Raw genomic sequence first — 57,671 nt, 5'->3', positions numbered from 1 at the left:
TTCTTTCAGACCATCAATACCATAGAATGCAGTCCCTGACCCGATAGCTAATAGCAAATAATCATACCCAATTGTTTCTTCACCATTGTCAACCTCAACAGTGCGGTCATCAACGTTAACATCTGTTACCCGACCCGTCTGAAAGTCTGTTTCTGATGTCTTAACATCATCAATCGGGATTGCAACCTTTGACTCAACGCTTGGGTCACGAATGCAGCGATGAACCTCATGTAAAACGAGATGATAATCGTTCTCTGAAATCCACGTGAGTTCAGCATCTGGTCCAAGTTCGTCCTCAAGACGATTTACAGCACCGGTGCCCGCATACCCAGCCCCTACGACGACGACCTGTGTGCTCATATTTAAACATTACACGTTATCGAATAAATCAACTGCGGAACGAGTTGGACAAATCAACAGTAATAGGCTTTCAGCCAGCAAAAATATTGATATATGAGTCATATATATAACAGAAATACATGATAGATAAAAGCAATAAGCGTATATTACTTTGATACTAGAACAGCCTCTTATTCGGATTCAATCGAGAGTCCAGCATGCCACTGATCAACTCCAGCTGACCGTTTTGCCGCATCCATTTCCGCTAAGAGATGACATCCAAGAGTTGCGGTCTCCGCAGCCTTTGTGTCATCACCACTTTGAAACTCTCCGGTCTCTCGATTTGCATAGACAGTGCATATGGCTCCCGCGCGGAGCTGATATAGACTCGCAATGGTGAGTAACGTAGCAGCTTCCATTTCGATATTCATCACGTTCAGCTGTTTGAGTTCTTCGATGAGTGACCCAGATCCTGGTGCGGTATATCCGTTGAACCCTGGTCGGTCCTGTCCCGGATAAAACGAATCAGTGCTCAATGTGACACCAACATGATAATCATGACCAAGTTGCTCCGCGGCGGCGGTGAGCGCGGAGATAACTTCATAATCGGCGACTGCCGGATAATCATCGCGCACATACTCCGCCGACGTTCCTTCTTGTCTGATTGCTCCTGAAGAAATAATAAGATCACCAACGGCAACGTCAGCGGACAACGCACCACAAGACCCTACCCGGATGAATGTCTCAGCTCCGATCCGTGCCAGCTCTTCGATTGCAATAGCCGCAGAAGGACCACCGATCCCTGTCGACGTAACTGAAATTGGTGTTTCTTGATACGTTCCGGTCGCTGTTCGAAATTCTCTGTGATCACCATACACTGTTGCTTGGTCCCATATTTCAGTAATTGTTTCTACCCGACCCGGATTTCCCGGAAGCAAAACCGTATCAGCGATATCATTCGCCGTGATCTCAAGATGATATTGCTCATCATCGTTAGGATCCTCGCTATCGTCCATGCACTGTACATTGTCTCAGACGACAATATATTGTCGTATACCTAGATATGTAATCACATTATCGACGGGGCAATAAATAAAATATAAAATGTTTATAATTATGCTATACTCTGGGGTGATTCTGTGACATATCTGGGTCGAAGCAATATTCCACCGAAATACTGATATTTATGATAAGAAACCACTCGTCATCAATATGAGATAAGTTAGTATGATAACGCTCACCGCGATTGAATTTGTCTTTGTTGCTGAACTAGTGACCGCCGTGGCAACCGGTATTGGTGCAATTCCACTCTTTTTATTCGATGAGATCAGCGACCGCTGGAATGTCATTCTCTGGGGTCTTGCATCAGGCATTATGCTTTCTGCCTCAGGACTTGGACTTATTACTGAGGGGGTTTCTGCTTCAGAAGGATTTCCAAGCCTGTTGATTGCTGGTGCAGTTACAGGAGTCATGTTAATGATTCTCGCAGACGCTGTCACTGACCAGATCAATATTGACTCTGAGGCAGCAATGACTACTTCAAAATCACCTGCTCACTCCACACATGCAGGTGGTGGGACAGCGACAAGTAATGATACTAGGCCTATTGTGGACACAACCCAGTGTCATAACAACAACGATGAGGCTATCAAAAAAATGGACTCATCGGCACTTTCAATCGCTGCTGTGGATGCGGATTTTAAGAAACTACTGCTGATATTTGGAGTTCTGACATCCACTCATTCCCAGAGGGTGTCACCGTTGGAGTGCCGTTTGCCTATACTGGATTTAATCAAGCGATTGTACTGTCTGGCTTTACCGTTCCGGTATTAACGGTTTTTATATCAATCGCTATTTCTATTCACAATATTCCGGAGGGGGTTGCTGTCTCCATCACATTACGATCACTAGATGTCAGTGAGTGGCGAATGGTCGCAGCCGCCATCTTCTCATTATTACCACAACTCATTACTGCTGTCATCACTTTTATTTTCGTATCGTGGGCAAGAATATTTCTCCCATTCGGATTTAGGTTTGTAGCTGGTGGGATGATTTTTCTCGTTATTACAGAATTCCTTCCAAAGGTACTTGAGATCGGACAGAATGTCGATGGCGGTAGGTATCGTGAATTTACTGTCGAAACATTTGTCAGCGTGGTTGTGATGCTTCCATTAGTATTATTCTGATTGTGATTACTCGGACGAGATCAAGTTCCAACGATAGCAAATAGTACTTCGATCTACTATCACAAGACGTAGCATTAATCAGACACTGATAGTGATTTCAAAGTCAATGCATCGTATCGTTTGCATCTTTGAGCGTTTCCTCTGAAATCGTCTTTGGGAGTAACTCTGTGAGCGTATAGGTCTTGACATTTCCTCCTCCTTCATCACAGAGGATTTTAAGTGAACCGTCGGCGAATTCTGCAAGTGTTTGTCGACACATTCCACAAGGCGTTACACCATCCTGTGCGGCTGAAGCGACCGCGATACGTTTGAATGTGTCTTGACCATCTTGTATTGCTGCGGCAACTGCGACTTCCTCGGCATGAAGACTATTTGAATAGTTTGCATTCTCGATATTACATCCCGTATACACCGAACCATCGGCCGTCTCAACTGCGGCGCCGACACGATACTCAGAGTATGGCACATATGCTGATTGAAATGCCGTACGAGCGCGGGTAATCAACGCGTGGTCACTGCTCATCATCAGCTGATTTTGTATGCAAGGGTTAAATTGTTCCCCGTGGATTATGAGCTCTCTCAACAGTATTTCAACAATTTCTGCACGCTCGGGAGTCGAACGGCATATACCCGCTGTCTGTGTATCAAGGGTTAATAATGTCCGCCGAGGAGACAGGGCTACCAACATCACATGATACGAACGAAAATACCGATACTGAGTCAACTGTGACTACTAAAGGATCATCCACAGGTGATTCAATGACACAGTCAGAATCACCACAGGGACAACCAGGACTTGGTCGTCAGATTCTCCTCGGACTTGGTGGATTTGTTATCATTCTTTCAGCTGGGATTGGATGGCTTGTCGGTAGTAATGCTCCACAGACTATGGCTCGCACTCAGATTCTTAATATGAGTGTGACAATTCCTACAACCCCAGTTTCCCTCTCATTGTATGGAATTATCGTCTCAACTTTTCTTCTTAGTATGCTCTTTGGACTTGTCTCGATTGCGTCACGAATTGAGGATAACAATGACGTTATGACTGATACCGACCACAATTAATAAAAATAAATGGGATTGAGACAGATAACTCAGATGCTAACGCGTAGACACAAATAATCCATATTTTTATTCACTACAGAATATATCGAACTCATGAATTCTCGATCATCACCGGAAGAAAATACAAGCACGAATGCGGATCGAAGCATCAAAGTTGACACTACCGCAGGACGTGAAGTGACCACTCAAAAGCAAATGACAAAGTCGGAAATAGATGCTAACGGAACATCATCATTTGACCCAGATGCACCACTGGGGTCAGATAGTGGTGGGCACAATCGACGACGAGCAGCCATTGCTGTTGCCCCATTTCTTGCGATTGGACTTGGTAATCTCGTATTGTTACTTGGATGGGGGATTGAACCGTTGTGGGCATTTGCGATTTTACCCCCGATTCTTTTCTGTAGTGTTCTTGCATACATTGTCTTCAGTACAGACTTTCTTTCTGATCGAACATAGTTTTAGGATGACTACGTTATCTAATGAGCGGATATTTATATTGACTAATAGAGACAGTTGATGTCCACACCAGGCTGCAAGCGGAATTGTTATCTTAGTTTATTGGCGGTCAAGACAAGTCCCTGGGACCTAAAGTAAAGAAGCTCACGCTAACCAGTGTCATATTTATACGTTGTTTCTGTTGGGTCAATACCGAAATCTTCAGCTGTCTCTTCGATAACGACTTCACCTTCAGCGGGTTCATCCGATGGACGTGCCTGCTTGAACCGTTCACGCATTTGCTGTGGAATACTCAACTCATCGGTATTAATCGAGAGTGCTACGAGCTGATCATCGTCACTTTCCCGATTTTCACGCGCGGTCCTAAATCGAGTTTTTATATGTGAGTCAAGTTGAGCTGATTCTTGTGGTTTAAATCCAAACATGGTGAAATATCCAGGATCAGTGGTAAATACATGCACTGTCTCATGCTGTTCATCGGCTGCCTCTGCGACCAGCCGCTCAATAACGTGTGCACCAACGCCCTGATTACGCCATACTGGTAATGTAAAGACTAACGCAAGTTCACAGAACGTTTCGTCATCATCACTGTGACTTCGGATTCGACCAAATCCAGCCTTCCGAGATGTCTCTTCATTGAGTGCAATCACATAATCCCGGGACCGAAAGGCTGGATCTCCAATCTCTGCCTCCTCAATCCAATCGAGTAACCAGGCCTCATCACGATTTTTTGCGTCCCGGACATACATAGTATAGAATTTAGTATGGTATCAGAGTGAAAATACATTGTGGGTTCTCCCGACGTGCGCAGATACTGAGTTCATGTTTTTATTTTATCATTGACGCTCAGATGCAACCGACATTCGTTTATTATCTCATACTCTTACTACCATATCGATTTCAGGTCAATCTGTCTTGATTCTGGGACAACACCACTGCCAACTCCAATACCTCCCGTCGTCTTTTCATCAGGAAACACAGTCGTCGCCCCGGCGAAAACCGGAGCGACAAGCCCAGCTATCACAACGCGTGAGTTCATTAGACTGTCTCGCACGACGACATCTTCTCCCGGGGCGATATTGCATTGATTGACGACACGCACTGCCTCGGTTATGATCTCTTCATGTGTATGCGTCTATGTATCGGCATTAAGAGCGATGTCGCTAGGGACGACCGGTGTAGGATGGACTGCTGGATTCTCGCTCCAGACTTCGGTCTCCCAGTGTGTTGTTGCTGATGTTGTCGGAGCATTACCGTATACAGCAAGATTATGTCCAGGTGGAAGGTCAAATTTCTCTTCCTGTATTGATGACGCAAGCACAATACGTAGGAGTTCTTCGGCTGGATGATCTGACTGAACTGTCTTATCAAATCGTGTCACAATGCCTAGTTGTGCAGCACCGTAGAACGCTAACACCGGCTCAGGAAACGAGTCAGGGATGCGAAGGATATTGTCACCGTGTCTCCCACCTAGATAACGGATAACATTACCGGATTTATACAATATTGTAATAAAGTCCCGATGTGAATAAAATATACCAACGGCATCTGCACGAAGGGCAACCGCGCCGTTCCGTCGATCCCTATCCATGATATCATCAATAACTGTTGGGTCACTTACTGGCGCTGTCGGAGCATCATCGGTAGTCACATTAATCAGTTTTAGTATTTTCAGATAGGCTATCCGGGTTATTATTCATTATTGTCCGCTTATCCTATACAAGTAAAAGATCATTGTGAATATTTTGGGCTGACACGACACTACACTCCAATCACTAATTTCTGGGTAGGACTGTTGTTGATCGTAGGTCTACCCTTCACCAGTGTTTTTTCACCTTCGCTCACCCTCTTGCTTTAGCTACATGAAAAAAGAAATAATTCTAAATCTACATTGAATAATATAGTCTTATTGAACGTCGCTATGAGCAATACACAAGAGTAATCTATTAGAATGAGCTTTTGATCTTCTCAAAGAATCCCTGTGAGACGTCCACATTCTCCCCACCAGCCTCGGCAAATGCTTCGAGCGCTTCTCGCTGTTCCTGACTAATATTCTCAGGCGTTACAATTTGCACTTGTACATACAAATCACCGTTTCCTCGTCCACGGAGATGTGGAATTCCCTCATTCCGAATACGGAATTCCTCACCGCTTTGTGTTCCTGCAGAGATATCAAGTGTTGTCTCTCCATCAACTGTTGGTACCTCAACAGTTGATCCAAACACAGCTTGTGGGAAGGAAATTGCTAAACGATAATATAGGTCATCTCCATCGCGCTCAAAGTCAGGATGATCACGCACACTCACATCAATTAATAAATCACCCCTTGGACCTCCATTATCTCCTGGCGCTCCTTCACGCTCCATTCGTAATGTCTGTCCATCACGTATTCCTGCTGGAATATCGACTGAGAGTGTTGCTTCCTGCCGTGTCACACCATCACCGCTACATGTAGAACATGTTTTGGTATACATTTCACCGCTTCCTTCACATCGTGGACACGTCTGTGTCTGTTGAACACGACCTAGTGCTGTTTCACGAACAGTCGTTGTCTGTCCTTGTCCATTACATTGTGGACAGGTTCGAACATCAGCATCATTAGGATGTCCACGTCCGTTACAGTCTGGGCATGTCTCCGGTCGTCTGACAGTGAACTGTTTTTCAACTCCACTGTCCACTTCTTCTAAATCTAATCGGACGCGTGTCTGGAGATTCTGCCCTTGACGAGGTCGATTTTGCTGTCGGCGTTGACCCTGTCCACCGCCGAAGAACTGTTCGAAAATATCACCGAACGGACTTCCCTGCCCGCCCATCCCGCCGAATGGATCACCACGCGCACCCCTGCCACCGCCGCTCCCACCGCCACCAACACCACCGCGTTTTTCTGCCTCCTGGAACCGGTCATGACCAAGTTGATCATACATCTGACGTTTCTCACTGTCCGTGAGGACCTCTTTTGCCTTTTTGATTTTCTTAAATTTCTCTTCGGCGTTTGGGTCGTCAGAAACGTCCGGATGGTACTTTGCTGCTTTTTTCCGGTACGACTGCTTGATGTCGTCCTCATCGGCGTTCTGACTGACGCCGAGGACATCATAGAAGTCCTCACTCATTTGTTATTGCAACAATAATCGGTTGAGATACTTCAACGAACCGGGTCGATAAACATACTTTTGATTGAAACAATACAGTGATAGATCCACACCTTACCCGACTCGCACTCATTCATGAGGTATATAAATGAACGACAACCTTCGGGTATTCAATATAATTTACTGCAGAACAAGACAGAGTATGCACTCTATCACGGGTGTCACTTGATGCCGATGATAGATCTCCGGTCTTGAAATACTCAATAGCAAAATATATCTCAAATTTCGAAGTCCGTATCTAACGGTAGCGATAGTGTCTAAAGATATCGTTATTCGTTTTCTGAGTCGTCATCAACATCTTCGAAGTCTGCATCAACATACTCACTATCACTATCACTATCACCGCTACTTGAGCCACCGGCACCGCCCATGTCGCCCATACCACCTGGACCTGGACCTCGGACCCGGACCCGGACCGCCCCGGCACCAGCACCCGCTGCTCCTGCACCAGCACCGGCGGCAGCTTGTTGTGCATCGTACATCTGTTTTCCAATCTCTTGTAGCTCTGATGACAGTGACTCCGTTACATCTTCAAGCTCTTCCTTCGTTGCATCCTCATCCTCAAGAACAGCCTCGACTGATTCAATCTCATCCTCAATCGATTCTCTGAGATCGTCATCTACGTCCTCCTCATTCTCATCGAGAAGGGTCTCTGCCCGCTGAACAGCGCTTTCAGCAGAGTTTCGAGCCTCAATCCGCTCACGTCGCTGTTCATCCTCTTCGGCATGTGCTTCAGCCTCTTCTTGCATCTGTTCAATCTCTTCATCGGAGAGACCAGCACCACCTTCAATTGTGATTGATTCAGCGTTACCAGACCCTTGATCTTCGGCTTCAACGTTAACAATGCCGTTTTCGTCGATATTAAATGTGACCTCAATCTGCGGTGTTCCCGCAGGTGATGGTGGAATACCAGCAAGTTGGAACTCACCAAGCAGCTCATTCTCCTCAGCGATTTCGCGCTCACCCTGGAACACTCGAACGTTCACTGAAGTCTGATTGTCGGCTGCTGTTGTAAATACTTTAGACTCCTCAGTTGGGATTGTCGTATTCTTATCAATCAAACGCTCAAAGAGTCCACCTTTCACCTCGATTCCAAGGCTCAGTGGTGTCACGTCAAGAAGAACAATATCATCGACATCGCCACCAAGAACTCCTCCCTGAATTGCAGCACCAAGTGCGACCGCTTCATCCGGGTTGACATTCTTCTTTGGCTCAGTGCCAAGGAGTCCCTCAACTTGCTCACGAACCTGCGGCATCCGCGTTGACCCACCGACAAGAATCACTTCATCAATGTCGGTATCATCATATCCTGCATCCTCGAGCGCTTGCTCAGTTGGTCCGACCGTTCGTTCAATGAGATCCCCCGTCAGCGACTCAAATTTCGCTCGTGAGAGCGTTTCCTCGAGGTGAACTGGTCCTGAGTCTGTTGCTGTAATGAATGGGAGATTAATCGTCGTCTCCTTTCGTGAGGAAAGCTCAATCTTAGCCTCCTCAGCGGCGTCTCTTAATCGTTGAAGTGCCTGTCGGTCATCACGGAGGTCAATGCCATGTTCATTCTCAAACTCACCAGCAAGCCAGTCGATGACCGCCTCATCCCAGTCATCGCCTCCAAGATCGTTATCACCATTCGTTGCAACTACCTCGTATACACCGCCACCGAGGTCAAGAACACTCACATCGAAGGTTCCACCACCAAGGTCATACACAAGAATTGTTTGGTTTGACTCATCATCGAGTCCGTATGCCATTGATGCAGCTGTCGGCTCATTGACGATACGTTCGACTTCAAATCCAGCAATTTCACCTGCATCTTTTGTCGCTTGCCGCTGTCGATCATTGAAGTATGCAGGGACGGTGATAACGGCTTTTTCAACGTCGTCACCGAGATACTCCTCAGCATCACGCTTTATTTTCTGTAAAGTCATCGCCGAGACCTGCTCAGGTGTGTAGTCCTCACCGCCAAGTTCGACGGTGTAGTCCTCCTCACCCATGTGCCGTTTAATCGAGCGAATCGTCTGGTCTGGGTTCTGGATTACCTGATTCTTTGCTGGCTTCCCTACAAGTCGCTCTTCGTCGTCGGTCATGGCGACGACAGAAGGCGTTGTCCGATCTCCTTCGGCGTTTACAATGATCTCCGGGTCGTCCCCTTCCATCACCGCGAACGCACTGTTCGTGGTACCGAGATCGATACCAAGGATCTTGTTGCTGGCCATCTTACTATAATTACTCGTCTAAGTCGGTTAAATGTTACTAGACAATCGCTTGAGCACCTCTTCACCGTGACGTCGCAGTCATGCGATTTTAGATGTCAAAATTTCTCATGGTAGGAGGTTTTATATTGAACCGCAGAACAAACACAGTATATCGAGGAATAATATTGTTAATCACTCTGAATCCGCTTCTGTATTTTCCATGTCTTCTTCAGTGCAATCAACATTCTGACTATCGTCATCATCACCATCCTCTTCAGTTGCAGTTGCTCCTGTACTAACTGTTATTTGTGCTTCTTGAATAACTGCTCCAGCCATCTGATACCCCTGTTGAAATACCTCGGCGACGGTTCCTTCAGGTAGTTCGGCATCAACACGCATGAGAACTTCATGCTTTGCTGGGTCAACATTATTACCTTGCTCCGGGTCAATCACTGTCACATTCTCATCTTCGAGCACCCGGTCAAATTCATCGAGTGTCGACTCAATTCCTGGACGAATATCTGCGTCCGAATCCTGCTCAAGTGCTCGTACAAGATTATCTCGAACGCCAACGATTCGATTGACGAAATCTTCAGTGGCTCGCTCACGAATCTGCTGTTCACGTTTTTTTGCCCGCTTTTTATAGTTTTCAAAGTCTGCTTTTGAGCGTTTTAGCGCTCCTTCAAGTTCATCAATCCGATCACGTTGTTCATCATGCTCGCTCTTTAGTGATGCTACCTCCTCAGCGAGCGTCTCATCATACTCAGCAACTCGCTCAGCGAGACTCACTGTCTCAGCAGCTGCGTCTTGACCGTCTTCATCAAGACTCTCAGCGTTATCCGCATCCTCATTTTCATCTCCACCTTTGACCATGGTATTCTCATTACCTGATACATCGCCGTCCGGCGACGCTTCAGCTGTCCCATGGTTTTCAGTTGACTCATCACTCATACGATGTGGAAGTGTATGCCGACTCTTAAACACATAGAACTGATTATGTCGTATCCGTAGAGAACAACGAGGATTCCACAAATAATTCAGCCACGTCCCTTGAATTTGAGCTTTAATTGCTTTAGATGCCATATTATAATAGTTTGAGTCTTGTGTCCTTACAGAATATTTCAAAAAACTCTATGAGTTTTCTTATACCGTATCCATGACGACACAGCTACGATCAGTCCGGTATTAACTCTCTGTCGAATACGCAGAGACCCACTAAGACTGGATCATCGGAGGTAGAACGAATATCGTATAAATTGGACTCAACGTAATTGTTACCGTGGGGTATGATTTGTGACTATTGATACATTCCAATTGGGCGCGCTTGTGTACTTTCTTCGCCGCCCTCTTGCATTCGCTTTGCAAGGCGTTCTTTAGCTTCCCGAATCTGTTCGGTTCGATCCACAAGATCATCGACAGGAACATCAATATCAATCAGTGGCTCAATCCCGTCGCTGATCAGCACCCGTGCCGCCTCTGGGTCAGGGAACTGTGGATCCGACTCAACAACTAATCCAATAGCATCACGATTTGATACGACAGCATCATTCAGAAGTGCTCCAGTTGGACCTGAGATAACTCCTGTTTCATCTGGCAGATCAATATCTGCCTGTTGAACCCGATTCACCCCACCGCTTACGCCAAATCCATATAATGACGGAACTGTCTCGGCTTTCTCTCTGGGAACGCCAGACAAATATATTGGTATCATAGCTGTCTCATCAATGAATGTAGATAGACATGTCGCGACTTCTGTCGCTGCCTCAGGGTCAATCGGGACATCGCTTTGAAGCACGGCAAGGTCGTGTTCATCATCGGTGTATACCCGAACTGGTGATTGAACTGTGGGATCGCTCTCTTCATACACTGCTACTGCGGGGATTGTCTCACAGTGAACATTGGCGTAGTGTGTCATATCAAACTCTGCGACAAGATGGTCAGCCGCAATTTTCCCAACAAGTCCAATACCAGGCAATCCCTCAACCAGTGACGGGTCTGTCAATGACACGTCTGCTGCGTCCGTTAGTACATCAAGTTGCGCCATATACACTATACCACATATAAGAATAAAAAATAGGCACTGATTACGACCATACTGTCGATTAGCTCCGAACCAGCTAATCACACTCGAGGACCGAAATTCAGACCCAGACCGATACCGACAAATTGCGGTACCAATACGTCTGAATATGGACCCACTCGAACGATATAAAACGCTTATTGATGATATGACAGCATTTCGGGATGCCTGCAACCGCCCGCTGCCGTCTGTCGTTCGGGTCAATACCATTAAGACAGCTACTGAACACGCTCAGGATGCACTTGAGGAGACAAATACTGAATATGAACCTATTGAGTGGCATCCTGGTCTGTTTAAACTCACAACACACAGTCCTGGTACCTTATGGTCATACTTTCATGGATGGCTCCATGGTCAAGAAGAAGTATCTGTACTACCGGCGCTTGCAGTCGACCCTGACCCAGGTGACATTGTATGGGATGCGTGTGCGGCACCTGGAAGTAAAACGACGCAACTCGCTGCGTTAATGGATGATACAGGTGTTCTTATCGGCAATGACAACAATTTAGGCCGATTATCTGCTCTTCGGCACAATGCTGAGCGATTGGGTGTGACGAATCTTGCGGTGACGAATCAAGATGCGCGTAATTTTTCGTTCAAACCATTTGGAGATCGAACAGAGAGAACAACTCGGATTGAGGCATTCGATCATGCACTCGTTGATGCTCCCTGTTCATGTGAAGGCACAATCCGAAAAAACCCGGATGCGTTTGAGCAGTGGTCATATGAACATGTGATGAGCGTGGTTGCAATTCAAAAGGCGATTCTCCGTCGTGCTGTCCAGGCAACGCGCCCTGGAGGAACTGTTGTTTATTCAACGTGTACATTTGCACCTGAAGAAAACGAAAATGTGGTTAATCACGTGCTTGACTCAGAATCATGTCGAGTGGTCTCATGGGATCCACCAGCTGAATTCAAGACCATCCCTGGAATAACACAGTGGCGTAATGAGGAGTATGATTCGTCGATGGAATTAACACATCGTGTATATCCCCATCATAATGACACGGGTGGATTCTTTTGTGCGAAACTCGAGGTGACCTCATGAGTGATCAAGCCCCGGTGAACGATGGACAGCAGCTTGACCGTCTGCCACCAACCGCAGCTGATCGCGCTGTCGCCGGACGCCCAACGCGCGAGGAAGTAATCCGGTGGTGGAACAATCGCTTTGAGGTTCCACCGACAACGTGGGATAATCACACTTTTTGGGAAAAAGGGAAGGGAAAAATCTGGGCTGTTGCTGCAGAATATGTCTCACCAATAGCAATCGAAGGACTTGGTCTGCGTATCCTTCGCACGCGCCAGGAACACTGGAAACCTTCGACGAATGCTGTTCAACGGTTTGGGGTTCATGCAACAAAGAATGTCGTATCACTCAATCATGATGAAGCAATTCAATTTGCTGATGGGACCGACCAACCACTCCCACGATGGGATGGCGATTGGGGGTATCTGATTGTTGCACATGAAATTGCAGGTGATATTGAACCTATTGGCGTTGGTCTCTATCTGCATGATGAACTCCGATCAACCGTCCCGAAGGGGCGACGTGAGGATTTGAGCTGAACTCGCTCAAATATAATCTATAACACGATACACACTCCAGCGACTATTGAAACTCAAAAATAGGCCCAGTGTCTTAATCTGCAGATGAATCCGACAATATACTCTATCATCAATAATCTATAACTCGAATAGATATTCAAAGTTCTCTGACCCTGGAAATTAGAAAAACGCTCGACTATACATCCCAAACCTCTTCAAGATTCTAGATGAGTGTGTAAGGAAACAGTGACCGAGCAATCATGTAGACAAAGTAAATAATCACAGTGAATTATCTGTTTTTATGATTGTAATCAAATTATATAGATTTTATATTCTTATTCTGATTTTATTATTTTCGCTTCATTTTGATCAAGTGAAATATATTTGACTGTATATCCTATCTCTTCGAGGACATCTTGTCCAATGTCGTGTTTCTTCAAGATTGGATTCACATTAGCGAGGGTCATGTCATCTAATGTATCAATCGCAGCCTCAATCTCGGATAGGGTTGAACTCGGAATGAACTTCATCTTCGAAACAACCCCAGCATATGTGTCGTCCAAATACTTCTCAACAGCCTTTGATTCGACATCATGTGATGCAGCTAGTGAGTCGATATTAATAATCTCGTTTTGATTCACTTGGATATCGTGATCATGTAACCACCCAAGATCATCTCTTATTTCACGTTCATTAATCGCATGTAGCCGCTTCATAACTGGTTTGACCGGGATCTGATCATCATAAAAGAATACATCTGTCACGTTTGCCTCATCGAAATCTGACTTCGTACAGTTTAGTGATCCATTAACCGCGAGTATCATCGGATAATCTGATTTCACATGATGAACTTTCTGTAGTTTTTCTTCAAGATACTCCGGAGTCCAAAAACCAACCACTTCAAGATAGAACTCTGTTGTGTCTCGCTCAAAACTGAAATCTGGAATCATGACACGGTCTTCGGTACGAAGGATTGTGGGTTCGTGATTGACTGTCCATGCATCAATCAGCGCACGAATCCGAGTCGCGAAGTCCCGTTCAAGTTCACTATCGAATGAATTACTCACCGTTGTTCTCGGAAAATAACGTGCATCGGCTGAATCCAAATTGAATTCATATAGCTGTGGGTCACCACCCACTTCAGTTTCAATTTGTGCGGTTATACTCCATTCGGCTGGTTTCATTACACTGGGAATGAGTTTTGCCATTGTTGTCCCATACTTCCGGGTCTTTTTTACCAGCGATGTCGGTCCAGTGACGGTTATGTTCAACTCTTGATCAACGGTGTACATCAATCCGAGATATGAGATTAACCGAAAGATTTCTTGAAAATTATCTGATACGGCAAATTCCAATTCAACCGCATCAAACAGCAGTGTTTGTGTAAGTGATAGATTGTACTGACGCAGTAACTCACGTGGTCCGATTTGAGGCTCAGAACGAAGAACTGCATGAGACTCTCGGTCAGCCCGTAAATTATTCTCAACTTCATTTGGTGTCAAGTCGAATTTATTCCCGACGGTGGCAAGCAGTTCCTTTCGTTGATTTGTCGTGGTGACAAAACCATGAGTAAAGACAGCATCACGCAGTTTTGATGGATCAACTGGGAACTGTTGTTCAAACTCAACACGTCGATCAAGTAGCTTAGATAATCCGCGAACCAATTTGAACGTGTCATGAGTTTCTAATGTCTCAACCGTGTCATGGATCTGCCCTTGTGTCTGCCCTAGCTCATACGCGTCAAGAACCTGCTCAGCAACCGATTGATATTCATTAATATCTCGATACCGTGGATTGATATTCGGCTTTTGTTTTGATACTTCAAGTAACTGTTTTGTCAACATAGATACTCAAGATTTCCGTCGGGTTGATGTTCGAATTTCTCCGGTACCGCTTGAGACAATTTCATAGAGGTGAGCAGTATCTCCTGAGGGACGGAGAATACGACCAAGCCGCTGTCGATACTCCCGACTACTTCCCGTCCCGCTCAGGATGACACCAATATTTGCGTCCGGAACATCAATACCTTCATTCAGTACCTGTGAACTCACGATTGCATCATACGTATGATTCCTGAATCGTTTGAGAATATGTTGACGCTCATCTTTATCAGTCGTATATGTGATACTTGGAATGAAAAACCGGTTTGATACGTCATACACTAGATCATTATAGCGCGTGAAAATAATGATACGATCATCGCGATGTTGTTCAAGTAATATTGCTAGCTCATCAAGTTTGGATTCTGAGCTATACGCAATCTGTCGAGCTTCATTCCGAGAACGGACTGCACGCCATGCCCTAGGGTCATTACCACTACGCAAAACGACCTTTTGAAAATCCTCTGGACCTCGCATGGTAATGTCTGTTGAGATGAGATAGTTTCGAAATGTCTCAACATTTTCGTCATACATTTCTCGCTCTTTCGGTGTAAGCTCAACAGTAATCCGCTCAACGGTGTATTCTGACAGATATTCACCGGTGAGTTCCGCGGTTTCGATCTCATAAATCTTACCACCGAGTAACTCGCCGAGCACCTCGTGTTTGTCATCTTCACGCTCGAATGTTGCTGTCAACCCTAGCGCAAAGGGGGCAGCAAATAATTGTGCTATCTGTCTGTAGCTCTCAGACGCAAGATGATGAACCTCGTCGAAAACTAGCAGTTTAAATCGATTTCCAAGCTTTTCAGCGTGATTGTACGCTGAATCATATGTCGAGATTGTAATTGGCTTGAGTGTTTTTTCCCGACCAGTGTATTCACCAATAGGGACATTGAACATCTCAAGTTCCGATTTCCACTGATCCACTAAATCAAGCGTTGGCACGATAACGAATGCTGAATGATTGGTTTCTGCGATAGCTTCTATGCCAACATACGTCTTTCCAGCCCCTGTTGGAAGCACAACAACACCACGGCGCTCAGAAAGCCAGCGATTCAGAGCCTGTTGTTGATATCCTCGCAGTTCAATTTCAGTTGTCAACTCTGGCGATTGGATGAGATCAAGCACATCATCCTCGTATTCAATATCTGAGGCATCAAGATGATTTTTGATGTCTCGATATCGAAATCCAAGGGTTCGGTTGGTGTCTGTCTGTTCATCCCATGTTGTGTGCGGAACAGTAGATTCATTTCCCTCAATCGCTATCGTCCCACGCTCGAAGGTCAACCGCATGTCTCTATACGTAATTATTGAGATGAATAAAACTTCTCTGCCCATGTTCATCATTTGAGTCTCGAAATGGCAATGATTACACAAGCTCAAGAACAAAGTCCCTGGCTAGCCGTGAGAGGAACTCAAATATTGGCACACGCTCATTATAACATAGCATCTGAACACCAGAGATTGATTGACTGCTCATCGAAGTGTATCAATACTAATACAAATAGTATTAATCCTGACTCTGACGGCATCCTTTTTCGACTCCAATGATGAGTGTATATATGCCAGTGGACACTGACTCGGATGATACCGAATTGGTGACAGCCGTCGCGACGTTCCTTGATGATATTGATGCAGCGTATGACGATTATGAAAAAGGGTATGCGGACCCGGATGCGACGCTTTCGGTCATAATGTCACATGTGGAGACACTTCGTGAGACTACTGATGAATCTTGATCGGCGATAGCTTACCATTTGATCTTAGCATTATCAGTTGAGCGCAGGTTACTCGCCAATAAGTGCTCGAATCTGCTCAACATATTCACCGAATGCTGGGTCTGTTCGCTGTCGGGGACGGTCGACATCAATATTAACGATTTCGTTAACCCTACCGGGCGAAGGCGCCATCACGACAACTCGGTCAGCGAGTGTTACTGCTTCTTCAACATCGTGTGTGACAAATAAGACCGTCTTTTCAGTTGTTGTCCAAATCGATAGCAGTTCATCATGTAGCATCTCCCGTGTCTGTGCGTCAACACTTCCGAACGGTTCATCTGCAAGAAGGATCTCCGGATCGACTGCAAGTGCTCGCGCAATCCCAACGCGTTGTTTCATTCCACCAGATAGTTCCTTCGGATATGCATTCTTGAACTGTGTGAGACCAACGAGTTCTAACATCTCATCAACTCGACGACTACGGTTTGGTTCGACAACACCCTGTTCTTCAAGCCCGAATGTGACATTTTCCTCGACAGTTCGCCAGGGGAATAATCCATACTCTTGAAATACCATGCCACGGTCAGTTCCGGGACCTTCGACTGTATTACCCGCGAGCCGAATTTCCCCATCAGTCGGCGTTTCGAGACCAGCAATCGCTCGGAACAGTGTCGTCTTACCACAACCAGATGGTCCAACGAGACAGACAAACTCACCATCAGATACGGTGAATGATACCTCATCAAGTGCTCGGACTGTCTGTCGTTCGGATTCGAATACCTTACTCACAGTATCAACAACAACCTTTGCTGTTGTATCATCAACGTGGCTATGTTGATACCCGCTCGCTTCTAGCTGTGAGTCTGAATTTTGATTTATACCCGCCATTCGAGAAGCCTCCGTTCAACTCGTCGGAACATTCCATCGCTCACAAGGAATACAAGACTGATAACAGCCATATAAGCAACGCTAACATCTGTTGCGAGATTTTGTGCTGCATTGATAATCTGGAATCCAACCCCGGGAGCGCCGAATAATTCTGCGGCGACAACGATCATCCAACACTGTCCAATGCTTGTCCGCAGACCAGTTGTGATCGATGGCATCGCTGCTGGAATAATCACTTTCCGGATCATCGTCAGATCATCATCGACACCAAGACTCGCAGCTACTTCCTTGAGGTGTGTTGAAACGCCCTCAACACCGGCGTATGCATTATAGAAATTAATCCAAAATGCACCAATGCCAACAATAAATGCAGCACCACCGTGACCGATACCAATCCAGACAATCGCAAACACAATCCATGCAAGGGGCGGAATTGGTCGGAGAAAACGCGTGACCGGCGTTAATGCGTCATCAAGCCGTCCACTCCATCCCATTGCCAGACCAAGACTGACTCCAAGTGTGCTCCCAATAAACAGTCCCGGAATATAATGTAAGAGACTCTGTGCGAGATTTGCTGTGAGTCGAGTCATCGGTAATGTCACGCCGGCGACTGGAAGTGTAAACGTAGCTGAAGCGGTTAATTCGACAGCAAATGCAGTTGCTACCTCGATCGGTGATGGAAGGAGATATGTCCGACCAACGGCAGCAGCAGCGACCTGCCAGATTGTAATGAAGATTGCACTTCCAGCAACTCCATACCCGATACTCTCTGGGTCAACATCTCCGAACAGCCCCTGTGTTGTTTCAACCGACCCCGTTCCCTCATCTTGATCTTGATTGGGATCTCCTGTCGGGACTGTTAATTCTGATTCAGTTGGCGTTTCACCGCTCATATTGAGTCATACACACCGAAATCAAACAGCTGATCATTTGATAGTGCTGAGTCAATCTTTCCTGCCTGAGCAGCATATTCAGAGAAGATCTTTGCACCATCGGCTATCTTATGTGGGTCTGTAATGAAATCAGACGCTCGCGCACTGATTGCACGCTGTGCTGTCTCAACTGGAAGCACACTCTCACCGATGACTGTACTCGCGTGTGTGGCTGCTGTATCAGGATTTTCTCCTGCGAATGTTGTTGCACGTTGATGCTGCTCAATGAACGCCTGTGCGACCTCACGGTTATCAGAACGAAGTCTATCATGCATGAGCGTGACTGCGGCTGGTTGTCCTGGCATGAAGTCTCCAGCCCATGCGATTGACTGATATGGAGCATCATTCATCGAAGCGACCGTTGGAACCGGTTCCATGATCGATGTTCCGTCGATTTCGTTGGCAAGTAACGCTTGTCGAACCGGTCCAGCCCCACCGAGCGGCGTTATTGACACATCAGACCCCGGTTCAACACCAACGACCTCAGTAAGCCAGTATCGAAGCAAAATATCAGGGACCGACCCCGGTGGGAAGGTTCCAAACGTAAATTTCCGACCACGCTCTGCTTCAAACTGCGCGAATGCTTCAGCGCCTGATGAGGCAGTATCCCATATCGACGCGAACGAATCACGCGCTAGAATCTCCATCGCGTTCTGGATGTTTGCTCCTGTAATTTTTGATGGAATTCCTTTATCCATGACAATCATCGCTGGAACGATTCCGAACATCATGACGTCGAAATCGCCTGTTGCTGATGCCTGGACAATACTTGGACCGTCAGAAAAAACTTCACCAGTTACCTCAGCATTAATCTCATCAAAATATCCCTCCTCTTCCATCACAAAATACTGCATATCAGGATAAATCGGCATGTACGCAACACGAATTTCCTCGATTCCATCGTTGCTCGTGCCTGTTGATCCACCACTTGTACCTGAACAGCCTGCGAACGCCCCTATACTGGCTGTTGTGATCGCTCCACCTGCCTGCAGAACTCGACGTCGAGATACGTATGTCTGATCACTGTCCCGTGTGTTATCCATCTGAGAGTATTAGACGGTCAGCATGCTTTTGCCTCGGGTAGCCGGCGAAGGTCGCATATATATACGACGAGATCATATTAGCTAATCTTCTGTCTCCACCGTTCAGTCATTCGATTATGCGAAAATATATCCATTAGTATTTGTCAGTTATACCGGTAATAATCTCTTGTTTACCCTGTGAATTAGCTGTATGCAGACGTTAGAATCGTGCTCTCAACAAGCGTATGCACGCAGGCATAGTAATAGTAGGAACTCAACTGGAATAAAGAGGCAAGAGATAACCTCGTGGCAATCTCGAATGTGAATATGCATTCGTTCTCTGACCGTGTTGAGTCAGTGTCAATCAGTGGGATCCGAGAAGTGTTTGAAGCCGCCGGTGAGGACGCAATCAATCTCGGATTAGGACAGCCTGATTTCCCAGCGCCAGCACATGCCCGTGATGCAGCCGTTGAGGCAATTCAGGCAGGTGAAGCAGATGCGTATACAGAAAATAAAGGAATGATATCACTCCGTGAGGCAATCGCAGCCAAACATCAACGTGATCAAGATATCACAGTTGATCCTGATGAGATTATCGCGACCGCAGGCGGGTCTGAAGCACTCCACATCGTCATGGAAGCACATATTGATCCCGATGATGAGGTTCTTGTTCCCGACCCAGGCTTTGTCTCATATGATGCACTCACTCGATTAGCCGGTGGGACACCTGTTCCAGTTCCTCTCCGTGATGATCTGACACTCGATCCTGCGGCTGTCGAGGAGCGTATAACCGATGATACTGCTGCGTTTGTTGTTAATAGCCCAGGAAACCCAACTGGTGCAGTATCACCACAGACAGATATCCGTGAATTTGCTCGGATTGCTGATGAATACGATGTGTTCTGTATCTCAGATGAAGTGTATGAATACACCGTTTTTGATGGGGAATTCCGCTCACCACTTGAGTTTGCTGACCGTGATAATGTGGTTGTGGTGAATTCTGCTTCAAAATTATACTCAATGACTGGATGGCGACTCGGATGGGTTGTTGGATCAACATCCCGGGTTGAACGCATGCTTCGTGTGCATCAATATACACAGGCGTGCGCAGCAGCTCCATCGCAGTTTGCCGCAGAAGCTGCTCTTAGGGGTCCACAAGACGTTATTACCAAGATGACGGACTCATTTGAGCATCGACGTGATCTCGTCGTTGATGGGCTTACAGATATTGGTCTTGAGGTTCCGACACCACGTGGGGCATTCTATTGCATGCCAAAAGTCCCTGATGGCTTTGTTATGGAGTGTCTTGACCGTGGTGTCATTATCGTCCCTGGCGATGCATTCGGCGCAAGCGGCAGCGGGTACGCTCGATTATCATATGCAACCGATGAAGACTCACTTCAGGAGGCACTCAATATTATGCAAAAAGCCTACGACGCAGTTGCCTGAATCGGTGATTTTCATTACGCCGTACTCACGATTTTTATGACATCACCCTCAGAGAGTTCATGATCTTCGCCAATTCGCCGTTCTTCGCGTGCATCAACAGCGTGGAGATAGCCATCGCCAATATCAGAATGGACGGCATATGCGAGATCAAGTGGGGTTGATCCCTTCTCAAGTAAGACCGCATCTGGAAGCATATCGTTGCTTCCGTCAGTCCATCGTGTCTCATTTTCTACTGGATAAACTGTTATCATCTCAAGCAGATCGTACGTAACCGTATTAATCGCCGCTTGCACACCCGTTCCATCGGTATCCTTCATTAGGTCTTGAATCGTCTCAAGACCCTCTTGTTGTGTCGAAGAGATATCACCGGTAATACTGATTTCTGCATCTCCTGGATTATATTCAATTAAATCGGCATCCGCAGCCCGGCGAAGCGCACGTTCTCCATCTGCTGTTGTTGGGATAACCGACTTCGAAATATGTTGAAGCTGATCAATATTTTCTGCAGGGGCAATATCAGCTTTGTTTGCCACAAGAACAATTGGTTTTGTTCGCTCCCGGATATCAACTGCGAGTGCCATCTGATCATCTGTGCTCCACTGTTGTGGGTCATCAGGATACGATAGTGACCGAAGTGCGGTTGCGACAGTATGTTCACTCGCCCCAAATCCGGTTAGCAACTCTGTTACCGCCTCATCGATATTAAATTCCGGTGCTCGGGACTGACGAACCACTGTTTCCCAGTTTCGATCAATAATTCCAGCGAGCCATTGTTCCAGTTCCTCCTCAACGAAATTAGCCTCTTCAACCGGATTATACGTTCCAACTTCGACAGGCTCACCCTCAGCATCGGTTGCACCTGCCGCATCAACGACAGCAAGAATAGCATCAGCGTCGGTCAGCGCATCAAGAAATTGATTCCCGAGTCCACGCCCCTCATGCGCACCGGGAACGAGTCCAGCAACATCAAGCAACTCGACTGGAACGTATCTAATTCCATCTGTGCAATTTCCACAGCGGCTTTGTCTATCAAGACAAGGACATCGAGTTCGCGCATGTGTAACTCCCTGATTCGGATCAATTGTCGTAAATGGATAGTTCCCAACATCGACATCAGCCATCGTTGCTGCCTGATAAAACGTTGACTTCCCGGCATTCGGCTTTCCGGCAAGCGCAATAGAGAGCATACTGACAGGAAGGCGAGACGCCGGCAAGTACGTTTCCGTCCGTCATGGGTATGATCATTCATCGATAGCCGGTGAATGAACGATATTGACCTTCCCACTCGCGCGAATTGTCCCATACACCTCTGCATCATCGTGTAACTCAAGATCACCACAAACAACATCACCACGAATCTGAGCCCCAGCGCTAATTGAAACAGCACCATCTCGCGTTGTTACATCACCATGAATCCGTGTCCGCTGGTCAATATTGATATCCTCCCGGGCGCGAAGACTTCCAAATAAATTGGTATTGCGACCGACAGTGATTGACGCTGCCCGGACATTTCCGTGGAGACGGCAATCATCACCAATCGATGCCGGCGTAGATACCTGCCAGATATCATCTGATACGGTTGCTCCACGTGGAATAACGATCATCATTACGTCGTCATCATCGTCATCATCATCACCCTCTGCTTCAGCAGCAATTTCTTGCGCAAATTCACTTGCTGCTTCGCTCTCATTGACTTGGAGTAGATGTGAGAGGATAATAAAGTAAAATACCAATGAGGATACTGGATTGCGAATGACGATCCATCCGTTTGCTTCGAATCCCTCCTCAACTGTTACGTCATCACCAATATCAAGATCACCGGCAACCAGTAGCTGCCCCCCAATATGTACCCGTTCACCAAGATATGCATCTTTTCCGACAAGAACGTTTTCAGCAACCTCACACCAAACGTCAAGTCGACAATCTCGCTCCGCTTCGATACTCCCACCGAATTGAACACGTTCACCGGCAAGGATATTTTGTGCTCTCACGCCGAACTCAACTGTGCTCTGACCACCAATCATTACATTCCCCTCGGTAACAAGGTCATATTCCTCAACGGTCGTGCCGTCAGGGATGGTTAACGAGTCGAACGGATCGTTCCCGAATGACACACTTTCATGACGAGACGCATCCCTAATAAACGACCCGTACGACGCCCGTCAGACAGCTACTAAGATACATCTCATGACTATAGAGTAACGCGCTTTTATTCACCGGTTGAATAATAGAGATATGACTGTTCTCTCATTTGACGATGATGGCGTTGATGTGATATACAATGGAACTGAATTTCGACTTGAGAAAGCCCTCATCGAGGACGCAATCGAAAAACCATATCCAGACGTAACTGACCATGAGGTTCTTAAAATAATTGAGCAGGATCCAGCACTTGGTGATGAGCCTCGTCGCGTTGCTGATATTCTCAGGTAAGAGTGATACCAAACCGCTCTTCAATTCCGATAGTAAGGATCGATTTGGCAATTGCGAATCCACCATCGATAGGGTCAAGGGTTGTTTCGCCCAATCTCTCGGTATACAGAATTGGTTCCTCCCGAGTTCGATAACCACGACAAATCGGTCTGAGTAACAATTCTGCGGACAACCCGGTGTTCTCGGTCCAATCTATATCCTCAATCACATGTCGACGGTATGCACGCATTCCTGTCGTTGTATCATGCACACGCTCGCCAACGAGTACTGAGGCAACAACTGCGAATACTGCATTCCCAATACGATTCAATACTGGCATTGCTGTAGCGCCATGGTACAGCCGATCACCCGATACGATATCATATCCATCGTTAATGAGTTCAAGAAACCTCGGAAGTGAATCCATTGGATATGTATCATCACAATCCGTCGTAACTACTACAGGTGTTTCTGCCGCAGATAATGCGGTCTCAACAGCATATCCATATCCACGCGGTGGCTGTTCGATGACCGTTGCTCCATGCTCGCGGGCAATCTCAGGGGTACTGTCAGTTGAGCTATCAACACAGATAATATCAGCACGTCCATCGGTCACACGATCGATATCTGTAAGTACCGATGTGATTGCATCCGATTCGTTATATGTTCCCATCACGACTGTAAGATCATCAAATGTGTACGACGCATCGGTCATAATAGACGTTTTCGACCGGGATACTTCTATTTTAGGCCGACCAAAAAATAGACTACCGGCGTGGATCTGCGATTCCACAGGACGTCCCAGTTGCCGCCCCGAGTGATTGTTCATGTAGTGTTCGCGCCACGACATCGGCGAGATTTCGAAGATTCACCGTATCATCGCGATTATATGAAATTAACGTATCAAGTGCATCAGTGTCATCATCTCGTTCATATTGGTGCCACAATCGAACTGCATCCCTACCTGAGAGATCAGGTCGATCACGATCAATTCCAATCTCAGTTTCGATCGATTTTAATCCGCCGGTCAGATTGACTCGTCGACATGGATACATCAAATCAAGATGTGGCGTCTCAATTGATATATCAAAACACTGCTCTAGAAACGGGATATCGAATCGCTTGCCATTAAATGAAGCAATGAGCGGCGCAGTGCGGAATTGCTCACGTACCCGCTCACGCGTTAGATCATCCCCGCGAACAAGTGTTGTTGTCTCACCTTGTTGGTGGAATGAGACCGTCGTGACATCATTATATCCTGCATCGAGCCCTGTGGTTTCTATATCAAAAAATAATGTATTATCGCGGGTGTTTTCATATAGTCGCCAAACTTCGCCATCGGGGAATTGCTCATTGAAATATTGTGTATCGCCGTCATCAAGCCGTGGAAGCGCTTCTGCAAGGAATGACTCGATTTTTGTTGCTGTCTTCGGACCTACAGGAGCATCCGTCGGGTCGAATCGCTCCCAAGAGATAATATCTGCCTCCCATAGCGAGCGCTCACGTGATTCGCCAACGCCTGAAACAGGAATAAAACTATTCTCAATTCGCATACATCAGTTTCAACAGCCAATAAATTAATCTCTTCTTATTATCAGTAAATACTAGAAACTACAAAGCGTCGAAATCACCGTTGATTACAGTTAATAACAGCAAAATGTATAATTACTATCCTTAGAGCCGGAGATTATATTATATGAGTAATATATGTAATAAAAGTCTAAATCTCGAATCTCATCAGTTCAGATAAAACTATTATATCAAACACAAGCGATAATCATAAATTAATATCTATCTAACAGATCAATATAGTATGTGCGGTCGCTACACACTCTCCGCTTCTGCATCAAAACTTAGCGATCGATTTGGCGCGACTGTTACATCCACAATAACGGATTCACTCCCACGATATAATTGTGCGCCAGGACAGACACTTCCGGTAATCACAAATGAGAATCCAAATCAGTTCCAACAACTCAAATGGGGACTCATTCCCTCATGGGCAGATGATGACACTGGTGGACAAATAAATGCTCGCGCAGAGACAGTTGATGAGAAGCCGACATTTGCTACTGCATATGAGTCACAGCGATGTCTTGTTCCTGCAGACGGATTTTATGAATGGGTTAGAGATGATACTGATTCTGAGACGGGCGCGGGAGACAATACTAAGCAACCATACCGAGTCACCTTCAGCGATGACCGGACCTTTGCAATGGCAGGACTTTGGGAACGGTGGGAACCGACGCACACGCAGACAGGACTCAGTGACTTTGGCGCTGGAGACGCAGATGATATGACTGATTCAGAAGCAGGACAACAAGCAACTGAGTCCTTCACAATCATCACAACAGAGCCGAATGACGTTGTTTCCTCTCTTCATCATCGAATGGCTGTTGTTCTTCCACCCGAGGCAGAGTCGGTATGGCTTCACGGAGATGCTGATACTGTCGAGTCATTACTTACCCCACACACAGGAGATCAATGGGAAACATATCCTGTTTCAACACGTGTTAACAGCCCTGCAAACGACGAATCATCGCTAATTGATCCGGTGTAGACATATTTGATAGTAAACGGTCCATGTCCCTTACTCATTTTGAGATTACTGATATGGTAACTAGAGCCCATACAAGTTGAACTGTGAACCGAATCTAGCATCTTAAGGACTGGCTATATGATACTGAATGATCCGGTCTTCAAATGATGAAATAGCGGTCTATTCCTCTGTAGCGGTGTAGGCTGTATTATCATCTTCATATCCATATCCATCTCCATGTGGTATCCATGTGAGATTTTCTGTATAGTGGAATACGTCATTATCATCTGTTGGGTCGACAACGGTCAATGAAAGCCAATTATTATCTAATAATTCAATGACAGACTCGAGATCAGCGAGTGCACGTGTTACCTTAGATACTGGTGCGTGGATGACTGTCGATAACCTGATTGGTTGATGATACAGCTCATCAGTGCTTTTTCGAACAGACTGAATCGGCAATCCTCTCATCAGGTCACCACCGTTACCCTGATAGATACCAATGTTTCCAACTGGATTCTGCGTGATCTTTGACCCACTTCCATAAGCCGCTGTGTCGACAGTTGCAAAGTAATATTGTGCATTAATCCACTGCGTAACGATCATTGGTCCAGCTAGAATCGATTCGAGCTCACTTCCTGTTTTATCCTGTTGCCAGTCATATGAGTGTAAGAATGTCCGACCTTCAAGATCAATATCTTCAGTTAGGGACCGTGGACCAATAATAAAGCTAGCATTACCGGCAAGCCCCCATTCTGGACGAGTTTCAGCCCAATCAGCAGCTCGTCGTTCAATATCCTGCACCGCATCTGCTGTGTTATCAGTATCAAATGATTCAATACGCTCAGTTGCTGCACGTTTCTGAGCGATTGTGAGATCTGTCTGAAGTGATGCAATATCACCCCGATGACTCTCTGGGACCGTCTCAGTGTAGAGCGTTATCTCATCGGTCGTTGTATTATGTTCACCCGCTATGAACACTGTATCCACTGGAATGTCGATTCCGCGGTCACGAAGCGATGTCTTGACATCGTCATCATTGCAAACCTGTGCAAGAACACGTGCACTCGGTCCTCCGGCATTTCCCGCACATGCACCACAATCGAGACTTGACCCAAATGGATTGTTGGCTGTCTGACTAGCGTGTCCAATAAATCCAACAATGCGACCAAACGTCTCCAAACCCATCATCTCAAACGCCGATGCAGCATATTTGACACGTTCCTGATGAGTGAGTCCATATGGAAGTACATCCTCAGAGTGCGATCTAGCTGTATCGCTGTGAGCATGCTTGGATACATCCATGGGTTCTGTATCGAGCTGTGGTTTTGAGACAGCATCCGGTTGCGGAAGTCGTCTCTCAATGCGCGTCAGAGCGTCATACACTCCTTGCGGAAATAGCGTTCGAGCCGCAAGTCCGACTCCATAGCCGCTCCCAGTCGTCTCAACAAAATTAAATGCTGTCGTTACATTCGCTGAAAGCGACTCAACGATATCTACCCCTGTAGTATATATTTCGTGAATGCGCTCATATCGTGCGTGGTCACTCTCGTTACTATTTATATCTCCAACGATCGGATCCTCACTGATACGATGTTGTGCATCGACAATTGGTGGGCATGCGTTAACGCTAGCAGTGTTGTTATACCCTTCATATCGCATTGGAATGCCAAAGAATCCAGCATAACCATAGGTCTCATATTCACCTGTTGACTCGATATGCCGTCGGATAACTTCTGATCGGGTGTCAATACAGAATACCAGTTGTGCGTCTGGACAATTTGTGGATGAATCTGAGTTTGTCCGTGATGTCATTTCATCATCCATTGCTTTATGACCATGGTCATCTGTCGTCTCAGTAATTTGCTCAATGAGCTTCTCGCGGTAGGTTCGCTCCCATGCGATCAATATGACCGCTCGAAGTGGGCGGCTTCTGATATCCGCTGACGACGCGTCCGTGCTCGTAGCTGGGTCATGCTTAGGGGTGCTTGATGAGCGATTATGTCCTACTGATTGGGAACTACTATCAAGTGACACTGAGAGTGCATCCGCAATCATCATACGGACTGCGAGATAGCCACTGAGTGTAATCGGATACGTTGTCTGCCATGTCGTTTCGTCCTCAATCCGACGACATATCAGCCCTGTCCAACCTGGAAGAGACGTCATCTGTGCTTCAATAATCTCATTCCACTCCGACTCTGGATATGACTCAAGCACCGTAGAGACCGTGTCAAGTGGGTCGGCTGGGGGGTCTCTGATCACACCAACATCAGGAATTGTCGTATCATGCATCGCGACTGCTTGAAATGCAACATAAAATCCTTCCTTACGATTTGGCATCGCCCACTCGGCGCTCCCTGCATCAAGAAATGCTGAAAGCCATTTTATTACTCGTTTATCGATCTTATCCCAGTTATCTGTCTGGTTATCTACTTCCACATTGCCATTTGATCTTGTCACTGTGTCTGCGTCAATTGCGGCGATAGCTGATGCTGGGGTGTGATCAACCTCATACTCAATCAATGTGCTAGCAAGAATCTCGTTATCGATTCGTCCAGTCCTCCACGCGCGCTCAAACACGCTTGGGTCAGGATACCCGTCACCATCAAAGTGGACTGCTCCTGCGGCAATAGCCTCGTGAAACGGTCGATTCTCGAATCCATCGAGCGGATTAGCCGTCACAAATGAGTGGATTGGCCACAGCGCTCCAACATCCTCTGCGGCTGAGTTTATATGTCGTTCAATTATTGTGTTTACTGACGATGACATGTCATCCTTACCAGCGTTGGTCTCAGCGCCAATTGATGATGATTCAGAACTCGACGAATCTACCGATGAGTCGATTGACTGTGATACGTCAGCCGTTTTTTCGGTATCTGTTGATACTGACGTTGTCTCTTGTTCTGTCTCCATTTCTGCATTAGATGATTCAGTGGTCATCGTATTCCTCCGTGGTAGTCAATAATGTCTCTCCTGGCGGCTGTGAGGTATTCTTCAATAGCACATACAGCCAACGACTGCGCTGATATACCCCTGTCTCAATCACCGCATACGACACGAGAAATCCACCTGCGACAATAGCATGTACGACTGTCAATTCCGTTGGAACCGCTGGGGTCATTCCGCCTGTCTTCATAACTGCCGCAATACCATTGTACAAAAAACCGTATATAGCGATTGCAGGCATAAACACGACTAAAACAGCTCCATATCGGAGATAACTCGAAACTGTAGTATGTTGCATCATACGTTGTGTGGCATGTAATGTCGTGATTACGATGAGTCCACTAAGAAGCAGACCACTATCCGGTGCTGACCCCTTACCAGTGATCAATGTAAAAATACTGCCCCCGGTAATTGCCGTAATCACCGTCATAATCACCCCACGGATAGTGAACTTACCTTCCGCCTCGGTACTTTCATCTACTGTTTCTGGACTCAACCGTTTCACTGTATCACCGACTGAGAGGAACTGATACGCCTTATAACAGCCGTGTAGAATTAAATGCGTAATCGCCGCAGCAAAGAACCCAAGTCCAATCTGCATGATCATGAATCCCATCTGCCCGATGGTCGAACATCCAAGTTTTCGTTTAGCATCTGACTGCACTGTTTTGAGGAACTTCCCTCCAAGTGCACTCAACGCCCCGATAAACATGATCAAGATCAGTAGACGAGTGTCTGCTTCAATTATCGGTCCGAATCGAACAAGAAGAATTCCACCTGCATTCACAAATCCAGCGTGCATAAGGGCGGATGCTGGAGTTGGCGCAGTCATCGATGATAGCATCCAAGTGTGAAATGGTATCAGTGCCGATTGAATCATCGCTGCAAGTATCAATGCAACGGTAACACTAGCAATTGTGAGTGGACTGAGACCAATGATAACAGCTGCACTACCCGCCGAATCAATTGTGACGACATCGGCTGTCCACCAGAGAATTCCGCCAGCAACAGCAACGAATGTGCCACTGATCAGAAAATACCGCCGCGCAAATGATGCAGCTGTCTGTGCTTGTGACCATCCACGGACATGACCAATCAGTGCTGCCATCAGTAGCCCCATTGTCATCCATGATACTGTAAACAGTGCAATATGATTTGCAGCGACAAGGACGAGGACCGCCAATGTGAATCCGAACGCAAATATGAAAAAGCGATCTTGGTGTTGTTCCCCCACAAGATAGCGTCGACTGTAGCTATGAACAATACCGCTGAAAAATGTCGCCGCAACCCAAATAATGAGTGTGACACCATCGACATTGAATAGCTGTGTTGGTATCCATCCAGTCTTGACATCCAGCGTGATAGCAAACGTTCCGCCACGCCATATCCAAAAAACAAGGGCAGAAATACTCAATATCCATAATGTCCACATTGTCTGTGTGAGACGAACTGGAATTTGCAGATGTGAATATATGGACCTTTCTTGACCATCTGTGCTGCTGTCGCCACTCGCCGATAATTTTAATTTTGCACTTGATTCATCCGTTTGTGACTGATTTCCACCCGTCATGATTCAACTCACTGACCGACGACGCCAATTATCGATGTGCGTATCATCGCTGCAATCACTGCATGCTGACAGACAATTTTGACTGCCAGCATAACATCAAGCTATATCAGCGTAATCGATCGTTCCTATTATACCCACGAACAGAATGTTACTTTAATCCTCTCATTGTATCATATCGTTCTTAATTATCTAATATAAGAACATTATATTCAATATATTATTCCGAGTAATTACTCATGAAGATATCCTTAGCATATAATGAATAAACGCTACTAGCTCAATCATATCACTTCGGATATGCGTCCATGAATTGTCACAATTACAGTCATACCAGTGACACAATAATTATACAATACAAGAAGAGTACCCGCGTCTTCAGGCGCAGGAGGATATCAAATACACCGAATCGGGCATTTCTCACTCAGTATCAGTGGTCAGATGATAATCTCGAACGGTTTGGTGTTATTGAAATGGAAAGCCATATTGTGATTTATGTGGCTTATACCGTATGGAGCGGTTCGAAGGAACGATTCTCAAAGGTGAAACATTTGAACCAATACGTGGACAGGTTATCATTGACAACGGAGAGATTACCGCTGTCGAAGAGGAGTCAAATTCATCGACGGATATTATTCTTCCAACATTCGTCAATGCACACACCCACCTTGGTGACTCAGTAGCAACTGAGGCTGCTGTTGGACTGTCATTAACCGAGGCGGTCGTACCACCTGATAGTCTCAAACATCGTCGGCTCGACACAGCGGATCGAGAGACGCTTATCGAGAGTATGTATCGCACATTAGGGTTTATGCAATCAACAGGCACAGGTGCCTGTCTTGACTTCCGAGAGTCAGGGATTTCTGGCACAACCGCGCTTCGCTCGGCTGCATCAAAACGTGAGCTGACAACATTTATCTTTGGTAGTGGTGAGGGTACTGTGCTTAGAGTTGCTGACGGATATGGTGCAAGCGGTGCTACGGATGCCGATTTCAGCGCTCAACGGACCGCTGCTCGAATGGCTGATGCACCCTTCGGGATTCACGCTGGTGAGCCGGATGCAAGCGATATTTATCCCGCACTTGCACTAGAGCCAGATCTATTAGTTCACATGGTTCATGCTGAGGCTGAACACCTCAATGAAATAGCAAGCGAGTCGATTCCTGTTGTAGTTTGTCCACGGGCGAATCAGGTACTTGATGTTGGTCGACCACCAATCCGGGAACTTCTCGATCACACGACCGTGGCTTTGGGGACTGACAATGTGATGCTCAATCCACCATCGATGTTTCGGGAGATGGCATACACTGCAAAACACTTTGATGTGACAGCACGTGAAGTGCTTCAGATGGCTACAATTGCTGGGGCTGAAGCAATTGGGCTTAATCGTGGAGTAATTGACGTTGGTCGTCAGGCTGCATTGCTTGTGATTGATGGTGATTCAAATAACCTCTCACGCGCAGTTGACCCAATCCAGGCTATTGTCCGACGAGCAGGACCACTTGACGTTAGACGTGTGGTTTTATAATTTGGTTCCTGACATGTAGTGAGTACTGCCTCATGACACACGAACCCGCTCTGCATAACTACCTCTCTCCATCCGGTATCAATTAACTACAATAAGCTGAGTTATGACTCATCTATATTTGTATCAAATCCACCAAATGGTGTTGCTTCATGACTTCGGACGAGAACCTCATCAGCCACTGTTACTCCACAATCAAGAAGATCCTGTGCCACAGGAGTAATGTCATCATCGGTCTCACCGACAGCTGTGACGAGTAGGTTCTGCTCACCAGTGACTAACTCTTGTACTGACACGACGCCATTGATCGATAAGATATCAGGAACAAGGTCACCACGTTCAGGAATTGCTGCAGTACAAAACAACAGCATCCGAAGCGGATAGCCGGACTGTTGATAATCAACCTCGGCACTGTATCCTTTAATCATCCCCGTGGATTCAAGTCGTTGGATCCGTTTCCGAACCGTGCTGTCTGCGGTCCCCGTCCGCTCTGCGATATCACTTGAAGACATATTTCTGGCATCCATCTGTAGTGCATATAAAATCGCGCGGTCAGTATCATCGATTTTGTTTGCTTCCATATCGATTATTCTGAGTGGTGTTCACAAAGAAGTTGAGTATCATACCCCCGTGAGAAGCAATCTTACGATTACAATTTTTTATTAATGACGTGATGGTCGACATTGCGCTGAGCAAAAACGGTTGGATTCAAACAGAGTCGGTTGCTACAGAGTAATGCTAATTAGTTGATTGACGACTTGTCAGTAAAATCTGAGATAATCAATAATAGCTATGAATTCAAATAAACTAGCCTCTAGGCTCTGCTCAGAAACTCGGTTAGCCGACGTAGCATCATACCACTTATGATAACTCTTAATCGGCAAGTGACCGCTAGATAATCGCATTATAACCGATTTACCGTTAATATATGACTTCATATTATTGATACTCATGCGGCATCACGCGTCGCTCGCGAACGCCAACGAGGAGGGCTTGATGCTCAGGAGTGGGACACTAAGGAGATCGAGACAGCTCTCGACGAGTCGCCGTCGATTGAAATCCCCCGAGAACACAGGATTGCGCCACCAGCACTCTCGAAGAACGGGGCACGGTCGCTGATGAAACAGCTCTGTGACGCACCGGACCTCGACACTGACGGAGAGTATCTCAAACCCCACGGCGACCGGTGTGGGCTCGGCAGCAACCTCTACGCACAGGACGCCGAACTCCCACAAGAGCTGCTCCGACACGAGTCTATTGAGACCAGTTATGAGTCCTATCGCGAACAAAACGTTACCAAACGTCGGGAGCGTCCTGAACAGGCGCTTGACGTAGTATCGATTTTATCAGAGAGTGAGCTTCCCCCCCTCGGTGTGACCCGGGAACTCGTCCACTTCATGACCCAGCAGACGCGGTTCGCACTCATCAATAACATCCTCTAGCATCCGAGCAGCTGCCCTCAATGTACGAACTTGGAGGCGCTCAACCCCGGCGTGAGCGACGCGACTGTCTACAAGCACATCCAGAAACTCATCGACGCCGGTATCGTCGGCGAGGTCGCCCTATATGATGACCAATGCCGACAGGACTACCCCTGGAAGTTCTATGGCCTCATTGACGAAAAGCGGGCGTTGGTTAAGAAGCACAATCTGCTCGCTGCAGAGGAGGTCCTCCAGCAGATCCACGACACCATCTCTGACAAGCCCGAGAAGATGCTCAAGTATGAGAACACTCCCCATCTGGACAGCGTCTAAGATCCGAAATCGATATCGATCCTGGAGTCGACGTTCACTTCGCCCACGTCGTTGACGAAGATCGCGACGTCCAGGTCCGTTCGCGTGTTCAGGACTCTACGACTACGGTGACGAGTGACGCTTCTACGCTATCCTGAAAAAAGTCCTTGAGGACGAACCACGTGATACAGAACCAACTATTGCGAATACCGAGGGAGAATCGATCAATATGGCTCCTTGAGAGAGCGGCGTTGTTGAACGAGTCGTCTTCAGCGTCTCGTGGTGGCACTGACGTGTAAGTCTCGCCAAAGTGTCTTCTGACAGATCGCCCACCGCCCCCACGCTGACTGGTCAGCATACGATGCAACACCGCTGTACGAGCGAAGCTCGTTCGATGGGCTGGAGTCAAATGTTCGGACAGTTCACAGACCTGGTTCAAACACAACCGCCACGAGTCGGTCGAGAACTTCGTCTACTCGCTCCCGCTAGTGTACTTCAAATTCGAAGCACACGACCACTACGCGGGGTCGACTCGATACGAGATGGACACCCTCTTTCGTGTGTTCGTGCTGAAAGAACTCCACGGGCGGGAGCACGAAATAGCACTAATAGAGTATCTCAAGCGTCGTCCAACGCTCTGCGAGCAATCGAACTTGAAGCGTGTACCGGGCCAGTCGACGCTGTGGCTCAGGCGGTTCACCGCCGAGCTTCGCAGTACAGTCGAGACCACTGCGCGGACCATTCTGGTCAAAGCCCAGAACGCGCGTGTTAGTGTTCCGTGGAACCTAGATCGGTAGCGTCCGTCTCACGGTGACAAAGCGGACGAATCAGACCCAGATGACCACGCTGTTCTCGACGAGGCAGCACCGATTACGGAGCACGTCGGTCGGATTGTCTTCCTGGCATTCTCGCTAGATCAAAAGGAGGGCTGTGAGATCCACGAGAACGCCTACTAGGACTTACGGACGTCTCTCGGACTTCGCGAGTGGCTGGCTGCCAACGAGGGCGCTCGCAGTTTCGCCTACGGGTCAACGCGGGAGCGGACGCCACTCGGGCATGCTCATTGCGACCACATCTGTGACTTTCCGATCGAACAGGTCCGAGAGATGTATCGTCAGGTTATCCAGAGACTTCGTTCAGGAGTCCCCAAGACAGAGTAGTCCTTTCGAGCCGGGATCGTCGCCATCGACATCACCGAAGCTGATCCCGTTACCGGCGACAGAACCAGCCACAGGAACGAGATCACCGAGACGAAGGAGAAGATCGACGAGTACACATATCAGTGGGTCACCGTCCAATTAGTAGGAAGTGTCGTCCCAATCGTGCTGGACGTGCGACCAGTTCAGAGGGGTGAGTCCCGCGTAGAAATCGTTGAGGACTTCCTGGATTCGGTTGAGGAGATGATTCACATCGATAACATGCTGATGGATCGAGAGTTCGATAGTCAGCACGTCCTAAAGATGCTCAATCAGCCCGGTCTTTCCTGCGTCGTGCTCAAGCGGATGCAGACCAGCAAGAAAGCTCAGGCAAAGCGGTTGCTCCGACGAGATCTGGACCTGTATGAACCCGACGGGAAACTCCATTTCGGCGAGAACAAGTACACGAAACGACGCTGATCTATCGACGCAAAGAGAACTCAGAGCATAACGACCATCAGCAGCACTCAATGTGCATGACGAACCGAGGGAGTAGCCTTCTCACTGAGTATGGCTACAAGTCAATCAAGCGGTTCATCGTTACGACGACGTCCAAGGAATTTTGACTCCCGGTTTTTCTACTTCGCGTTCGCGTGTCTGCTGTGCTTGATTTGGCGGGCAGTCGATTTGTTTGTGCAGATCAAGTTGACCGGTGATCACGAATACTCGCCGATTGTGACGAACGATAATACGCTGACGCTGCTGAAGAAGGAAACAGCAATCTGGTAGTAGAATGTTCAGTCTGGGTCAGCGCTATCAAGAATCTCAAGAAAACGACGGTCTGACCGTTGGTACGATACGAAGACGCGAACGAAGGGTGATCTGAAGCAGTTTCTGTTCACTGATTCGGCTGAGACTACGCATCACAGCCCTCCTAGACCCAGTGTAGTTTCACCTTGCCATCTAACAATTTGATATAGCGACATACGATATATATGTCTGATATAGTATTTCATCTCACATTCATATAGAGATAATATTACTCAACTGAATTGATTACAGAAAGAATGCTCTGGCGAGGAACAATATTTCGATGAAGCGTACTACAAATTGACCTGTTCACCGTGCTATTTGCCCATAGAGGCGCTCGATAGCGACCCGGCTCTAGTATAATATGTGTTATGGTAGAATCAGAGACTGTATCGGAGAAATGCTTCTTGAGACCACATACGGCTTCGTGTCATCGTCAAATACGACATCAAAAACAGTATTATTCTTATGTTCTCGTTTCAGATATGTTTAAATATCAAATATCGCATGGTTCCAATTTTAAGATATGCACGTTCCTGAGTGTCACTGGCTAGGTACCGACCATCTCAAGTTAGATAGCATTCAAAATAGGAACTCAGACAGATGAATCTAAGCGCTAGCGCTCATAATTCAATTCAATAACTCTCTCGTTCCAAAATTGCTACTTTGAAACAATCGTTACCCATATTGAGATGGCTGTTCTCGGATATATTTTCCAGAAATGCAGTCACTCGCGTTTTGCACTTACATGAACGGTAGCATAGTGAATAGACAAATATCAGTTTACACTCGTCAAGAAAGACGGCTATCATTATCGGATTCACGAATATTCTGAGTTGACTGAACTCGACAGTCGTAGGGATATGAATTAATAAAATACAACGACGGTATCAAGCTTTCCGATGAGTGTAATGTTATAATCGTTATAAAAAGAATGCATGCTATGATTTGTGAAGTACCCTGGGGACAAGTCCCAAGCCGAAGCTTCACAGTTTTAGATCAACACCGCACCCGCACCCGCAGGCGAATTTCAGTCAATTCCTCCCGACCCCGACCTTCTCGTTTTCTGTGAGGAGTCGGGGTCTACACCAGCTCCCAGTGAAACCGCTTGTCCCTGCCGCACCGCCAGTAGCGGATGGTGAGAGGGGTCACATTTCTAGACTGTCGCAGCCAGCATTGGATGAAGATCTTTAACCTATCTGTAAGGTTTTCTGACTGTATTTTTTTGAGAAGACATAGACATGTAGCGTCATTTCATGTCGGCTTCACCCTCTCGGAGTCAAGCCCTGAGGCACTCGCCTTGATATCTGTAGATGTAGCCTATCTATTAATCGGGATACGGCATTTCTGCATCATCAAGTTTAGTATATGCAGTTGCGAAAAGTAATTTATGATCGATTTGCCGTCTAATACTATACAAATTTTATATTAATATAAAAAATGCAAAACATAACCCGAGTTAATTAGTTATACGGAGCCGGCGACTGAGATCAAAGCGCGATGACAGCATGACGATCCAATATCTAGTTTTAATCTCTTCTATGATGGCGGATCCAAGCCCATTAAATGGATAGTCTTGAGGTCAATATCAATCATACCTGAACAGCAGGAAACACACCCCAATGCACACCTGAGAGAATAATAATAAGATAGTTTAACTCCACCATGGAGGCGAGAGCAAGATACCTGATCAAAGTCACTGTGTGTAGCGTGAGCAACCTTTCGGTTGTATATTTACCACCTCTCTCCGTTGTCATGTTTATGTCCCACTCAAAGGTGAACTTACTCGCTCAGACCTGACCCGGTGCGCTGCTGCACTGATATGTCTGGTATGATCGAAAGCGAAAATTGATACCGGTGCTTAATACACTAGATCATGGTTCTATTGAGCTTAACCCCTGAGTAAGGGTTGACATTACCCCTTCTACAGGCTAGGTGTCCCAGAGTCATTGGTCTCGACTCCACGGTTTCACTCAATGCACGTTCAGTAAGCGTCCGAGTAGTTCATCTCAGTAACTCGAAGGATAGAGTGTGTTGTCCTATTTCTCTATACAATTATTTTTCATCCAGCGTGTGATCTAGGCACATCATATATTGGGGACTACTTATATTAAATAGATTTTTCATGACGTTCGTATGCCGTAGAATCATTATAGTCGCACCAGGGAATATCGTGATCAGTAATATTGAGTTATTTGTGTAACTACAGTAGATTAGTAGTAATATAAAGTATACACACACATAAACAGGTCACATACGGTGTCAATCCACTGTAGCTACACAAGTAACCTCTCTTATATCGACAGAGATAGTCCTAGAGGCTCTCTTTTTTGATGCAATGTGCACAATGCAGTATGCAATACTTAGAAAACTAATACAAATGTCAATCAATCGAATACACCGCGAAATACCCGAAAACGAACACGCGCATAATCAACTACTCATTGATCTGCTCTCTCAAACTGATCAACTAACTCTCCCTGAAAGATTTGAGGATACAAGCTCATGGCGGAGAGCACAGAGATATACCTCAATTATCGGCTCTGTTAATCCGGGGCAATGGCAAATCTCACTCCCTCGCGCAAATGGCTCAATCGGAGGAGATTACAGAGTTACTTTTTATGTTGAGACTCAGGAGCATGAATCGCAGATTCTCAGCGATTGCCAATGCAAAGGATATGAATTTGATGACGTCTGTTGTCATGTTCTGTATTTTTGGTGACAATTCGCTAATCACAATATCCTAGTCTATGATATTGCGACACGCACATATCTAGAGGCTCCTCCTGAGAATCTCAATCTCACAGAGACTCAAACTCAAGCTGATCAGGAGCAGGAGCTGGAGCTAGAACTCGATCAAGAGGAACTCATAGAGTAAAATCATTCCTCGTCGGTTATTCTAAGAACTGACCTCGAGAAAATCCACCAGCAGCTTATTTTTGTGTTTCGTGTTAATCCGAAATCTCATCATCAGCTGCTAGGCTCATAACCACTCAACCTTATTTCTCTCACGCCTCTGAGCCTCAGGCGAATATGTGCCCCTGTATGCGCTAAGGAACACTTCTAGGTCTTCCCAACCCCCCCACCCCAATCGCAGCAAACGAGAGCATCAACATCTTTCGAAGCTAATGACGTAGCCCATGTGCGTCTTAGGTCATGCAGATTAACCTCATTTCATTCCAGTACTTGTCTTGCCCTCGATCAGCTAGCTTCTCTCTTGTCTCAGTTAACCAATTCCTTAACGTGCGCGTAGAGCAAGAATTACCCTTTGTGTTGAGAATCACAGGCTCATTTACTCCCTGTTCTCGAAACTCAACAGCAGTCTCTATTGTTGTCTTTAGCTCAGGAGGTATCGGAGTCTCTCGAAATTTGTCACCCTTTCCATGCTCAACCCTGATCATAGAACCTGCATCAGTATCAACAATATTCTCAGGATATACCTCAGTAATTTCATGGCTTCTTAAGCCTGATCGAGCAGCTAACCCAAATGCAATTCTTGCCTTCGGATGTATCGCTTGATCGAGCAGGGAGGTAACTTCTTGCTCAGATAACCACAGTTTGAACCCGTCTTTAATCTCATGCTCTTGCAAATTCATTTCCGGTAATTCTAATTACCGGAAATTGAAGCATAAATCTATGCTCTGAGCAAGGGTTAGAGCAGAAAAACTACCGATATAGGAGGCTCAATTTCCGAGTTCCCCTAATTTCGGAAAGATAGAATCCGCATAATCTCAGTTTTGATACTAAGCATCACCGACAATCACCGAAGAGCGACTTTGGAATAAAGAGTCTGCAACCGCCGCGACAATGAACAACGTAGTCAGGAATCTGAGCCCGGGAACTCGTAATCGTCTGGATCGACATCAAACTCCTCAGCGTCGCGCCCTGTCTCCGCTTCGAGAGCGTTGACAACCCGTTCTCCAAGCTCATCGGCAGCCGCGGCTATATCGTCGATCTCTTCGTCTGTCATCGGTCGTTCGCGTTCACGTTGTGCCATTCTTGAATCTCCTGAGTGTGCGATCCGCGTGCTCTCGGATATATACCATACAATAGCGTGGGGGCGCAGTTTAATTTCACCGCTGGGAAGTCCTCTCTTACATGGTATTTCTCTCCATCTCGGTAGATATCCATGTGGAGTCCATCTTCCGTAATATCGTGACCGAACTCCGTGTTAGGGTTGTGGGCAAATCTGACTACTTCCATCCAGCCACCATCACGCCAGTATTCTAGTTGGACAAAAAACCGCATCACATCGGCCTTCTCGGTCGATAAACCGATTCGAATTTGAGAACGGCGGTTGATGACTGTAGTGAACTCTCGCTCATACCCTTGTGGTCCATCGTTGTTCATCGGGCTCAATGTTCTCCTGATCTATTGCCAGAGCAATCCCGGTGACAATTGTAATTAGATCGTTCCAGAGTTACAGTCAGCCACTGACTGATGGTAAAATTAGCTTTCATACACTCGTCGATATCGGAGAATAACATCACCGTCTTGTTCCTCAGCTTCGAGTTCAAAAACGTCGCCTTGGTTGATATCATATTCTCGAACAGCGTCAACAGGGATTATGATATCCAAAGAATCTGCCCCATGATGATCGCGTGTCTTCAGAGTTTTAGACATCATTCAATAGAAGGACATGATAACATTTTGTAATTTCTGTGCAAATTTACTGATCTGTTATAAATGCACATTTTGTCATAACACCGAGATCCCAGCATCCTCGTAGATTTTCTGGAGATTCTCTGGCGTGTAATCCGAGTAGTGATTTGCAAGCACGGATCGGGAGGTTCGGCCACAGAACGCATCGATATGCCGATCAGCGACACCGAGACTGCTCATCTCTTGACAGAACCAGACCCGAAGCACCTGCGGGGTGATCCGCATTGTATCGGCCTCCTCACTTGCATCGGCGAAATTATGCGTGAAGGTCGACTTGTGACGGGTAAACAGTGGCTCATCCGAGTCCATCTGGTCGAAGTCGTACTCGTCGTGAAGTTTCCGTTCCGCATCCGGGCTGTAAAACGACATCCACTGCTGTTTGGTCGTTTGTCCGTCCGCTTTCTGTGGGTACACTCCCCGGTTTTCTAGGTCGAAATTCTTCGGCGTAAGATCAAGAATCTCGCTGCGTCGGAGACCAGACGTAGCCATCAACAAGAGGGCGGCCTGTTCTTCTCCAGCATCGAGCTCATGGTAGACAGCTTGTAATTCCTCTTTGCTGGGTGCTTTTGTCGGCGTCGGAGGCGGGTTCTTGATTTTGAAGTTCTCAGCGAGGTCGGGATCGTAGAACCGCCCGTAGATGATACGGACTGTCTTGACGCAATTCTGATCCTCGTATTGCTGGAGGAAGTTGCGAAGATCCTGTTCAGAGGCCGTCAACGGGTGGTCATCAAGGAAGTCGACGAGTTTTCGCGCATACCGAGCTCGATCTCTCGTCGTTCGCTCGGCTAGATCCCAGTCAACTTCGCAGGCCTGCTCGAACTCTTCGAGGAATTGCTCGGGGTCAAGGTCGTCAGAAGTGGTGTTGATAATCCGCGCTGCGTCCATGTGGGCGAGCGTAATCCCGAGTGGTGCTGGTGTGCCGTCAGCTATCGGACCACTGTGAGCACTTTCAATCCGGATTTGGAGGGCTTCTTCAGCTGTCTGGGAGATATTAATTCCAAGTTGTTTCGCTTTTTTGTATACGTTCGGTTGGAGCGAGATGTTGGTTCGCTTCTTGTTCATCGGAGGTGAGTGTGTAATCTTGTAAATATGTCAAAGGCCACAAAGCGGATTCCTCTCCGTGAGGGGACCTTCGAAGATCTGGACGAACTCAAAGGAGCGGGAGAGACGTGGGATGATGTTGTGAAAGAACTGATCGAGACCAAGCAAATGGAAACGAGAGTTACTCGACCGAACTGATGACGACGATTTCGTGCCGCTCGATGAGGTATAACCGTGGGTTTCAGTGTCTTGTTGGGGATCAGCCACGCGAATTTCTAGCTGACGCCGATGATAAGACCAATCGGATTGTCCGAGATAATCTCAAACAACTAGCGGATGATCCGTATCCTCGTCCCGGATCAGGAGGTGGCGACCGAGAGAAGCTACCTGTAGATGGACGAGAAATGTATCGACTCCATATCGGACGGGGCTATACTGCATTTTACACAATAAATGACAAATAAAACGAAGCTCGGGTTCGTGAGATACTTCCAACCGATGAAGCTCACAAACGCTACGGAAATTAACTAAACTCCGAACATGGATAGTTGACAACCAAAGTGTTATTTTATCTGTGACGCAGTCAAGAATAATGAGCGCAGACTCTGTCACCAATCAATCCATCACGCTCAATGACGACGGCGAGTGGTGGGTAGCAAGCGATGAAGAGACAGGTGTCACGAGCCAAGGAAAAACTCGACAGAAGGCCCTCGAAAACCTCGATGAAGCACTCGAAGGATATTACGGAGAAGGCGAGTCTCCAAGCAATTCGGAACTTCGAGACATGGGGATTGATCCAGAACAGAATAGCTCTGGATCGGTTGAAGACTCAGAGATTTTCGAATAATCCCCTCCAGTAGCCATGTCGTATGCCCCGTTTTCCGGGAAGGGTATCGTGAAAGTGATGGTGAATAGTGGAATCTACGAGTGGAATCTACGAGTGGAAACGTACCCGTGGAGACCACGCAATTCTTCGATGGGAACCCCCGGAGGACCACGATGCTGACGCCCGAACGGTTCCAGTCCCACTCCACGACGAAGTCAGCGAAGGTACGCTGAGAAATATTGCTGACCAAGCCGGTGCCAAAGACTACAACAGATTCAAGCAATGGATTGACACTAACCGGTGACAGTCACTCAAGAACGGTGAGCCCAGCATCATCGTAGATCTGTTTCAACTTACGAGGAGAGTAATCGAGGTAGTGTTTCTCCAAGACAGATTCAGGAACTCGACCAGCAAAGGCATCGATGTAGCTTGAATCGACGCCCAGTGAGGCCATCTCAGAAGCGAACCACCGGCGGAGTACCTGCGGGGTGATCTTCACACCCGACTCCTCGGAGATCTTCTGGAACATCTTGAGTACAGCGGGTTTGCTCACCTGGAACAATCGATCATCACCATGTTTTCGGTTGTGGTTGTATGCCGCAAACGCCGCTTCTGCCTCCTCGTTGTAGAAGGACACCCACGTTTGCTTGCTCTCAGATTCCTTGTCGGGGATCAGCATCCGATCCTCCTCAGTGATATAGTCTATTGTGAGCTGCACCAACTCAGCAGATCGTAATCCTGAGGTCGCATACATCAGGAAGACCGCCTGGTATCGGCGGGTATCGATAGCGTCGTAGAACGTCTGTAGCTCATCTTTGGTCGGGACAGACGTTGGATTCGGGCTGATATTTGGGATCTTGAAGCTGCTGGCAGCCTCGGTATCGACGAACTCACGGAACAAAACCCGGGCGGCAGAGAGGATATTCTTGTGTTTAGCATCGCTGATTGGCTGCTCTGATTCGATATACGCGATGATATCCATTTCCTGATAGCTGCAGGTGGTTTCTCAGCATGACGAAGCAGTCGACCAACGTATCGGGTATGCTGATCGAGCGTCGATTGACTTCGGTTGAGAACTGTTTTGCCGTACTGCTCATATCAGCAATGATCTCATCAACGGAGGCATCAGCATACTCCTGTGAGGGCTCTGACGCCTACTGCTCGCGGTCGTCATCGACGGGTGATTCTGACGCAGACAAGGACAAAACAACCTCTTCATCGCTGGTGAGAGCTTGAACGTACTGTCTCAAAGCCCTCTCGCTGACACCTGAGATATTCAGTCCCAGCTCTCTGGCTTCAGAGTGGAGCTCTGGATCGAGCGTGATATTGACTCTTTTTTTGCCATCAGACTCACCGGTCACTCTCGTTTATGCACATATTACACATTTTATTTTCGGTGAACCACATGGTCATCGGGAATTAACACTGGGGGAAAGTGGAGTGCCTATGTTCCCCGGACGAAGGGGGATGTCGGTGAGTCAGTGGGTGTCATCAATGGTCGCATAGGTCACAAGACGACCACCTAAGAGTATTCAACTACCCAACTAAATCTATCGACAGCACACCAGCTTTCAACTGAATATTTACGGCGGTAATGTGGTGTGAGCCGTAATCGCCTTATCAGATAAGTCGTCAATAGAGGCACGCTCACCCGTGCTATATGCGTAGTCTCAGACATGATTCGGCCTCCTCTCTGCTAGCTTGTAGGGAGAACTTGTGTGTGTCGAATCAAACCGATGCTGATCACGACTCAAAGGCGAGGGTATGCTGTTTCAATCGCTACACAACAGTATTCGCTGTTTCAATCCCTGTGCGGGTTTTCTCTCTATTGCAACGGTAGGTGAAAATGTGACGAGAATACCTATAAACTAAAACGATTATCGATGCAGTAATAGACGAGTTTGACCGATAAATGCAGAGAGCTCCTATATGTAATGATTCTAGTTATTTGAATTCTACTCAGTGTGGACAATGTGAACTATCAGAGTATCACCGAGTCATATACGCCGATACTTCCCGATAGTGTATAATAATAGATAATCCATATTACATTAATGATTCTTAGTCTGTGTCCGTCTTTCGACGTATAAACCATATAGCGCTATATCAATACGACGGTTTGGAAACTGAGACTACAGTATGTTTAGTAGGGTTGTGATGTGTGATTTCGGTGAAATAAGTGGATGAAAAATGACCTAGATTACTTCCCAACCGAACGCTTGTTTCGCAGTTGACATCCTCCCGCGCCTAAAGACGCGACGCGGGATTCCACGAAGTGGATCTGTAGGTTGCGCGGTTCCTCGGGCTCGGGATTCAGATACGCGTTCGCGTTTGCGTGACCCCTCGAAGGTTGCCACCGAATTGTGACCAACGGTGTGCGTTCCAGCGCGTATAACTCTGTCAAAAGATCCTCTCTCCTCGCAGACAGCGAGCATTACACATGACTGGCTATTCTATTCTATTCAACCAGCGAGGTACACGGTTCGACTCGCCCGGAGCGTTAGTCCGTGCATGGTTCGCCCTCTTGTTGTGCGATGTTTTCCGAAGCGTTCAGATCCGCATGACGTTCTCGCCCGCACTCCGAACATAAAAAGTGATCTCCACCACGCGTTCTCATCGAACCACACACCGAATACTCTTGACTAGTATTGAACGGATCAATTTTCTCGACTCGAATACCGGCTTGTTCGGCTTTGTACGTGATGAACTGTCGGAGTTGGGAGAAGTGCAACGAGTGAACACCTGACCATGAGCTATTTTCACGAATATTTTCGAGGTCTTCAATTTTGATGACAGGGTTCTCGAACTGTTCCGCGAACGTAATAAGACGACGAGAGAACTTGTGGCTCAAGTCCTGAATCCGACGCTTTTTTATCACCTACGCAGTTGCGTGCACGAAGTGCACCCGCTTTCAATAGCAATAGCGAATCGCGTAGGGAACGATATTTGCGTCGAACGTATTTCGCCTCACCACCGCACCGGACACCAGCATCGACTCACCTTCGCCGTAGGCAGTCACACCGAGAATATGCCGTTCACCAATATCAACACCGATGGGTGCCTCGCCTGAACGGGTCGGTGTCGGATTCATCTCCGCGCGAAAGCACACGAGGCTTTCTCCTCGATTCTCAGTAATCAGATATTAAACAGATTGTGCTTTCAAGATTTATTTTATAATCCTAACTCCAGCGATATCGGTCAGGGCACATACCAGTGATGTACCGTACGACACAGGTCCTTCAAAAATAAATCATGTTTAACATTTATTACCGGGAGTAAACGCATTAGTATAATTACGTGCAATTATAAGTTAATACGGTCGCCAATTTCAGCAATTTCAAGAACTCGAGGAGATATGTAGCTCCGTGCATGCGTATGTAGCGCCGTTGGATCCGCGGTCAATCCTTTCCACATGTCCCAATGACTTGGGAGGAGCCGATCAATATTGAGGTCTGCTGCTGCCCGGATAATCTCATTCTCTGTTGCGTACCATTTTGTCTGGACAGGCTCACCGGTCGTCTTATCATCGATATTGCCAATTGAGCCAAATGCAAGTACCCCAAGGTCAATATCATACTCATTTCCGAGTGCGTCAAAATCCTCATGCGGTTTTGTGTCACCACCATGAAAAAACGTCCCTGTTTCATGCTCAATCACGTATGAAACTGGGTGCGTCGAGTCGGGATCGTGAGCGTACTCAACATGAACTGTAAACTCTCCAATGTCAATCGTTTCACCCTCTGATATAATCCGAAATTGTGTGTCATCGATATCGTATTCACTCTGCCACGCCTCGGTCTTGCGTGCGACCTGGATTGAATCATCAGGCCCATAGAAGTGCGCATCTGTTGATTCAAGAATTGGACCCTGTGATGGACCATGAGTATGATCAGTATGCTCATGAGTCGCTAACACTGCATCCATAGTCGTTATATCATCAGGATCGAATGGTATTGGAATCATCCGAACCGTTCGTGGAGGGTCGCCAATCCCAACATATGGATCAATTGCAATTGTCGTCCCCCGATTACCCTTTAGGAAAAACCCATTACATCCAAGATACCAGACAGCCACCGTGTCAGGTGATGCTGCTTCGACAGAACGCGGGAGCCATGCCCCCCAATCGCTTTCAATATCAACCATATCATCTATGTTGACGCCATGGATTAACCATTATTGATAGACACATAGTGACGCACACTCGTGTCAAAAAAGAAATTTGAACCCAGCAAAAACTGTTCTCAATCAAGCTTCAAGTAGGTCTGACCGGGATGCTCTAAAGTCACGTCTATGCAACTGCGCTCCATACGTCGTCAGCTCAGTGAAAAGCTACCGGTACAAAGCGCGTCGTGGAATTATGAAGCTTCAGGATCTGATTTCGAGGTATTTCACCATGTGCCATGGAATGTATCGAAAGAGAGTGAGTCTAATGGCTTATCACCGACAGCGATTCGATACTCGCCCGGCGTAAGCATTGGTTTGTGGAATTGTGGTCCATCATCGGTAGTGATTCGCGGACAACCCGTATTGACAAATGCATCCATATCGAAGTTTCGAAGCCGGTCTGGTGTCACCTCATCCATTGTGATGAGATATGTATTATCATTGTCCGCAAGAATAGACTCAGCAGTATCCATTCTGCCTTGTCCAATCTTCGTGCAGAAAATCACTCCCCACTTATCAGCACTCATTGCCTTGTGCACAGCCGCATAGCGTTGTTTCATGAACTTCTCGGTGTCAGCAACGGTCACGACATTGTTGACTGGATCTGCGATCAAAACCCGTTTGTCCGGATGTTCCATTGCAAGCCCGAGTGGATGGAACTTTCCACCACCGACATAGAGCACCTGATCAGCGTCAATATCTGCTGATGCGTAATTGCATCCTAGCACTTGCCCCTCATGTGTTAACCTGTCATCACCCTTTCGAGTGTGAACCTCGAATCCACGCGTTTCAAGCCACGTAACCATCGAATCAAACTGATTCATATGTTGAGCAGTCGTTACGAGACCCACATCGTCTTTGGGTAGCTCGTCAACCGCCTCTTCAAGAATCGGGAATGGATCAACATTCGAGAATAATGGCACATATATGATCTTATCTGACTCTTTCATTGGTGAGTGTCCGAAATGCACGAATACATCCGTCCGACGCATCAGATATGTATCAAGATCACAGGCACCATAACATGGCTGACCAGAGAGCATAAAGGTCACATCATCGCCACACAGTTCCCGAAGATCATCTGCGACTGCTGGACCACGTCGCTTGAGTCCTTCAGGGAATTGCAATCCAACGCGGTCTGCATCACGCTCCGCAATTTCCTCAACAATCCGATCAAGTTCGTAATCCCACTCTCGGTCGTGTTTGAGTGACATACCAGTATTTCGAAGATCTCCTTCAGTTGCAGGTTCTTGACTCATTGTGAAATATAACCTGTCTGGCCGCATAACTGTTGTTCACTGGTGATGTCAAAGCCTCGAGTTACCCGGTTTTTTCCATTGATTTATCCTGAAAGATTCTGCACTTTCGTGGTGATCTGTGCATCAAATTACTTACATAAACACAACTCAGAAAACCACAGTCGTATCGATACAAAAACAGTCAACATTATTTTTGAACGAGGAAGAAATATATTTTAATCTCTCAGTGAAATGCTACTCTCGTGTTGACCTCGCGGTTTCATTTTGTGCTGTTGTGTACCACTGAGGCTGTGATGGAGTTGCTGATCCGATATCCTCATAATTGAACGATACAGAGACGGTAGTAGTTTTGTTCTCTGTAACACGACGATACGATGCGGTAAATGATGAGACAAACCCCTGTTCGTTCACCTGAGCGACTGCTTGATAATCGTTGACACGGCCGTCTGTATTTAAACCAAATGGCTGTCCAGTTGCAACGATGCTATATGTTTCATTGTTCAGTTTCGAGAGCACAATCCGTGACTCTGAGGTGTCAAGATACCGTTGCAGAATACTTTCTGCACGGTTGGCAAATCGCCCATTGTTGCTTCCAAACTCACCACCACTGACTGAAAATTTCCCAAATGAAACATTTGTTTCACTTTCGCGATCGACTCGAATGTATGCGTCTGACCTGTCAGCGTAGACGCTTAAATTCACATCCTCTGTCTCATTTGTTGATTGTAATGTTCCTGTTGCAGTGTATAAGTATTCTACTTGACTTGCCACTATTGCTTCTTCTGAGAGTTCTTGCCAGGTCTGTCCACCGAATGCATTGACATGCTGTTTATTGACGTCATATCGATATGACTGTCCTGAAACAGTATTAGCATGTGCTGCTGCTAATCGGTCTGGGTCCACAATACCGGTCGTCGTGACACCTGGTGGATACCCAAGCAATGTTTGAGTGTTTCCTTCTGTCTCTCCAGACTGTGACTCATTTGATGTTAATTGACTTCCAGGATCTAACGGTGCAGATGTTGTCTCAGACTCTGATCGTGACAATGACTGCTGTTCAGCATTAGTTGATGAAATTCCAAGGAACATCTGAATCTCGACAGTCAATTCATTGATAGCCGTCCCTACTGTGGAATCTTCTGAGGATAGCCCCGGTGAGACATTTGATGCTGTTCCAGGCATCACGCCAAGTGCGATTCCACTACCTGCAATTATGATCAGGATAATTATGAGTATAAATACTGTCCCCACGGGTCTTGAACGCCTGAACCGTGTATTTTGTATCAACGATATTAGAGTGTCTGATAATTCATATCCAATATAATTATCAATGCGGTGGTGAGCGTTCCTTTCACGATTATGTGAGCTGTTTACTGTAATAGAAGTATCAAAGTATGTATTGAAAAGCGTCTCAGCCGTCGGTCGCGAGACAGCATATAGTGCAATTGAGTGTAACTCTGCGGGACCAATGATACGTGCGTCAACAGCATCAGTTGTTTCTATATATCGTTTTGTCTGCTGTGTCGTGATCAATATATCAACTGTCTCAGGAACACTGAACTGACGAAATCGGTCTGGAATCCATGAATGACCAATCACAGCAATCACAGTCTGCGATTCATTCTCATCTGAATCACCGACATGAATGAATCGCTGCCCAACTGTTACATCTGTATCACTCCGCGCGTCCCAGAGGGCAGCTACAAAATCAATGAAACGGGATTGCTCAAGTCCGCGAAGTAATGTCGCGAACCGATTAACTGAGACAGGTGCCACATATGCACATAATCAATTCAACTGTTAGATTCTTTTGCTCACTCAACTCTGGTGTGGTATCATTTCGATTTCATCGAATACAAAACAATCTCACGAAGAATTGAGTATAATATCACAGTATGCTGATTCAGCATTGTAATTAATTGTCTGATGATACACGATTTTTAATAGACACGACCGCACTTTGAAATACGTTCCAATCATAGATACAAGCATGAGCATTCAGACAGACAAACTTGAACAGTTAGGAAGCGAACTCGGTGAGGCGATTGCTGATACGACAGAGTATAAAAGGTTCGAAGAAACAAAGACAGCGGTTGAGGCAGATGATGAGATTCAATCACAGATCACAGAATTCCAGAATCGCCGTGAAGAGTTTATGAGTGCCCGTCAAGCCGGCACCGCTACTCAAGAGATGCTTGATGAGGTGAAGTCTGCACAGTCAGCACTACATGATATGCCGAAGATGGCAGCGTATCTTGATGCACAAAAAACACTTCAGTCGAAGCTCGAAGATGTCAATAAAGCAATCTCAGATCCATTGGCTGTTGATTTCGGCGGCGAAGCAGGCGGATGCTGTCAAGATGAATAGTATTCTGAACCTGATGTCATAATACCGTTGCATTCCTACCTGGGTCGTATTGAACACTATCGTTATGACCCCTTATTTCAGCTCTAATAACCCGAACTGATAGGGTGAATTATACGATATCTGTCTGACGATTATTGAAAGGTCCGGATATTCAAATCATAATCCGACCAGACCATTTCAGCATGTTCGCGATTGCTGGTGGTAAGGGTGGCTGTAGCGAAATAACAACGCTCGCGCTGTCAGAGGCTCTGCAGTCGCTGTCGATGCAGATTACGATCTTCCGAATCTATATCGACTTGCCGGCACTGCTCATACTAGTATCGATTCATTGTCTGAAACGGACTATGTCGATTCGACTGATCCGTACACACTGTCCTGCGAGAGCTGGTTCGGATGCAGCCCGCCCATCTTGAGTTGCAGACATGGTTATCGTTGTTACAACACCAGCAGTTGCCTCCATTCGAGACGCTGCGAAGACAGCTGCAATGGCTCGGGCACTTGGAACCACGGTAGCGGGTGTCATCGTCACGCATAGAAATTCACCACCACGTGGACTATCGGGCATGTTTATATCGCTAATATTACATAGCGTGCCTGAACGATCTAAGCCGCTTCGTTCATCTGTAGATACATAGATATATTCGGCAATTACCGAGATGTTGTTTACAGAAAAAACAATTAAAAATCATTCAACACTCACTGTCAACAGTGCCCGATTACTCTTCGACGTCACCTAGTTCAGCAGCTAGTTCCTCAGCGTCAATATCTACATCTTCGAGATCTTCAAGATCTTCGACCGTCTCTTCAATATCAACATCATCCGACTCATCAATATCTGCCCCGGCATCCTCCTCAGCATCAAGATCAGGACCCATACCGCCCATCATACCACCAAGACCTCCCATCATTCCACCTTGACCATCAAGCGTCTCCTGAATGATCATCCGATCAATATCAATCCGGTCAATGACTTCCTCTGCAATTTGTTGTTTTGAGAAAAGCCATTGTTGATTCATCTGCATCTCGGGTGTTGAATCTACGTAGAGAGTCTCTTTTTCAACTTCGACCGTTTCGGTCTCAGTTTCGGCTGTTAACTCAGCCTCGGCTTCAATTTCAGCCTCAATATCACTCTCTCCGTCAACATCGGCTTCTGACTCTGACTCGTCCGCCGTCTCAATAGGTTTTTGCTCTTCAACCATATCAGTCTCAATCTGAACACTTGGCGGCGTCTGGAGATACATTCCAAGCAAACTCTCAGCTTTTATTTCAGGATCTTCGACGATATCACGCACTTCATATTCATACTCAAGATCCTGACCGGCGAGTGGGTGATTGAAGTCAACACGTGCCCGAGTATTAATGATGGTTATAATACGACCTTGTTGGTCATCAATCTGCACCTGTGCACCAGGATATTGATTATCCTCGTCAATCTTATTCGCACTAATCGTTCGGACTTCATCATCATCATACTCACCGAAGGCGTCATCCGCAGATATATCAACAGTTCCGCTATCACCAGCGTCTGCTCCGAGAATAACATCTTCGACTGACGGGAACAGATGCCCTGCACCAATAACTAATACACGAGGTTCAAATTCACGCTCATCGTCATCCAGTCCTGCTTCTGTAGCAACCTCTGGATCAGTGGTGTCGATGACAGATTCATCTTCCTGCGTTCGAAGGGTGTATGCAAGACGGACAAAGTCACCGTCTTGAATGCCCGAATCGGCCGTATCGGCCTCTTCCGCCTGCGGTTCGTCACTCATATACTGAATATTTCCCGTCTGACTCTTAAGAATCACGTTTCGACCCTGGAGATCACTACGCACAAGTCAGTGATTAATTGTCAAGCTAGTGAACTCATAATCTGAGTATTATCCAAATATCATATTCTATTTGAATTCAGGACCTTCTTGACTACGTGAGCGACTAAGAGAGTGCATTGACCGTATTATTTTGAGAGGGCACCTTCCGAACCACTATCTGATGAGCTTCGACGGACCAGACGATTTATTTCAATTCGGTCATACGAGAGCTATGTGTACGAGGTTGAACTCAAAGTCCGTGCGTCTCACGATGAAATTGAGTCCGCGCTCACAGAAACCAATTCGACGTACGTTAGACATGTCACCCAGCGCGATACATATTACAATGCACCGCATCGCGATTTTGCAACGACGGATGAGGCGCTTCGAATCCGACGAGAAAAGCGACATATACCTGATGAGAAAAGCGACGCAACCTCATCAACGACTGAACTTACATATAAGGGTCCACGGATTGATTCAACATCAAAAACACGTAAAGAACATGAGGTATCGGTCGGTGATGACTCTGTAGTTGCTGACATCCTCGATGAATTGGGATTCGATCCGGCTGCCACTGTAGTGAAAGATCGTGATATCTACACACTTGCGTATACAGACGATGTCACACACACAATTGTTCTTGATACTGTTGCTGACCTTGGTGAGTTTATCGAGGCTGAAGCGACGACGTCGGCTGAATCAGATATCCCGGCTGTGCGGTCAGGTCTCATTGACACGCTTGCGACCTTGGGAGTAGACCCGGACGATCAGATCCAAACCTCATATCTTGGGTTACTTCTTGATGACTCATCAAATTAATTCTCATGAGTAATATTTTCTCTTGAGAAGGTTTCCACAAGTTATAGGATGACCGATGAAAAAACGGGAATAATGACTAAGCGGAATATTGCAATCGAGGCAGCCAACCGGGATGCTATTGAAGATCAGCGGGTCGAAATTGTCGAGCGAAAGGGAATCGGTCACCCAGACTCTATTTGTGACGGCATCGCAGAGACCGTTTCGCGTGCGCTATCAAAACTTTATCTCGACCGTGTTGGTCATGTTTTACATTATAATACCGATGAAACACAGTTGGTAGCTGGTGAATCAGTTCCGGACTTCGGTGGTGGGGAAGTGGTTGAGCCAATCTATGTTTTGATTGTCGGGCGTGCAACAAAGAACTACGATGGCCAACGACTCCCAGTTGACTCAACCGCAATAAAAGCGGCTCGAGCATATCTTCGGGAGAACATCCCAGCGTTGACCCTAGAAACGGACGTCGTCGTCGATGTTCGATTCGGACAAGGATCTGGGGATCTCAAAGATGTCTTTGGCGAGAACGACACCGAGGTTCCAATGGCAAATGATACCTCATTCGGTGTCGGACATGCGCCTCTCACAGAGACTGAAAGGATTGTCCAAGCCGTTGAGATGCAACTCAATAGCACATATGCTGAAGATCATCCCGTTGTTGGTCCTGATATCAAAGTAATGGGAAAACGTGAGAATGATAGTATTGATATCACTGTTGCTGCCGCAATGATTGACAGGTACGTTGCTGATCTTGAAGATTACACTGATGCTATTGAAGATATCCGTACCTTCGTTACCGATGTCGCATATAAACATACAAACCGAGAGGTCACTGTTGCGGTCAACACCGCAGATGATTATGATACTGGATCAATTTATTTGACAGTCACGGGAACAAGCGCTGAGATGGGTGATGATGGGTCTGTTGGTCGTGGAAACCGTGCTAACGGACTCATCACGCCAAATCGACCAATGAGTATGGAAGCCACATCAGGGAAAAATCCAGTAAATCATATCGGAAAAATATATAATCTTCTTTCAACCGATATCGCTGAGTCGGTCGTTGCCAATGTTGATGGAATCCGAGACCTACAAATCCGACTTCTTTCACAGATTGGTCGTCCGATTGATGAACCACACATCGCGGATGCAAAGATTGTGACCGATCCAAGTGTCACACTTCAAGCAATTGAACCTGAAATCCGAGCGATCATTGATAATCGACTCGCTGACGTTACAAGTATTACAAGACGTGTTATTGATGATGAACTCACGACATTTTAATGCCAATTTGACCCAATCTGGATCCGTAAATGTAGACTTCTATCTAGGTTTAACTAAATGCAGGCGCTCAGCCCCCTCCCTCAAGAGCACCGCAGTCGCAGTCCGCGCGAGCGGACAGCGAACGCAGTAGCGAGGGGGTGGGGATACAGCGCCGTCATCGTCTTTCATACACTGTTCTATTTCCAACCCACAGGCCTACGCAGTCGTAACTTCTTTTTATTAGACTCTAGACATACTCCACAAATCAAATGGAGTACGACCTCGACACGGGAGCGCACTCGGTGCATTCACTCCACTACCACCTGATACTCACCATCAAGTATCGGCGTGGTGTCCTTACCGAGGAGCGAACCCAATTTAATTCATTCGCGGGGTCATCGAGGGATTCGCGGACAAGTATGGTGTCACACTGATCAATCTCGACGGCGAAGACGACCACGTCCACATCCACATCCTGTTCCGGACCGAGCCAACCACAGACCTCGTGATCGTGAAATTCATCAACACGATCAAAGGTGCGACTGCTTGACGCATCCGCAACGAGTGCGCAGATGAACTCAAAACCGATCTGTGGGGCGACTCCTTCTGGAACGACTCGTACTGTCTCATCTCGACAGGACAAGTCTCACTGGATGTGTTGACGGAGTACATCGAAGACCAACGAGCATGAACTACAACTACAGGTATCGCCTCACGTCGACCAACAGCCAGCGTGAGACACTGGACTATCACCGCGATACCTGCCGCCAACTCTACAACCACGCTCTGTACCGCTTCAACCAAATTCCCGAAGACGAGGGCACAGTCAAACAGCGTGTCCGCACTATTCGTGACGAGCTTCCCGACCTCAAAGACTGGTGGGACGCACTCACTGACGTCTATTCGAAAGTGCTCCAGCCCACAGTCATCCGGATTGCGACAAACATCAATGCACTCGGGAAGCTCAAAGACCAGGGCTACACGGTTGGTGAGCTTCGGTGGAAGTCACCACGCGAGTTTCGCAGTTTCACCTCCAACCAGTCTGGCTTCGAACTCGACAAGAAGGGTGGTCAGACTATGTTGTCGCTGTCGAAACTCGCCGATATCCCCATCAAACTCCACCGACCGCTGCCCGAAGACGCCACGATCAAATAAGTCACGCTCAAAAGGAGAAAACCGGCGAGTGGTTCGCCATCTTCGGTATCGAGATGGACACAGAACCGCCAGTCAAGCCACCGCTAGCGGATATTGACACTGACGAGATGGTTGGGATTGACGTGGGCATTTTGAAGTATGCCCACGATACAGACGGCACAGCAGTCGAATCACTCGACCTCTTAGACGAACGCAACAGGCTTGAACGAGAGCAGCGGAAACTCTCACACAAAGAGTACGAGTCGAGCAACTGGGAGAAGCAACGTCGGCGTGTTGTTGAGTGCCATTTTGACATCAAACGCAAGCGGCGTGATTTCCTCCACAAACTCTCGGCATACTACGCTCGGGAGTACGACTTGGTCGCAGTCGAAGACCTCACCGTGGCGGAGATGCTGGAATCGCCACGAAACAGCCGCAACACGGCGTCTGCGGCGTGGAGCACGTTCACGAATATGTTCGAATACAAGTGCAAACGCGAAGGCACGCACTTCGTAGAGGTTGACCCAGGTGGCACCACCAAAGAGTGCGCTCAGTGTGGCGTCGAAACCGAGGAGCTGCTATGGGTGCGTAAACATTCCTGTCCTGGCTGTGGTTTCGAAGCGGACAGAGACGGAAACGCAGCGTGGAACATTCTTCTTCGCGGACTCTCCAAACTAGCAGTGGGTCACTCCGAAGGAACGCCTGTGGAGACTGCGCTCCCCACGGGAACTGCGGCTGTTCCTGCAAAGCGCGTCGTTGAAACAGGAAGCCCCTGCCTGAAGGAGCCGCCGAAGGCGGCGAGTAGGCAGGGGTAGTTCACTCGGCTGATATTGTACCATCGTTTATTTCAATAAATCCAAATAACAGCATGTGGAATCATGACCACTGAGATTGGTATTGATAAATTACAAATAGACATTGAGACGCATAATATTTGAGGAATATAACGATACATTCAATCCAATCGTAGTTAAATTCAATAAGCGAAATTATTATTTCAATACTATCAGTTAAGATTGGAGAAATGAGTAATCATGTGTACATTTATCCATCGATATAGGGTAACATATTCTGCTTAAAAAAGGTTTTACGTGAACAATCGGTGTAAAATGCATTTACATGTCTTGAAGTCGTATATATTAGTATGTCAGGAACGCATTATTCTCCACCAACTACTCCCGAATGGACCGTTCGACAAGTCATCCACCGCAGTGACTGGAAAGACACAACGCGAATTTGTCCGACCTGTGGGGAATCAGTCGATCAGATGTGTGGTCATTGTCAGGTTGAATTAGATCGTAAACGAACGCCACCCCCCGGATCCAAATTAACACGCGAGCGCCGCTTACTCGCGTTTTGTAATGAGGAATGTGCAACTATATGGCTCGATGCAGATTGAATCCGATATATCAATATTATAAAAGCCGTATTTGAGAATAATGGTAGCGATAATGTCTTATCTTCTTATGAGAAAGCTACTGCGTGACCGTTGTCTGCTTTCTTGGCGAGCAGGGCACGGACGTACAGTATGAGCTCCTCTCTCGAGAAACAGCGAGAGAAGCGCTTATTACGTACTCGTTCGCTGAACCGTTTAGGAATTCTCTGGCGGTTGAAACAGTAAGCCTTGGTGCGGCAGTCTCCTTATGTAATGATTTAGAATGGTATCTTGTCCGATTTGTCGATCAGACAATAATTCGCGAACCAAGCATTACGGATAATGAGTGGTTGAGTCGACCACTTGCGACTGCTGTCCGCGATGAGAAGATTTCGCCCGCAGAGACCGGTGAACGCCTTGCTATTTATGGCGTTGTCGATGAGTCCCTGGTTGAGCCGATGTATGTAACACGGCGTTATAAAAATGCAGATAACTCTGATAAGACATTGCCATCGTATGACCTCCGTCAGGTTAATCAGACTGTTGTTGTCCGTATCACGGCTAATGAGTTCGGAGAATGCTAACTCGTATATGATGTTGCACCTCTCGGAACGATAGTTAATTTTGACATGTGTCCTTTCGACACCATTTACAGGCAATTCAAGACGAATGCCACGGGGCTTTGATACTGATGTGACCCCGTGTGGATGAAGCCGACACCATTACCACAGACCACAATTTTTCATACATCCTAGCGCCAGCGCGTGAATAAGAGATATGGTATGATTACTGCTTTCGTGCTTACCCTGACCGAACAGAACAGGTGTAGCCACGGAGGCAGAACGTCATATCTACATCCACCGACAAGGCTATAACCATACCCGCTACGAATATCAAGAACTCGACACGGATAATAATACAATTGGGAGTGCGTATCAGCATCAAAAAACGACTCACCGAGTGGAAAGATAAAACGAGTGGAGCACGTTTTCAGAAGTCCACTCGAAGGCACTGCAGAAAACAGTTGAGCAATTCTACAAGAACCTCTCAAACCTTTCCGATAACAAAGAGAACGGACACAAAGTCGGGTGGCTCAACTGGAAGTGGAAGTCGCCACGAAAGTACCAGAGCGTGACGTACTCGCAGTCCGGCTTCGAACCCGAACCCGAACACGAGTACGAGTGGTCAAACTGCGACCTCTGGCTCTCCAAGAGAGGCGACATCCCGATTCAGTACCACCGCGACATTCCCGCGAACGCTCTCACCAAAGAAGTCACGCTCAAAAAAGAGACGACTGGTGAGTGGTACGTCACAATCGGTCTCGAAGTCGGAGACAAAGACACCAAGCTTCCCGAGAAGCCAGAAATAGATGATATGAAC

At 46.8% G+C, this 57,671-nt stretch carries 55 protein-coding genes and 6 pseudogenes (2 of these 61 only partly in view); 26 read left to right on the top strand and 35 right to left on the bottom strand.

The window, feature by feature from the left end:
* A protein-coding gene (locus J07HQW2_RS05110; RefSeq protein WP_021054330.1) for an NAD(P)/FAD-dependent oxidoreductase crosses the window boundary here: on the bottom strand, positions 1-360 show its 5' portion. The gene continues 837 nt to the left of window position 1, outside the view; the window shows 360 of its 1,197 coding nt (coding positions 1-360); its start codon is at positions 358-360; the stop codon falls past the left edge of the window.
* 170 nt (positions 361-530) lie between these two features.
* A complete protein-coding gene (locus tag J07HQW2_RS05105; protein WP_021054329.1) occupies positions 531-1,355 on the bottom strand; it encodes a nucleoside phosphorylase in 825 nt (274 codons plus the stop codon).
* A 211-nt stretch (positions 1,356-1,566) separates the two neighbouring features.
* Here J07HQW2_RS05105 and J07HQW2_RS05100 point away from each other — a divergent pair, with 211 nt between their 5' ends.
* Entirely contained in the window at positions 1,567-2,172 is a 606-nt protein-coding gene (locus J07HQW2_RS05100; protein ID WP_021054328.1) for a ZIP family metal transporter, read from the top strand.
* 95 nt (positions 2,173-2,267) lie between these two features.
* Complete coding sequence (locus tag J07HQW2_RS19910) at positions 2,268-2,525, top strand: ZIP family metal transporter (RefSeq protein WP_021054327.1); 258 nt, start codon at positions 2,268-2,270, stop codon at positions 2,523-2,525.
* A 103-nt stretch (positions 2,526-2,628) separates the two neighbouring features.
* Here the strand turns inward: J07HQW2_RS19910 and cdd are convergent, their stop codons facing one another.
* On the bottom strand, positions 2,629-3,051 hold the full coding sequence (cdd, locus tag J07HQW2_RS05095; protein ID WP_021054326.1) for a cytidine deaminase: 423 nt from the start codon (positions 3,049-3,051) through the stop codon (positions 2,629-2,631).
* Positions 3,052-3,182: 131 nt separating this feature from the next.
* Between cdd and J07HQW2_RS05090 the strand changes: the two genes are divergently transcribed.
* Both J07HQW2_RS05090 and J07HQW2_RS05085 read left to right on the top strand, forming a co-directional pair.
* The gene (locus J07HQW2_RS05090) at positions 3,183-3,590 is read left to right on the top strand and encodes a DUF7520 family protein (RefSeq protein ID WP_021054325.1); all 408 of its coding nucleotides are present in this window, start codon (positions 3,183-3,185) and stop codon (positions 3,588-3,590) included.
* Between the two features lie 210 nt (positions 3,591-3,800).
* Positions 3,801-4,049, top strand: coding sequence for a DUF8142 family protein (locus J07HQW2_RS05085; RefSeq protein ID WP_394324631.1), 249 nt, complete (start codon positions 3,801-3,803; stop codon positions 4,047-4,049).
* Between the two features lie 149 nt (positions 4,050-4,198).
* On the opposite strand, the gene J07HQW2_RS05080 is transcribed toward J07HQW2_RS05085, so the two are convergent.
* From J07HQW2_RS05080 to J07HQW2_RS05055, 7 genes are all read right to left on the bottom strand, one after another.
* On the bottom strand, positions 4,199-4,798 hold the full coding sequence (locus tag J07HQW2_RS05080; protein ID WP_021054323.1) for a GNAT family N-acetyltransferase: 600 nt from the start codon (positions 4,796-4,798) through the stop codon (positions 4,199-4,201).
* 137 nt (positions 4,799-4,935) lie between these two features.
* The gene (locus J07HQW2_RS17835; protein ID WP_303703977.1) at positions 4,936-5,088 is read right to left on the bottom strand and encodes a hypothetical protein; all 153 of its coding nucleotides are present in this window, start codon (positions 5,086-5,088) and stop codon (positions 4,936-4,938) included.
* 96 nt (positions 5,089-5,184) lie between these two features.
* The gene (locus J07HQW2_RS17830) at positions 5,185-5,700 is read right to left on the bottom strand and encodes a hypothetical protein (RefSeq protein ID WP_021054321.1); all 516 of its coding nucleotides are present in this window, start codon (positions 5,698-5,700) and stop codon (positions 5,185-5,187) included.
* 295 nt (positions 5,701-5,995) lie between these two features.
* Complete coding sequence (dnaJ, locus tag J07HQW2_RS05070; RefSeq protein ID WP_021054320.1) at positions 5,996-7,159, bottom strand: molecular chaperone DnaJ; 1,164 nt, start codon at positions 7,157-7,159, stop codon at positions 5,996-5,998.
* Positions 7,160-7,467: 308 nt separating this feature from the next.
* A complete protein-coding gene (gene dnaK / locus J07HQW2_RS05065; RefSeq protein WP_021054319.1) occupies positions 7,468-9,411 on the bottom strand; it encodes a molecular chaperone DnaK in 1,944 nt (647 codons plus the stop codon).
* Positions 9,412-9,582: 171 nt separating this feature from the next.
* Positions 9,583-10,341, bottom strand: coding sequence for a nucleotide exchange factor GrpE (locus J07HQW2_RS05060; RefSeq protein ID WP_048075154.1), 759 nt, complete (start codon positions 10,339-10,341; stop codon positions 9,583-9,585).
* Between the two features lie 346 nt (positions 10,342-10,687).
* Positions 10,688-11,434, bottom strand: a complete 747-nt coding sequence (locus J07HQW2_RS05055; RefSeq protein WP_021054317.1) for a proteasome assembly chaperone family protein — start codon at positions 11,432-11,434, stop codon at positions 10,688-10,690.
* A gap of 145 nt (positions 11,435-11,579) precedes the next feature.
* On the opposite strand from J07HQW2_RS05055, the gene J07HQW2_RS05050 reads away from it, so the two are divergent.
* Entirely contained in the window at positions 11,580-12,518 is a 939-nt protein-coding gene (locus J07HQW2_RS05050) for an RsmB/NOP family class I SAM-dependent RNA methyltransferase (RefSeq protein WP_021054316.1), read from the top strand.
* Entirely contained in the window at positions 12,515-13,036 is a 522-nt protein-coding gene (locus J07HQW2_RS05045; protein ID WP_021054315.1) for a DUF7122 family protein, read from the top strand. Before J07HQW2_RS05050 ends, J07HQW2_RS05045 begins: the two co-directional genes overlap by 4 nt.
* 314 nt (positions 13,037-13,350) lie before the next feature.
* Here J07HQW2_RS05045 and J07HQW2_RS05040 read toward each other — a convergent pair whose 3' ends face one another.
* Together J07HQW2_RS05040 and J07HQW2_RS05035 are read right to left on the bottom strand one after the other, a co-directional pair.
* Positions 13,351-14,859 carry a DUF790 family protein gene (locus J07HQW2_RS05040; RefSeq protein WP_021054314.1) on the bottom strand — a complete coding sequence of 503 codons (1,509 nt, stop codon included), beginning with the start codon at positions 14,857-14,859 and terminating at the stop codon, positions 13,351-13,353.
* 6 nt (positions 14,860-14,865) lie between these two features.
* Positions 14,866-16,188, bottom strand: a complete 1,323-nt coding sequence (locus J07HQW2_RS05035) for a DEAD/DEAH box helicase family protein (protein WP_021054313.1) — start codon at positions 16,186-16,188, stop codon at positions 14,866-14,868.
* A gap of 269 nt (positions 16,189-16,457) precedes the next feature.
* Here J07HQW2_RS05035 and J07HQW2_RS17825 point away from each other — a divergent pair, with 269 nt between their 5' ends.
* Positions 16,458-16,634, top strand: coding sequence for a hypothetical protein (locus J07HQW2_RS17825; RefSeq protein WP_303703976.1), 177 nt, complete (start codon positions 16,458-16,460; stop codon positions 16,632-16,634).
* A 48-nt stretch (positions 16,635-16,682) separates the two neighbouring features.
* Here J07HQW2_RS17825 and J07HQW2_RS05030 read toward each other — a convergent pair whose 3' ends face one another.
* From J07HQW2_RS05030 to J07HQW2_RS05020, 3 genes are read right to left on the bottom strand one after another with little or no spacing between them, the layout of a single operon-like run.
* The gene (locus J07HQW2_RS05030) at positions 16,683-17,501 is read right to left on the bottom strand and encodes an ABC transporter ATP-binding protein (RefSeq protein ID WP_021054310.1); all 819 of its coding nucleotides are present in this window, start codon (positions 17,499-17,501) and stop codon (positions 16,683-16,685) included.
* Entirely contained in the window at positions 17,489-18,394 is a 906-nt protein-coding gene (locus J07HQW2_RS05025) for an ABC transporter permease (RefSeq protein ID WP_021054309.1), read from the bottom strand. The genes J07HQW2_RS05030 and J07HQW2_RS05025 overlap by 13 nt, the downstream gene beginning before the upstream one ends.
* Complete coding sequence (locus tag J07HQW2_RS05020; protein WP_021054308.1) at positions 18,391-19,476, bottom strand: ABC transporter substrate-binding protein; 1,086 nt, start codon at positions 19,474-19,476, stop codon at positions 18,391-18,393. Before J07HQW2_RS05020 ends, J07HQW2_RS05025 begins: the two co-directional genes overlap by 4 nt.
* 306 nt (positions 19,477-19,782) lie before the next feature.
* Here J07HQW2_RS05020 and J07HQW2_RS05015 point away from each other — a divergent pair, with 306 nt between their 5' ends.
* Positions 19,783-20,904, top strand: a complete 1,122-nt coding sequence (locus tag J07HQW2_RS05015; protein WP_021054307.1) for a pyridoxal phosphate-dependent aminotransferase — start codon at positions 19,783-19,785, stop codon at positions 20,902-20,904.
* 14 nt (positions 20,905-20,918) lie between these two features.
* Here the strand turns inward: J07HQW2_RS05015 and J07HQW2_RS05010 are convergent, their stop codons facing one another.
* Together J07HQW2_RS05010 and J07HQW2_RS05005 are read right to left on the bottom strand one after the other, a co-directional pair.
* Positions 20,919-22,091: a redox-regulated ATPase YchF gene (locus J07HQW2_RS05010; RefSeq protein ID WP_021054306.1), complete on the bottom strand. Its 1,173-nt coding sequence runs from the start codon at positions 22,089-22,091 to the stop codon at positions 20,919-20,921.
* Positions 22,092-22,145: 54 nt separating this feature from the next.
* Positions 22,146-23,018 carry a polymer-forming cytoskeletal protein gene (locus J07HQW2_RS05005; RefSeq protein WP_021054305.1) on the bottom strand — a complete coding sequence of 291 codons (873 nt, stop codon included), beginning with the start codon at positions 23,016-23,018 and terminating at the stop codon, positions 22,146-22,148.
* 121 nt (positions 23,019-23,139) lie between these two features.
* On the opposite strand from J07HQW2_RS05005, the gene J07HQW2_RS05000 reads away from it, so the two are divergent.
* Positions 23,140-23,337 carry a DUF5800 family protein gene (locus tag J07HQW2_RS05000; protein ID WP_021054304.1) on the top strand — a complete coding sequence of 66 codons (198 nt, stop codon included), beginning with the start codon at positions 23,140-23,142 and terminating at the stop codon, positions 23,335-23,337.
* Here J07HQW2_RS05000 and J07HQW2_RS04995 read toward each other — a convergent pair.
* Together J07HQW2_RS04995 and J07HQW2_RS04990 are read right to left on the bottom strand one after the other, a co-directional pair.
* Entirely contained in the window at positions 23,330-24,031 is a 702-nt protein-coding gene (locus J07HQW2_RS04995; protein ID WP_021054303.1) for a dolichyl-phosphate hexose transferase, read from the bottom strand. The two genes, J07HQW2_RS05000 and J07HQW2_RS04995, sit on opposite strands and share 8 nt — an antisense overlap.
* 52 nt (positions 24,032-24,083) lie before the next feature.
* A complete protein-coding gene (locus J07HQW2_RS04990; RefSeq protein WP_021054302.1) occupies positions 24,084-24,869 on the bottom strand; it encodes a ribonuclease H-like domain-containing protein in 786 nt (261 codons plus the stop codon).
* A gap of 260 nt (positions 24,870-25,129) precedes the next feature.
* Here J07HQW2_RS04990 and J07HQW2_RS04985 point away from each other — a divergent pair, with 260 nt between their 5' ends.
* Positions 25,130-25,876, top strand: coding sequence for an SOS response-associated peptidase (locus tag J07HQW2_RS04985; RefSeq protein ID WP_021054301.1), 747 nt, complete (start codon positions 25,130-25,132; stop codon positions 25,874-25,876).
* Between the two features lie 159 nt (positions 25,877-26,035).
* On the opposite strand, the gene J07HQW2_RS04980 is transcribed toward J07HQW2_RS04985, so the two are convergent.
* Together J07HQW2_RS04980 and J07HQW2_RS04975 are read right to left on the bottom strand one after the other, a co-directional pair.
* On the bottom strand, positions 26,036-28,798 hold the full coding sequence (locus tag J07HQW2_RS04980; protein WP_021054299.1) for a DUF2309 domain-containing protein: 2,763 nt from the start codon (positions 28,796-28,798) through the stop codon (positions 26,036-26,038).
* The gene (locus tag J07HQW2_RS04975; protein WP_021054298.1) at positions 28,788-30,374 is read right to left on the bottom strand and encodes a proton-conducting transporter transmembrane domain-containing protein; all 1,587 of its coding nucleotides are present in this window, start codon (positions 30,372-30,374) and stop codon (positions 28,788-28,790) included. The genes J07HQW2_RS04980 and J07HQW2_RS04975 overlap by 11 nt, the downstream gene beginning before the upstream one ends.
* Before the next feature lie 508 nt (positions 30,375-30,882).
* Between J07HQW2_RS04975 and J07HQW2_RS04970 the strand changes: the two genes are divergently transcribed.
* A complete protein-coding gene (locus tag J07HQW2_RS04970; protein ID WP_021054297.1) occupies positions 30,883-31,899 on the top strand; it encodes an amidohydrolase family protein in 1,017 nt (338 codons plus the stop codon).
* Between the two features lie 101 nt (positions 31,900-32,000).
* Here the strand turns inward: J07HQW2_RS04970 and J07HQW2_RS04965 are convergent, their stop codons facing one another.
* Complete coding sequence (locus tag J07HQW2_RS04965) at positions 32,001-32,477, bottom strand: Lrp/AsnC family transcriptional regulator (RefSeq protein WP_021054296.1); 477 nt, start codon at positions 32,475-32,477, stop codon at positions 32,001-32,003.
* A gap of 816 nt (positions 32,478-33,293) precedes the next feature.
* Here J07HQW2_RS04965 and J07HQW2_RS04960 point away from each other — a divergent pair.
* Together J07HQW2_RS04960 and J07HQW2_RS19905 are read left to right on the top strand one after the other, a co-directional pair.
* Positions 33,294-33,650, top strand: a pseudogene (locus J07HQW2_RS04960) (PadR family transcriptional regulator).
* Positions 33,651-33,953: 303 nt separating this feature from the next.
* Positions 33,954-35,554 (top strand): annotated as a pseudogene (locus J07HQW2_RS19905) (transposase).
* A gap of 3,170 nt (positions 35,555-38,724) precedes the next feature.
* On the opposite strand, the gene J07HQW2_RS04945 reads toward J07HQW2_RS19905, so the two are convergent.
* From J07HQW2_RS04945 to J07HQW2_RS04935, 5 genes are all read right to left on the bottom strand, one after another.
* Positions 38,725-39,165, bottom strand: a complete 441-nt coding sequence (locus J07HQW2_RS04945) for a tyrosine-type recombinase/integrase (RefSeq protein ID WP_303703974.1) — start codon at positions 39,163-39,165, stop codon at positions 38,725-38,727.
* 230 nt (positions 39,166-39,395) lie between these two features.
* Complete coding sequence (locus tag J07HQW2_RS17815) at positions 39,396-39,572, bottom strand: hypothetical protein (protein ID WP_021054287.1); 177 nt, start codon at positions 39,570-39,572, stop codon at positions 39,396-39,398.
* Positions 39,542-39,925: a DUF7718 family protein gene (locus J07HQW2_RS04940; RefSeq protein ID WP_021054286.1), complete on the bottom strand. Its 384-nt coding sequence runs from the start codon at positions 39,923-39,925 to the stop codon at positions 39,542-39,544. Before J07HQW2_RS04940 ends, J07HQW2_RS17815 begins: the two co-directional genes overlap by 31 nt.
* Positions 39,926-40,024: 99 nt before the next feature.
* Positions 40,025-40,201, bottom strand: a complete 177-nt coding sequence (locus tag J07HQW2_RS17810) for a hypothetical protein (protein ID WP_021054285.1) — start codon at positions 40,199-40,201, stop codon at positions 40,025-40,027.
* 72 nt (positions 40,202-40,273) lie between these two features.
* Positions 40,274-41,299: a tyrosine-type recombinase/integrase gene (locus tag J07HQW2_RS04935; protein WP_021054284.1), complete on the bottom strand. Its 1,026-nt coding sequence runs from the start codon at positions 41,297-41,299 to the stop codon at positions 40,274-40,276.
* Positions 41,300-41,326: 27 nt separating this feature from the next.
* Here J07HQW2_RS04935 and J07HQW2_RS17805 point away from each other — a divergent pair, with 27 nt between their 5' ends.
* From J07HQW2_RS17805 to J07HQW2_RS04920, 4 genes are all read left to right on the top strand, one after another.
* The gene (locus tag J07HQW2_RS17805; RefSeq protein ID WP_303703973.1) at positions 41,327-41,476 is read left to right on the top strand and encodes a hypothetical protein; all 150 of its coding nucleotides are present in this window, start codon (positions 41,327-41,329) and stop codon (positions 41,474-41,476) included.
* A gap of 23 nt (positions 41,477-41,499) precedes the next feature.
* Complete coding sequence (locus J07HQW2_RS04930) at positions 41,500-41,742, top strand: hypothetical protein (RefSeq protein ID WP_048075487.1); 243 nt, start codon at positions 41,500-41,502, stop codon at positions 41,740-41,742.
* A gap of 128 nt (positions 41,743-41,870) precedes the next feature.
* A complete protein-coding gene (locus J07HQW2_RS04925; protein ID WP_021054281.1) occupies positions 41,871-42,125 on the top strand; it encodes a type II toxin-antitoxin system HicB family antitoxin in 255 nt (84 codons plus the stop codon).
* Positions 42,126-42,192: 67 nt separating this feature from the next.
* Complete coding sequence (locus tag J07HQW2_RS04920) at positions 42,193-42,408, top strand: type II toxin-antitoxin system HicA family toxin (protein WP_048075153.1); 216 nt, start codon at positions 42,193-42,195, stop codon at positions 42,406-42,408.
* 3 nt (positions 42,409-42,411) lie between these two features.
* On the opposite strand, the gene J07HQW2_RS04915 is transcribed toward J07HQW2_RS04920, so the two are convergent.
* The 7 genes and pseudogenes from J07HQW2_RS04915 to J07HQW2_RS04890 all read right to left on the bottom strand — a co-directional run bounded on the left by J07HQW2_RS04915 (position 42,412) and on the right by J07HQW2_RS04890 (position 49,303).
* Positions 42,412-43,086, bottom strand: coding sequence for a tyrosine-type recombinase/integrase (locus J07HQW2_RS04915; RefSeq protein WP_021054280.1), 675 nt, complete (start codon positions 43,084-43,086; stop codon positions 42,412-42,414).
* Positions 43,087-43,258: 172 nt separating this feature from the next.
* On the bottom strand, positions 43,259-43,465 hold the full coding sequence (locus J07HQW2_RS19900; protein ID WP_021054279.1) for a type II toxin-antitoxin system CcdA family antitoxin: 207 nt from the start codon (positions 43,463-43,465) through the stop codon (positions 43,259-43,261).
* A gap of 834 nt (positions 43,466-44,299) precedes the next feature.
* The gene (locus J07HQW2_RS17800) at positions 44,300-44,461 is read right to left on the bottom strand and encodes a hypothetical protein (protein WP_303703972.1); all 162 of its coding nucleotides are present in this window, start codon (positions 44,459-44,461) and stop codon (positions 44,300-44,302) included.
* A 143-nt stretch (positions 44,462-44,604) separates the two neighbouring features.
* Positions 44,605-45,174 (bottom strand): annotated as a pseudogene (locus J07HQW2_RS04905) (RNA-guided endonuclease TnpB family protein); the annotation flags it as partial.
* A 233-nt stretch (positions 45,175-45,407) separates the two neighbouring features.
* Entirely contained in the window at positions 45,408-46,247 is an 840-nt protein-coding gene (locus J07HQW2_RS04900) for an MBL fold metallo-hydrolase (protein WP_021054275.1), read from the bottom strand.
* A 245-nt stretch (positions 46,248-46,492) separates the two neighbouring features.
* A complete protein-coding gene (gene dph2, locus J07HQW2_RS04895) occupies positions 46,493-47,527 on the bottom strand; it encodes a diphthamide biosynthesis enzyme Dph2 (protein WP_021054274.1) in 1,035 nt (344 codons plus the stop codon).
* Positions 47,528-47,761: 234 nt separating this feature from the next.
* Entirely contained in the window at positions 47,762-49,303 is a 1,542-nt protein-coding gene (locus J07HQW2_RS04890; RefSeq protein ID WP_021054273.1) for a hypothetical protein, read from the bottom strand.
* A 214-nt stretch (positions 49,304-49,517) separates the two neighbouring features.
* On the opposite strand from J07HQW2_RS04890, the gene J07HQW2_RS04885 reads away from it, so the two are divergent.
* Both J07HQW2_RS04885 and J07HQW2_RS17790 read left to right on the top strand, forming a co-directional pair.
* Positions 49,518-49,895 (top strand): YlbF/YmcA family competence regulator, encoded by a 378-nt coding sequence (locus tag J07HQW2_RS04885; protein WP_021054272.1) that lies wholly within the window; start codon positions 49,518-49,520, stop codon positions 49,893-49,895.
* 422 nt (positions 49,896-50,317) lie between these two features.
* Complete coding sequence (locus J07HQW2_RS17790; protein WP_303703970.1) at positions 50,318-50,530, top strand: hypothetical protein; 213 nt, start codon at positions 50,318-50,320, stop codon at positions 50,528-50,530.
* Positions 50,531-50,611: 81 nt separating this feature from the next.
* Here the strand turns inward: J07HQW2_RS17790 and J07HQW2_RS04875 are convergent, their stop codons facing one another.
* On the bottom strand, positions 50,612-51,664 hold the full coding sequence (locus J07HQW2_RS04875; protein ID WP_021054270.1) for an FKBP-type peptidyl-prolyl cis-trans isomerase: 1,053 nt from the start codon (positions 51,662-51,664) through the stop codon (positions 50,612-50,614).
* A 273-nt stretch (positions 51,665-51,937) separates the two neighbouring features.
* Between J07HQW2_RS04875 and cyaB the strand changes: the two genes are divergently transcribed.
* From cyaB to J07HQW2_RS19895, 7 genes and pseudogenes are all read left to right on the top strand, one after another.
* Positions 51,938-52,525, top strand: a complete 588-nt coding sequence (gene cyaB, locus J07HQW2_RS04870) for a class IV adenylate cyclase (RefSeq protein WP_021054269.1) — start codon at positions 51,938-51,940, stop codon at positions 52,523-52,525.
* A 72-nt stretch (positions 52,526-52,597) separates the two neighbouring features.
* Positions 52,598-53,803 (top strand): methionine adenosyltransferase, encoded by a 1,206-nt coding sequence (locus tag J07HQW2_RS04865; protein WP_048075486.1) that lies wholly within the window; start codon positions 52,598-52,600, stop codon positions 53,801-53,803.
* 248 nt (positions 53,804-54,051) lie between these two features.
* Positions 54,052-54,473: pseudogene (gene tnpA / locus J07HQW2_RS17785) on the top strand (IS200/IS605 family transposase).
* Positions 54,470-55,731 (top strand): annotated as a pseudogene (locus tag J07HQW2_RS04855) (RNA-guided endonuclease InsQ/TnpB family protein). Before tnpA ends, J07HQW2_RS04855 begins: the two co-directional pseudogenes overlap by 4 nt.
* Positions 55,732-56,060: 329 nt before the next feature.
* Complete coding sequence (locus tag J07HQW2_RS04850) at positions 56,061-56,315, top strand: hypothetical protein (RefSeq protein ID WP_021054265.1); 255 nt, start codon at positions 56,061-56,063, stop codon at positions 56,313-56,315.
* An 83-nt stretch (positions 56,316-56,398) separates the two neighbouring features.
* Positions 56,399-56,875, top strand: a complete 477-nt coding sequence (locus J07HQW2_RS04845; protein WP_021054264.1) for a DUF5804 family protein — start codon at positions 56,399-56,401, stop codon at positions 56,873-56,875.
* Positions 56,876-57,066: 191 nt separating this feature from the next.
* Positions 57,067-57,671 (top strand): annotated as a pseudogene (locus J07HQW2_RS19895) (RNA-guided endonuclease InsQ/TnpB family protein); it runs 750 nt beyond the window's last position.

The sequence above is a fragment of the Haloquadratum walsbyi J07HQW2 genome (assembly GCF_000415985.1).
Taxonomy (GTDB): domain Archaea; phylum Halobacteriota; class Halobacteria; order Halobacteriales; family Haloferacaceae; genus Haloquadratum; species Haloquadratum walsbyi_B.
Note: the sequence above shows the minus strand (reverse complement) of the source record. Positions and strands in the feature narration are given on the sequence as shown.

Coding starts and splice junctions, on each gene's coding strand:
- J07HQW2_RS05040 (WP_021054314.1), bottom strand. CDS start 14,859: ATGTTGACAAAACAGTTACTTGAAGTATCAAAACAAAAGCCGAATATC.
- J07HQW2_RS04940 (WP_021054286.1), bottom strand. CDS start 39,925: ATGAACAACGATGGACCACAAGGGTATGAGCGAGAGTTCACTACAGTC.
- J07HQW2_RS04915 (WP_021054280.1), bottom strand. CDS start 43,086: ATGGATATCATCGCGTATATCGAATCAGAGCAGCCAATCAGCGATGCT.
- J07HQW2_RS17815 (WP_021054287.1), bottom strand. CDS start 39,572: ATGGCACAACGTGAACGCGAACGACCGATGACAGACGAAGAGATCGAC.
- J07HQW2_RS05100 (WP_021054328.1), top strand. CDS start 1,567: ATGATAACGCTCACCGCGATTGAATTTGTCTTTGTTGCTGAACTAGTG.
- J07HQW2_RS04965 (WP_021054296.1), bottom strand. CDS start 32,477: ATGGAAGCAAACAAAATCGATGATACTGACCGCGCGATTTTATATGCA.
- J07HQW2_RS05030 (WP_021054310.1), bottom strand. CDS start 17,501: ATGGCGGGTATAAATCAAAATTCAGACTCACAGCTAGAAGCGAGCGGG.
- J07HQW2_RS04850 (WP_021054265.1), top strand. CDS start 56,061: ATGTCAGGAACGCATTATTCTCCACCAACTACTCCCGAATGGACCGTT.
- J07HQW2_RS04995 (WP_021054303.1), bottom strand. CDS start 24,031: ATGACCGATGCGTCGTACACATTTGATGATCTTACAGTCGTGATGGGA.
- J07HQW2_RS05105 (WP_021054329.1), bottom strand. CDS start 1,355: ATGGACGATAGCGAGGATCCTAACGATGATGAGCAATATCATCTTGAG.
- J07HQW2_RS05050 (WP_021054316.1), top strand. CDS start 11,580: ATGGACCCACTCGAACGATATAAAACGCTTATTGATGATATGACAGCA.
- J07HQW2_RS04875 (WP_021054270.1), bottom strand. CDS start 51,664: ATGAGTGACGAACCGCAGGCGGAAGAGGCCGATACGGCCGATTCGGGC.
- J07HQW2_RS05060 (WP_048075154.1), bottom strand. CDS start 10,341: ATGAGTGATGAGTCAACTGAAAACCATGGGACAGCTGAAGCGTCGCCG.
- J07HQW2_RS05000 (WP_021054304.1), top strand. CDS start 23,140: ATGACTGTTCTCTCATTTGACGATGATGGCGTTGATGTGATATACAAT.
- J07HQW2_RS05090 (WP_021054325.1), top strand. CDS start 3,183: ATGTCCGCCGAGGAGACAGGGCTACCAACATCACATGATACGAACGAA.
- J07HQW2_RS04985 (WP_021054301.1), top strand. CDS start 25,130: ATGTGCGGTCGCTACACACTCTCCGCTTCTGCATCAAAACTTAGCGAT.
- J07HQW2_RS04900 (WP_021054275.1), bottom strand. CDS start 46,247: ATGGTTGATATTGAAAGCGATTGGGGGGCATGGCTCCCGCGTTCTGTC.
- dnaJ (WP_021054320.1), bottom strand. CDS start 7,159: ATGAGTGAGGACTTCTATGATGTCCTCGGCGTCAGTCAGAACGCCGAT.
- J07HQW2_RS04925 (WP_021054281.1), top strand. CDS start 41,871: ATGAGCGCAGACTCTGTCACCAATCAATCCATCACGCTCAATGACGAC.
- J07HQW2_RS17805 (WP_303703973.1), top strand. CDS start 41,327: ATGTCAAAGGCCACAAAGCGGATTCCTCTCCGTGAGGGGACCTTCGAA.
- J07HQW2_RS04975 (WP_021054298.1), bottom strand. CDS start 30,374: ATGACGGGTGGAAATCAGTCACAAACGGATGAATCAAGTGCAAAATTA.
- dph2 (WP_021054274.1), bottom strand. CDS start 47,527: ATGAGTCAAGAACCTGCAACTGAAGGAGATCTTCGAAATACTGGTATG.
- J07HQW2_RS05015 (WP_021054307.1), top strand. CDS start 19,783: ATGCATTCGTTCTCTGACCGTGTTGAGTCAGTGTCAATCAGTGGGATC.
- cdd (WP_021054326.1), bottom strand. CDS start 3,051: ATGATGAGCAGTGACCACGCGTTGATTACCCGCGCTCGTACGGCATTT.
- J07HQW2_RS17810 (WP_021054285.1), bottom strand. CDS start 40,201: ATGATGTCTAAAACTCTGAAGACACGCGATCATCATGGGGCAGATTCT.
- J07HQW2_RS05020 (WP_021054308.1), bottom strand. CDS start 19,476: ATGGATAACACACGGGACAGTGATCAGACATACGTATCTCGACGTCGA.
- J07HQW2_RS04865 (WP_048075486.1), top strand. CDS start 52,598: ATGACTAAGCGGAATATTGCAATCGAGGCAGCCAACCGGGATGCTATT.
- J07HQW2_RS05055 (WP_021054317.1), bottom strand. CDS start 11,434: ATGGCGCAACTTGATGTACTAACGGACGCAGCAGACGTGTCATTGACA.
- J07HQW2_RS04970 (WP_021054297.1), top strand. CDS start 30,883: ATGGAGCGGTTCGAAGGAACGATTCTCAAAGGTGAAACATTTGAACCA.
- J07HQW2_RS04935 (WP_021054284.1), bottom strand. CDS start 41,299: ATGAACAAGAAGCGAACCAACATCTCGCTCCAACCGAACGTATACAAA.
- J07HQW2_RS17790 (WP_303703970.1), top strand. CDS start 50,318: ATGGTTATCGTTGTTACAACACCAGCAGTTGCCTCCATTCGAGACGCT.
- J07HQW2_RS05080 (WP_021054323.1), bottom strand. CDS start 4,798: ATGTATGTCCGGGACGCAAAAAATCGTGATGAGGCCTGGTTACTCGAT.
- J07HQW2_RS05025 (WP_021054309.1), bottom strand. CDS start 18,394: ATGAGCGGTGAAACGCCAACTGAATCAGAATTAACAGTCCCGACAGGA.
- J07HQW2_RS05010 (WP_021054306.1), bottom strand. CDS start 22,091: ATGCTCTCTATTGCGCTTGCCGGAAAGCCGAATGCCGGGAAGTCAACG.
- J07HQW2_RS17825 (WP_303703976.1), top strand. CDS start 16,458: ATGCCAGTGGACACTGACTCGGATGATACCGAATTGGTGACAGCCGTC.
- J07HQW2_RS04930 (WP_048075487.1), top strand. CDS start 41,500: ATGAGGTATAACCGTGGGTTTCAGTGTCTTGTTGGGGATCAGCCACGC.
- J07HQW2_RS04990 (WP_021054302.1), bottom strand. CDS start 24,869: ATGCGAATTGAGAATAGTTTTATTCCTGTTTCAGGCGTTGGCGAATCA.
- J07HQW2_RS19910 (WP_021054327.1), top strand. CDS start 2,268: ATGGTCGCAGCCGCCATCTTCTCATTATTACCACAACTCATTACTGCT.
- J07HQW2_RS04885 (WP_021054272.1), top strand. CDS start 49,518: ATGAGCATTCAGACAGACAAACTTGAACAGTTAGGAAGCGAACTCGGT.
- J07HQW2_RS05045 (WP_021054315.1), top strand. CDS start 12,515: ATGAGTGATCAAGCCCCGGTGAACGATGGACAGCAGCTTGACCGTCTG.
- J07HQW2_RS17835 (WP_303703977.1), bottom strand. CDS start 5,088: ATGAACTCACGCGTTGTGATAGCTGGGCTTGTCGCTCCGGTTTTCGCC.
- dnaK (WP_021054319.1), bottom strand. CDS start 9,411: ATGGCCAGCAACAAGATCCTTGGTATCGATCTCGGTACCACGAACAGT.
- J07HQW2_RS04980 (WP_021054299.1), bottom strand. CDS start 28,798: ATGACCACTGAATCATCTAATGCAGAAATGGAGACAGAACAAGAGACA.
- J07HQW2_RS05035 (WP_021054313.1), bottom strand. CDS start 16,188: ATGCGGTTGACCTTCGAGCGTGGGACGATAGCGATTGAGGGAAATGAA.